Source organism: Lysobacter sp. Root690, from assembly GCF_001427785.1.
Taxonomy (GTDB): domain Bacteria; phylum Pseudomonadota; class Gammaproteobacteria; order Xanthomonadales; family Xanthomonadaceae; genus Lysobacter.
Genome location: NZ_LMHM01000015.1, coordinates 48,736 through 97,820 on the forward strand (window position 1 = coordinate 48,736; position 49,085 = coordinate 97,820).

35 protein-coding genes and 2 pseudogenes are annotated in these 49,085 nt (G+C 67.0%); 27 read left to right on the plus strand and 10 right to left on the minus strand.

What is annotated here, in order from left to right; translation table 11 throughout:
- Positions 1 to 269: 269 nt before the first annotated feature.
- The 3 genes from ASD86_RS17340 to ASD86_RS17350 form a co-directional block, all read right to left on the minus strand.
- Positions 270 to 1,520 (minus strand): heme biosynthesis HemY N-terminal domain-containing protein, encoded by a 1,251-nt coding sequence (locus ASD86_RS17340; protein ID WP_056113390.1) that lies wholly within the window; start codon positions 1,518 to 1,520, stop codon positions 270 to 272.
- Between the two features lie 94 nt (positions 1,521 to 1,614).
- Positions 1,615 to 2,613 carry a uroporphyrinogen-III C-methyltransferase gene (locus ASD86_RS17345; RefSeq protein ID WP_056113392.1) on the minus strand — a complete coding sequence of 333 codons (999 nt, stop codon included), beginning with the start codon at positions 2,611 to 2,613 and terminating at the stop codon, positions 1,615 to 1,617.
- Positions 2,614 to 2,748: 135 nt separating this feature from the next.
- Positions 2,749 to 3,612, minus strand: coding sequence for a uroporphyrinogen-III synthase (locus ASD86_RS17350; protein WP_056113395.1), 864 nt, complete (start codon positions 3,610 to 3,612; stop codon positions 2,749 to 2,751).
- A 178-nt stretch (positions 3,613 to 3,790) separates the two neighbouring features.
- Between ASD86_RS17350 and ASD86_RS17355 the strand changes: the two genes are divergently transcribed.
- The 5 genes from ASD86_RS17355 to ASD86_RS17375 all read left to right on the plus strand — a co-directional run bounded on the left by ASD86_RS17355 (position 3,791) and on the right by ASD86_RS17375 (position 7,315).
- Complete coding sequence (locus ASD86_RS17355) at positions 3,791 to 4,249, plus strand: YiiD C-terminal domain-containing protein (RefSeq protein ID WP_056113397.1); 459 nt, start codon at positions 3,791 to 3,793, stop codon at positions 4,247 to 4,249.
- A 48-nt stretch (positions 4,250 to 4,297) separates the two neighbouring features.
- Positions 4,298 to 4,720, plus strand: a complete 423-nt coding sequence (locus ASD86_RS17360) for a hypothetical protein (protein ID WP_036107603.1) — start codon at positions 4,298 to 4,300, stop codon at positions 4,718 to 4,720.
- A gap of 290 nt (positions 4,721 to 5,010) precedes the next feature.
- Positions 5,011 to 5,448 (plus strand): rhodanese-like domain-containing protein, encoded by a 438-nt coding sequence (locus tag ASD86_RS17365; RefSeq protein ID WP_036107606.1) that lies wholly within the window; start codon positions 5,011 to 5,013, stop codon positions 5,446 to 5,448.
- 276 nt (positions 5,449 to 5,724) lie between these two features.
- On the plus strand, positions 5,725 to 6,237 hold the full coding sequence (secB, locus tag ASD86_RS17370) for a protein-export chaperone SecB (RefSeq protein ID WP_056113400.1): 513 nt from the start codon (positions 5,725 to 5,727) through the stop codon (positions 6,235 to 6,237).
- A gap of 31 nt (positions 6,238 to 6,268) precedes the next feature.
- Positions 6,269 to 7,315: an NAD(P)H-dependent glycerol-3-phosphate dehydrogenase gene (locus tag ASD86_RS17375; protein ID WP_056113403.1), complete on the plus strand. Its 1,047-nt coding sequence runs from the start codon at positions 6,269 to 6,271 to the stop codon at positions 7,313 to 7,315.
- Between the two features lie 270 nt (positions 7,316 to 7,585).
- On the opposite strand, the gene ASD86_RS17380 is transcribed toward ASD86_RS17375, so the two are convergent.
- Complete coding sequence (locus tag ASD86_RS17380; protein WP_056113405.1) at positions 7,586 to 8,203, minus strand: diffusible signal factor-reguated Ax21 faimly protein; 618 nt, start codon at positions 8,201 to 8,203, stop codon at positions 7,586 to 7,588.
- A gap of 366 nt (positions 8,204 to 8,569) precedes the next feature.
- Between ASD86_RS17380 and ASD86_RS17385 the strand changes: the two genes are divergently transcribed.
- The 12 genes from ASD86_RS17385 (at position 8,570) to ASD86_RS17440 (ending at position 24,329) form a co-directional block, all read left to right on the plus strand.
- Positions 8,570 to 9,325, plus strand: a complete 756-nt coding sequence (locus ASD86_RS17385; RefSeq protein WP_056113408.1) for a 2OG-Fe(II) oxygenase — start codon at positions 8,570 to 8,572, stop codon at positions 9,323 to 9,325.
- A 243-nt stretch (positions 9,326 to 9,568) separates the two neighbouring features.
- A complete protein-coding gene (locus tag ASD86_RS17390; RefSeq protein ID WP_056113411.1) occupies positions 9,569 to 10,351 on the plus strand; it encodes a hypothetical protein in 783 nt (260 codons plus the stop codon).
- 365 nt (positions 10,352 to 10,716) lie between these two features.
- The gene (locus ASD86_RS17395; RefSeq protein WP_056113414.1) at positions 10,717 to 12,936 is read left to right on the plus strand and encodes a TonB-dependent siderophore receptor; all 2,220 of its coding nucleotides are present in this window, start codon (positions 10,717 to 10,719) and stop codon (positions 12,934 to 12,936) included.
- Positions 12,933 to 13,691 (plus strand): ABC transporter ATP-binding protein, encoded by a 759-nt coding sequence (locus ASD86_RS17400; protein WP_082578452.1) that lies wholly within the window; start codon positions 12,933 to 12,935, stop codon positions 13,689 to 13,691. Before ASD86_RS17395 ends, ASD86_RS17400 begins: the two co-directional genes overlap by 4 nt.
- The gene (locus ASD86_RS17405) at positions 13,688 to 15,091 is read left to right on the plus strand and encodes a DUF3526 domain-containing protein (RefSeq protein WP_056113417.1); all 1,404 of its coding nucleotides are present in this window, start codon (positions 13,688 to 13,690) and stop codon (positions 15,089 to 15,091) included. Before ASD86_RS17400 ends, ASD86_RS17405 begins: the two co-directional genes overlap by 4 nt.
- Positions 15,088 to 16,623, plus strand: coding sequence for a DUF3526 domain-containing protein (locus ASD86_RS17410; protein ID WP_157476785.1), 1,536 nt, complete (start codon positions 15,088 to 15,090; stop codon positions 16,621 to 16,623). Before ASD86_RS17405 ends, ASD86_RS17410 begins: the two co-directional genes overlap by 4 nt.
- A gap of 3 nt (positions 16,624 to 16,626) precedes the next feature.
- Complete coding sequence (locus tag ASD86_RS17415) at positions 16,627 to 18,564, plus strand: TonB-dependent receptor (protein WP_056113422.1); 1,938 nt, start codon at positions 16,627 to 16,629, stop codon at positions 18,562 to 18,564.
- 26 nt (positions 18,565 to 18,590) lie between these two features.
- Positions 18,591 to 19,583 carry a hypothetical protein gene (locus ASD86_RS17420; protein ID WP_056113425.1) on the plus strand — a complete coding sequence of 331 codons (993 nt, stop codon included), beginning with the start codon at positions 18,591 to 18,593 and terminating at the stop codon, positions 19,581 to 19,583.
- Positions 19,583 to 20,644 (plus strand): pyridoxal-phosphate dependent enzyme, encoded by a 1,062-nt coding sequence (locus ASD86_RS17425; RefSeq protein WP_056113428.1) that lies wholly within the window; start codon positions 19,583 to 19,585, stop codon positions 20,642 to 20,644. Before ASD86_RS17420 ends, ASD86_RS17425 begins: the two co-directional genes overlap by 1 nt.
- 22 nt (positions 20,645 to 20,666) lie before the next feature.
- Positions 20,667 to 21,935, plus strand: coding sequence for an ATP-grasp domain-containing protein (locus ASD86_RS17430; protein WP_056113432.1), 1,269 nt, complete (start codon positions 20,667 to 20,669; stop codon positions 21,933 to 21,935).
- Between the two features lie 289 nt (positions 21,936 to 22,224).
- Positions 22,225 to 23,085, plus strand: coding sequence for a DUF364 domain-containing protein (locus ASD86_RS17435; RefSeq protein WP_056113434.1), 861 nt, complete (start codon positions 22,225 to 22,227; stop codon positions 23,083 to 23,085).
- A gap of 23 nt (positions 23,086 to 23,108) precedes the next feature.
- Positions 23,109 to 24,329, plus strand: a complete 1,221-nt coding sequence (locus tag ASD86_RS17440; protein ID WP_157476787.1) for an MFS transporter — start codon at positions 23,109 to 23,111, stop codon at positions 24,327 to 24,329.
- 179 nt (positions 24,330 to 24,508) lie between these two features.
- Here ASD86_RS17440 and trmL read toward each other — a convergent pair whose 3' ends face one another.
- On the minus strand, positions 24,509 to 24,988 hold the full coding sequence (trmL, locus tag ASD86_RS17445) for a tRNA (uridine(34)/cytosine(34)/5-carboxymethylaminomethyluridine(34)-2'-O)-methyltransferase TrmL (protein WP_056113440.1): 480 nt from the start codon (positions 24,986 to 24,988) through the stop codon (positions 24,509 to 24,511).
- A gap of 168 nt (positions 24,989 to 25,156) precedes the next feature.
- On the opposite strand from trmL, the gene ASD86_RS17450 reads away from it, so the two are divergent.
- The 10 genes and pseudogenes from ASD86_RS17450 (at position 25,157) to ASD86_RS17500 (ending at position 41,924) form a co-directional block, all read left to right on the plus strand.
- The gene (locus tag ASD86_RS17450; protein WP_056113443.1) at positions 25,157 to 28,021 is read left to right on the plus strand and encodes a pitrilysin family protein; all 2,865 of its coding nucleotides are present in this window, start codon (positions 25,157 to 25,159) and stop codon (positions 28,019 to 28,021) included.
- 832 nt (positions 28,022 to 28,853) lie between these two features.
- Positions 28,854 to 29,177 (plus strand): annotated as a pseudogene (locus ASD86_RS17460) (DUF4156 domain-containing protein); the annotation flags it as partial.
- 252 nt (positions 29,178 to 29,429) lie between these two features.
- The gene (locus tag ASD86_RS17465; RefSeq protein WP_036107633.1) at positions 29,430 to 30,452 is read left to right on the plus strand and encodes a 3-oxoacyl-ACP synthase III; all 1,023 of its coding nucleotides are present in this window, start codon (positions 29,430 to 29,432) and stop codon (positions 30,450 to 30,452) included.
- Between the two features lie 461 nt (positions 30,453 to 30,913).
- On the plus strand, positions 30,914 to 31,159 hold the full coding sequence (locus ASD86_RS17470) for a hypothetical protein (protein WP_036107635.1): 246 nt from the start codon (positions 30,914 to 30,916) through the stop codon (positions 31,157 to 31,159).
- 257 nt (positions 31,160 to 31,416) lie between these two features.
- A complete protein-coding gene (locus ASD86_RS17475; protein WP_056113448.1) occupies positions 31,417 to 32,043 on the plus strand; it encodes a DUF2170 family protein in 627 nt (208 codons plus the stop codon).
- A 1-nt stretch (position 32,044) separates the two neighbouring features.
- The gene (locus tag ASD86_RS17480; protein ID WP_056113450.1) at positions 32,045 to 32,755 is read left to right on the plus strand and encodes a PspA/IM30 family protein; all 711 of its coding nucleotides are present in this window, start codon (positions 32,045 to 32,047) and stop codon (positions 32,753 to 32,755) included.
- Between the two features lie 55 nt (positions 32,756 to 32,810).
- Positions 32,811 to 33,566, plus strand: a complete 756-nt coding sequence (locus ASD86_RS17485; RefSeq protein WP_056113454.1) for a hypothetical protein — start codon at positions 32,811 to 32,813, stop codon at positions 33,564 to 33,566.
- A 76-nt stretch (positions 33,567 to 33,642) separates the two neighbouring features.
- The gene (locus ASD86_RS17490) at positions 33,643 to 35,718 is read left to right on the plus strand and encodes a flotillin family protein (protein WP_056113459.1); all 2,076 of its coding nucleotides are present in this window, start codon (positions 33,643 to 33,645) and stop codon (positions 35,716 to 35,718) included.
- A gap of 109 nt (positions 35,719 to 35,827) precedes the next feature.
- Entirely contained in the window at positions 35,828 to 41,203 is a 5,376-nt protein-coding gene (locus ASD86_RS17495; protein WP_082578455.1) for a DNA repair ATPase, read from the plus strand.
- Between the two features lie 13 nt (positions 41,204 to 41,216).
- Positions 41,217 to 41,924, plus strand: coding sequence for a phospholipase D-like domain-containing protein (locus ASD86_RS17500; RefSeq protein WP_056113463.1), 708 nt, complete (start codon positions 41,217 to 41,219; stop codon positions 41,922 to 41,924).
- Positions 41,925 to 42,218: 294 nt separating this feature from the next.
- Here ASD86_RS17500 and ASD86_RS17505 read toward each other — a convergent pair whose 3' ends face one another.
- From ASD86_RS17505 to ASD86_RS17525, 5 genes and pseudogenes are all read right to left on the minus strand, one after another.
- A complete protein-coding gene (locus ASD86_RS17505) occupies positions 42,219 to 43,430 on the minus strand; it encodes a CoA transferase (RefSeq protein WP_056113465.1) in 1,212 nt (403 codons plus the stop codon).
- Between the two features lie 133 nt (positions 43,431 to 43,563).
- A complete protein-coding gene (locus ASD86_RS17510) occupies positions 43,564 to 45,435 on the minus strand; it encodes a beta-L-arabinofuranosidase domain-containing protein (protein WP_056113467.1) in 1,872 nt (623 codons plus the stop codon).
- 29 nt (positions 45,436 to 45,464) lie between these two features.
- Complete coding sequence (locus ASD86_RS17515) at positions 45,465 to 47,657, minus strand: formylglycine-generating enzyme family protein (RefSeq protein ID WP_082578456.1); 2,193 nt, start codon at positions 47,655 to 47,657, stop codon at positions 45,465 to 45,467.
- A 44-nt stretch (positions 47,658 to 47,701) separates the two neighbouring features.
- On the minus strand, positions 47,702 to 48,604 hold the full coding sequence (locus ASD86_RS17520; protein ID WP_056113470.1) for a ribokinase: 903 nt from the start codon (positions 48,602 to 48,604) through the stop codon (positions 47,702 to 47,704).
- Positions 48,601 to 49,085 (minus strand): annotated as a pseudogene (locus ASD86_RS17525) (hypothetical protein); the annotation flags it as partial. The gene ASD86_RS17520 and the pseudogene ASD86_RS17525, both read right to left, overlap by 4 nt.

Below are 49,085 nucleotides of genomic sequence, written 5' to 3' on the forward strand. Positions count from 1 at the left end.
CCTCGCGAGCGCATGGCTTCGCAGCGCTGGATGAACTGCGCGGCTTCAAGCCCGAGCAGAAGCCGGTGCCCCCCCTGTAGGAGTGGCGCAAGCCGCGACCGCGTCACCACGACAACATCGAAAACCGCACTCGAGCCGACGACCTCAAACGCCGCGCGTGCCTCGAACCCGACGCAATAACAGCCACCTGCATTCGCGTAACGCACAGCCCCAAAAACAAAACGGCCGCCCCGAAGGCGGCCGTTCCGGCGGACGAATAACGAGGCGGCTCAACCCCGCAACCGCGGCATCCCGAATTCATCGCGTTCCTCGATCACCGCCTCATCGAACAACTTCTGCCGCAGATCGCGCCCCGGCAATTCGGTGATCGCTTCGCCGCGGCCGGCGCGCAGGGCGTTGACGTAGCTCAGGCGCGCGCGGTTTTCGTCGCCGACCTGGGCGAAGCCGTGGCCGAGTTCTTCCCAGGCTTCGCTGTTGGCGCCCTGGGCCAGGGCGCGGTGCAGATAGGCTTCGGCCTGAGGCCACTGGCCCTGCGCGCGGGCGAGGCGGGCCAGGGTCACCAGCAAGCCGGGGCTGCCGGGATGGGCCTGCAGCCAGCGTTCGGCGTTGGCGCGGCGCGCGTCGAGGCGGCCGATCGGCAGGCGGCCGTAGAGCGCGGCCAGCGATTCGTCCCAGCGCGTGTCCAAGGCCTGTTCCAGGCTCTTGGCGGCGGCTTCCTCCCAGCGCAGCGCGGCGGCGCGTTCGGCGTAGGCGGCGACCGCGGCGGGATCGGTCTTGAGCGGCTTGGGCAGGGTTTCCCAGTGATCGGCGAGCACGTTCGCGTCGGCGGCTTCGCGCAGCGCGGCTTCGGCCCAGGCGGCTTCGTACTGGCTCAGGCGTTCGGCCGGCCAGACGTTGTGCTGGCGCAGTGCGCCGAGCAAACCGTAGGCCTCGCCTGCGCGGCCGAGCGCGGCCAGCGCCTGCGCGCGCAGGGCGAGGCCACGTGGCGGCAGCGGCTGCGCGGTCGGCATGTCGAGCGCGGCGAGCGCGTCGCCGGGGCGGTCTTCGGCCAATGCCAGATCGGCGGCGGCCAGGGCGCGCGCGACCGGATGGTCGGCGGCCAGAGCATCGAGGTATTGCACCTTCGCCGCGGTATCGCCGCGCGCGGCGGCGGCGCGCGCGGCGGCGACGCCGGCGATCGCGGCCACGTCGTGGTTGCGCGCGGCCTGCGCCAACGATTTCTCGGCGCGGGTCCAATGGCCCTGATGCAGCGCATCCAGGCCATCGATCAGACGCGCGCGCGCCTGCTTCTTGCGATGCCGGCGCACCGCGGTGAATGGCAGGCTGAGCACCTTCCACACCAGCCACAGCGCCAGCAATCCGCCGATCAGCATCAGCAGTGCCTTGGGCACGTTGGTGAAATAGTTCATGCCGCCGTAGGTGACGACGACCTTGCCCGGATCCTGCACCAGCAGTTGCGCGGCCAACGCGCCGACCAGCGCGAGCACGATCCAGAACAGCAGATTGCGGAACAGATTCATTGCGGTGGCTCCTTGCTCTGACTCGCGCGCCGGGAATCGTCCAGGCGCGCGCGTTGATGCGTATGCGACGACGCGGGCGTGCGTTGCGGCCGGATCAGTGGGCCGTACGCAGCTGGCGCAATTGCTGCAGTGTGGTGCCCAGGGTAGGAACCGAGAGTGAAAGCGGCAGCGCGGCGATTTCGCGCAGCTGCGCGAGCTGCCGTTGCTGCACGGGCGAGGCGGCCGACAGGCGCTGCACCCAATACTCCGCGCGGCTCAGCGCGGTGCGCAGACCCGGCGCGTCGCGGCGTTCGGCGGCGGCGCGGGCCAGCGAGATTTCCAGTTGCAGGCCGGCCAGCGCGGCGGCGCGGTCGGTCGGGTGCGCGGCCACGGTGCGATCGACCGGCTGGCTTTCGACCAGGGTACCGAACGCGCGCTGCCACCACGGCGCCAGCACCGGCGCGGCGGAGGTCGCGGTGTCGGGCGGCAGGCTCAGGCCTTGGGCGAGCGCGTCGAGCTTGGCCATGGCCTGCACCCGCGGTTCGATTCCCAGTTCCTTGAGCGCGGCGGTTTCCTGCAGCAGGGTCTGGCGCAGGCTCAGGTAGGCCGGATCGTCGATGCCGTCGAGCACGCCACCGGCCAGGGCGTAGGCGCGGCGCGCGCCTTCCAGGTCGCCGGCGATCAGCAGCCGCTGCTGGCCCAGGCTCAGCAGCAGTTCGGTTTCGTCCAGGCGCATCGCCTGGGCGCCGTGGCGGTCCGGGTCGGCGAGCTTGGACACGCTGTCCTCAATCAGCGCGGCGCGCTGGCCGATCCCGTGCAGTTCATCGCGCAGCACGCGGTTGGTGCTGTCGGCCTGGACGATGCGGCGGTTCTGTGCGTCCTGATTGGTGCGCAAGGTGCTCAGGCGCTGGTCCAGCGCGTCCAGCCGCTGGTCGGCATCGGCTTCGGCGGCGAGTTCGCGCGCCTGCCGGTGCTGCCATTCGCGCCAGCCGTACCAACCGCCGCCGCCGAGGATCAGCAGCACGATCAGCAGCCACAGCCAGCCATTGGAGCCACGCCGCGGCGGCGCGGAAGCGGAGGGAGTCGAGGACACGGTATCGAGGGGGACGTTCATGACCCGGCCATGCTACCGGATGAGCGCATCAAGACCGCCTTGACGGCGCAAATGGCCGGCCGCTGGCGCGGCTGGCGATGGCGCGGTCGGCCGGGTCGGCGCCGATTCGCGTCGCCCATGCGCGGGCGCGCGACCTCAATCGTTCCCGGGCGACGCCCTCGGCTCCGGCTCGGTGAGCGTCACCCCGGGCAGCCGCGCCAGCACGGCGGGGTCGAGCAAATCCTCCGGCCGCGGTCCGGCCGCCAGCGTGATCTCGGCGAAGCCCAGGCTCCGCGCCAGTTCGGCGAGGCGTTCGCTGGCCGCGCTGACGTGCGCGTCGCGCAGTCGCGTCGCCGCGTCGTCGGGCAGTTGCGCGAACACGTGCCGCAATGCTTCGCCGCTGGACAAGGCGAGCACGGCCGGCGCGTCGAGTCCGATCACCTGCGCGATCGCGAAGCGCGACAGGGTCGAAGGCTCGCGTCGATAAATGTCCGCGCGCAACACGCGCGCGCCGCGTGCCTCGAACGCCGGCGCGAGCACGCCGCGTCCGCCCGGCGCGGTGATCAAGCCGACACTGCTTCCATGCAGTTGTTGCAACGACGGCAGATCGAGCAGGCCTTCGCTGGTCATGCGTTCGGGCGATGCGACTTCATCGATGCCGATCTCGCGCAATCGCGCTGCCGTGCTTGCGCCGACCGCATACCAATGCTGATCCATGCGCCGCAGTGTGGAACGCATCGACGGCGCATCGCTGCGCTGATCGGCCGCATGCAGATCGTGCAGCGCCCGCGCTGCATTCGGGCTGGTGACGACGATATGCGTCGCGTCGAGCGCATCCGCGAGCGCGCGTCGCGTCGTAGCGTTGTTATGCGTATGCACCGACCAAGGTGACAGTTCGATCAATGCGCCGCCGTATCGTTTTGCTATCGCGCGCAATGCTTCATGCTCGTCGCTCGGGCGCAACGAGATCACGTACCATCGCGTCGTTTGTTGCGGCGGTTGTCGCGGCGTGCGGCTCATGCGATCAGCTTCGCACAGTGTCCGCATCGCGTGCAGTCGCCGACGGTCGCGGGCCATCGCGATCGCGTGTGTCGACGCATCGCGCACAGCGCATGGGTCGACATGAAACCGTCACGTGTTCGCTCCAGGTCGCCGCTTTCGTTCCGCCTCATTCTTTCCCCCAACGTAGCCAGTCCCGATGCCCTTAGATGCCGCTCAGCAACGTCTGCAACAGCACTACCAGTCCATGCCGCCGGTCGCGGCCATGCAGGTTTCCGTCGCCGGCTACGACGGTACGCGCCTGCGCCTGCGCGCGCCGCTGGCGCATCACCTCAACGACAAGGGCTGCGCCTTCGGCGGCAGTCTGGCGTCGATGATGACCCTGGCCTCGTGGGGCCTGGTGTCGCTGGGGCTGGAACGCGCCGGGCTGCAGGCCGAGGTGTTCGTCGCCGACAGCCAGATCCGCTACCTGGCGCCGCTGTTCGCCGACCTGGAAGTGCATGCCGAGCTGGCGCCGGAGGCCGACTGGAACAGCTTCCTGGCCACCCTGCGCGAACGCCGCCGCGCCCGCACCTCGCTGGTCGCGCGCGCGCTGTTGCCCGAGGGCGGCATCGCGACCGAGTTCACCGCGCGCTACGTGGCCATCGCTAAGCCCTGACGCGGCAGGTAGGATGCACGCCGAACGTTCCCTCCGCCGGAGTCCGCGATGCGCCTGCTGAAATTCGTGCTGCTGTCCTGCCTGTTTGCTTTCGCGCTGACCGCCTGCCAGACCACCGGCACCCAGAACAACAAGCTCAGCGAGATGCAGTACAACTACTCGGCGGCGATCCGCTGGGGCGATTTCGAGGGCGCGGTCAATCTGATGAAGCCCGAGCTGCGCGCCAAGATGGCGCCGACGCCGTTGCAGCTGGAGCGCTACAAGCAGATCCAGGTGTCCGGTTACGCCGACGTCGGCAGCAGCGCGGACAAGGAAAAGGGCACCGCGGTGCGCCTGGTCAACATCGGCGTGATCAACCGCCACACCCTGGCCGAGCGCAACGTGCGCTACACCGAGGCCTGGGAATGGGACCCGGAAATCAAGACCTGGTGGCTGATCAGCGGCCTGCCGGATTTCTGGGAAGGGCAGTAAGCCTCAGTTCCTTTGAATCCTTCTCGCGCTCGAGTCCTTCTCCCGCTCGCGGGAGAAGGTGCCCGCCAGGGCGGATGAGGGCATGCGTGATCTGCCGGCCCCTCACCCCAACCCCTCTCCCACGCGCGGGAGAGGGGCTTGAGTAACGCTTATGTTGGGTTAGCGCACGTCGCAGACCGCCTCGACCCCACCCCGTTTTGCTTGCCAGCCCGCCCTGGGCGACAATCGCCGCCCCGCGAGGGCCGTGCCGGCCCCCGCCCCGATTCGCCCCGTGCGTGAGTCCGCCTTCCGTGAGCTTTGATGAACTGCTGGCATTCGCCGGCCGCCACATGTACCTGTCGCTGGGCTTCGTCGGTCTGACCGTCGCCATCGTCTACACCGAGATCGCGCGCCTGTTCCGCGGCTACAAGGCCCTGCGCCCGGCCGAGCTGACCGCGCTGATCAACCGCGACAACGCCCTGGTGATCGACCTGTCGGCGAGCGGCGAGTTCGAAAAAGGCCATATCGCCGGCAGCCGTTCGGTCCAGGTCAGCCAGTTCGACCCGGAAAGCAAGCTGCTGGCCAACGCCAAGGCGCTGCCGGTGGTCGCGGTGTGCCGCACCGGCCAGGCCTCGGCCGACGCCGCCAAGCGGCTCAAGAAGGCCGGGTTCGAACAGGTCTATTGGCTCGACGGCGGCGTCCAGGCCTGGCAGCAGGCCGATCTGCCGCTGATCAAGGGCCGCGGCTGAACCGGCGTGCCTTGACCGGCCCGCTGTCAGACCGAACCGCCGTCGCGAGAACCGGCCGCGTGTCGCGAATACGCCACGCGCCGCGCCCACACTGGCTCAATCCGTGAGCGATTGCCGCCCGTGCCCTTGATTGGCGCCGGCCCCGCCTCAATTCACTCGACTCGTCGTCGATGACGGGCCGCAGGGGCGAACCCGGCCGGGCGTTTGGTCCCGGTCCGCGCGAGCGGGCATAATCGACCTCTTTTCCGATTTCAATTCCGCTGGGGGAGTCACCCGATGTCCGAAGAAACCGTCAACGGCGCAGTAGCGCCGGCCGAAGCCGCAACCGGCCCCGCGTTCACCGTCGAGAAGATCTACGTCAAGGACGTGTCCTTCGAGGTGCCCAATGCCCCGGCGGTTTTCGCCGAGACCGCGCAGCCGCAGCTGCAGCTGAACCTGTCGCAGAACGTCCAGCGCGTCGGCGAGAACGCCTACGAGGTCGTGCTCGGCGTGACCCTGACCTGCACCGCCAACGAAAAGTCGATGTACTTGGCCGAAGTGAAGCAGGCCGGCGTGTTCGGCCTGGTCGGCTTCGACGCCCAGACCCTCGACGCGATGCTCGGCACCCACTGCCCGAACGTGCTGTACCCGTACGCGCGCCAGCTGGTCAGCGATCTGATCCAGGCCGGCGGCTTCCCGCCGTTCTTCCTGCAGCCGATCAACTTCGACGCGCTGTACGCAGAAGGCATGCGCCAGCGCGCCCAGGGCGGCGACAACCTCGCCGACGCGGAAACCGCCGGCAACGCCTGAGTCCGATCACTTTCAGGGCCCGCCCGCGCGCATGAATTCACCCGCCTCGGCCACCACCGCTCCGAAACCGCGCATCGCGGTGCTCGGCGCCGGTTCCTGGGGCACCGCGCTCGCGGCCCTGATCGCCCGTCACGGTCATCCGACCGTGCTGTGGGGCCGCGACGCCGACGGCGCCGCGGCCATCGACACGCAACACGAAAACCCGCGTTACCTGCCGGGCATCGCACTGCCCGAATCCTTGCGCGCGACCACCGACCTGGCCGCCGCGCTCAAGGACGCCGACCTCGTACTGGTCGTCGTGCCCTCGCACGCCTTCGCCGAAACCCTGCGCCAACTGGCGCCGCACCGGCCGCCGCACGCCGGCGTGGCCTGGGCGACCAAGGGTTTCGAACCCGGCAGCGGCCGTTTTCTGCATGAAGTCGCCGGCGAAGTGCTCGGCGCGGACGTGCCGCTGGCGGTGGTCACCGGTCCCTCGTTCGCGAAGGAAGTCGCGCAAGGCCTGCCGACCGCGCTGACCGTGCATTCCGACGACGCGGCGTTCGCCCAGTCGGTGGCCGATGCGTTGCACGGCCCAGCGTTTCGCGCCTACACCGGCGACGACATGCTCGGCGCCGAGCTCGGCGGCGCGATGAAGAACGTGCTCGCGGTCGCCACCGGCGTCGCCGACGGCATGCAGCTCGGCCTCAACGCGCGCGCCGGCCTGATCACCCGCGGCCTCAACGAAATGCTGCGCTTGAACCAGGCGATCGGCGGCCAGCCCGAGACCCTGATGGGCCTGGCCGGTCTCGGCGATCTGGTCCTGACCTGCACCGGCGATCTGTCGCGCAACCGCCGCCTGGGCCTTGCCCTCGGCCGCGGCCAGTCGATCGAAGACGCGGTGCGCGAGATCGGTCAGGTGGTCGAATCGGTGCAGACCGCCGACGAAGTCATGCGCCAGGCCGAACGTCACGGCATCGAACTGCCGATCTCCAACGCGGTGCGCGCGGTGCTGCACGGCGAAATCACTCCTACCGACGGTTTGCGCAAGCTGCTGTCGCGCGAACAGAAGCCCGAGTACCCGGCCGACCTGTTCGGTTGAGCCGTCGCTTGCGGCCGTGACGCGCTGGCGCGTCGGCCGACTCTCACTGCCTTCATCCATATCGAACGCGGCCATCGCCGCGTCGGGTTCGCGTGGGTGCGATGTGTCGATCCGTGATGCGCGCGGCGGCGACTCGATGCGATCGCCGGTCGCGATTTCGCGGCGCAAAAAAAAGAGCCCGGCTTTTCAGCCGGGCTCGATCGCGACGATTCAGGGGGAGAGAGAGAGAAGAATCGCGATTGGTGCGGAGTACTGGTCGGTAGCGCTTTCTTAGAAGCTGAAGCGCGGCCCGACGAAGAACTCTTTTTCGCCGCCGTCGAGGAACTTGGCGTCGGCGGTGATGCCCCAGCTCTGGTTGAACTTCACCAAGGTGCCGACGCGGCCGTAGAACTTGCCGTCGTAGCCCTTGTCGTAGTCCTGGTAACCGGCCAGTGCGTAGCCTTCCCAATTCGGGGTCAGGGTGCCGCGAACGCCGGCTTCGACGCTGCCGCCCTTGATCTTGTCGCTGATGCTCAGGCCGTTCACGTCGGCCTTGCTCTGCTGATAAGCGACGCGGGTCAGCAGGTCGACGCGCTTGGTCAGTTCGTGGTTGTAACCCACGCCCACGTTCCAGTTGTCGACATCGATGCTCGGGGTGCGGAACACGCCGTTGCCGAAGACGATGTTCTTCGCATCGGTCTCCTGCTTGCTGTAACCGCCGAACACATGGAAGTTCGGAGCGAACGCGTAGGAGCCGTTGACGGCCCAGCCGTCGGAGTCGGCGAAGCTCGACTTGGCGTCGGTCTTGGCGTAACCGGCTTCGACGTAGTTGTAGGAAACGCCTTCGGCTGCCGAAGCGGCGAACGGAATGGCGGCGGCGAGGGTGAGGGCAAGCAATGCGCGCTTCATAAAGGTCATAGCCTCTTTATTGGTTTTATTCCGAATCTCGCGCCTCGTGCGAGGCATCCAATGGATTCGGTGTGCGCAGTATCGTCATCGCGCTTCAATCGAAGCTGAATTTTTCGGTGTTTTTTACAGGAACTAAACGTTCTGCTTACGGTACTTGGACGTTTTCGTAGCCCATTGGTCATGGATTTTTTCGGGTTTCGAAATCGTTTTCCGGAATTTGGCGCGACATTCTTGCTCGCGGCTGAATATGCACGCGACACATTCGGCAAGGTCGGCGATGAAACCCGCGCCACAGCGCAAGCAGCGGATATACGGCGCGCGCGAATGCGCGAATCATCGATGACATTCGTCATGCATGAGAGCCGTATGAACGCCGACCAAACTGAAGCCGGCACTGTGTTGTCGCAACCACGCGAAGCACTGCTCCCTCGAATCGATCGGCGCGACTGGACTGCATTGGCCGCGTCGCTCGATGCGAGCGGACATGCGCTGTTGCCCGGCGTGTTGAGTCCGTCGCAATGCGAGGCGCTGGCGCGCGGCTACGACGAGGAGGCGTTGTATCGCAGCCGGGTGGTGATGGCGCGGCATGGGTTCGGTCGCGGCGAATACCGATACTTCCGTTATCCCCTGCCGTCGCCAGTGCACGACCTGCGCGAAGCGTTCTATCCGCACCTGGCGCGCATCGCCCAGGCCTGGAACGAAAAGCTCGGCCAGAGCCTGGAGTATCCGCCGACGCTGCAGGGCTTTCTCGATCGCTGCCACGCCGCGGGACAGACCCGGCCGACACCGTTGCTGTTGCGCTATCGCGCCGGCGATTACAACTGCCTGCATCAGGATCTGTACGGCGAGCATGTGTTCCCGCTGCAGCTTGCGATTCTTCTGTCCGAGCCCGGACGCGATTTCGACGGTGGCGAGTTCGTGTTGACCGAACAACGGCCGCGCATGCAGTCGCGGGTCGAGGTCGTGCCGCTGCGCCAGGGTGACGCGGTGGTGTTCGCGGTCAATCAGCGGCCGGTGCGCGGCGCGCGCGGCTATTACCGGGTGGCGATGCGGCATGGCGTGAGCCACTTGCGCGCGGGCGAGCGGCATACCCTCGGGGTGATCTTCCACGACGCGACCTGAGCTGCGCGGGCGCGCGCCGCGATCGATGCATTGGCCGTCGCGCGCCAAATGATGCAAATCCGAACACTTCCGCGCTGACCGTCCGCGCCGGCCCGTGGCGTTGGCTATGAGGTCGCGGCCCGCGCAAGCGCGGTGCCGCCGCGAACACCGCGACGACCGCCGATGCGCGGCGCATGCCCGTGTGGCGCGCATGCCGTCGGGCCGTCGTGTTCATGGACGTAGTAGTTTCCAGGGAGTAAGGCCATGCCTTTGCAGGATCAAACCTATGTGCGTCGCGAGCTGGAATTTCCGGGCGCATTGAGCAACGGCGCCAGCGGCGCGGGGACCCGGCGCATCCAGGAATGGCTGGGGTATCACGGCAACGGCACGCCGATCGACGGCAAGTTCGGCCCGGCCACGAACCGCGCGATCGAAGCCTTCGCCGCGGGTAAGCAACTGGCGTACGCCGGCAGCCTGAATCAGCCAGTGTGGAACGCGCTGGTCGAACCGATGGCGCGCGTGGTGGCCTTGCCGGCGAGCGCGCCGAACAAGCCGTATCCGCAATTGGTGCGCTGGTTCGCCGAGCAGCATCTGGCCGCGCATCCGGTTGAACTCGGCGGCGCCAATCGCGGCCCCTGGGTGCGCCTGTACATGAAGGGCAGCGAGGGCGACGCCATGCTGTGGTGCGCCGGCTTCGTCAGCACCGTGCTGCAGCAGGCGGCCGACAAGGCCGGGCGCAGCGCGCCGATCGCCGGCAGCTTCGGCTGCGACGAACTCGCGCGCCAAGCCAAGGACGCCGGCCGCTTCGTCGCGGGCAAGTCGGTGGTCAGCGGCAGTCCGGGCTTCGCCGCGCTCGGCGCCTGCGGCATCTTCCTGGTGCGCAAGACCGCGAGCGATTGGGTCCACACCGGCTTCGCCTTCGACGGGGACGGCGAAAGCTTCCTGAGCATCGAAGGCAACACCGACCACAAGGGTTCGGCCAACGGGTTCGAAGTGGCCAAGCGCACCCGTCGCTGCGCCTCGAACGATTTCATCCGGCTCGGCTGAGCCGCCCGACGCGGCGGTGGGCGCGTCATCGCTCGCCCTCCTGCGTTCGCCTGGCTGCGCGCGCACGCCTGCCGCTCGTTGCGCTACCGCACTCGTCCGCGCGCGACGTGGGCGTGCAGTTAGCCGCTGATCTCCCTTCCCGATTGCCTGCGCTCGCAAGAGCGCGGGCGCCTCGGCGTGCGCCGCCACCCGATTCGCCAGACGAAATCTAGGCGATGCGTATTGACGTGCCCCGCACCGCGACTTACATTGCGGTCGAATTGAAATAATATAACGTTACAATTCACACTTTCTTCGGGGCGCGGATCACAGTGAGCAAATGCAGTCAGGGCGACCGCCCAGGGGCGGTCTACATAGCGCGGGCGATGCTCGCGTGCGCGGTCGTGGCGGCCTTGCCGGCCCATGCGCGGGACGTCGCGACACCGGGCCGTCCGGCCGATGCGGCGGCCGATAGCGCGGCCAACGAATCGGCCGGAGGCGCCTCGCCCAAGCTGCTCGACCGGATCACGGTCGAAGGCGTCGCCGTCCCGGCGGCCTCGCTCGACAGCCCCAACAGCACCGGCTCACGGCTCGGCCTGAGCGCGCGCGAGACCCCGGCCATGGTCGAGGTCCTGACCCAGGACCAGATACAGGCGCGCGGCCTGCGCGGCAGCGTGGAAGCGCTCAACGCCGCGCCCGGGGTGCTGGCCGGGCAACTGCCGTCGTCGCCGGGCATGACCTCGATGCGTGGCTTCAGCGGCGGCGCGATCGCGTTGCTGATCGACGGCGTGCGCCAGACCGCGGCGCCGTTGATCACCCGCGACTTCGACAACTGGAGCTTCGAACGCATCGAAGTGCTCAAGGGCCCGGCCTCGGTGCTGTACGGCGAAGGCGCGCTGGCCGGCGCGATCAACCTGGTGCCCAAGCGGCCGAACTTCGACGGCCAGGCGTTTTCGGCCCTGGCCGGCTGGGGCAGTTTCGGCAGCCAGCGTTATGCGCTCGACGCGAACCTGCCGGTCGGCGACGACCTCGCCCTGCGCGCGATCGTCAGCCGTCGCAGCGGCGACGGCTATGTCGACGGCACCGCCAGCGATTCGACCTCGGCCACCCTGGCCGCGCGCTGGCGGCCTAGCGACACGCTCGATATCGACATCGCCCTGGATCACTTCGAGGACGACTACGACACCGCGTACTGGGGCACGCCGCTGATCCCGGCGGCGATCGCGCGCGATCCTAGCGGCCTGGTCCGCACCGGCAACGGCTTGGTGCTGGACAAGGCGATGCGCGATCGCAACTACAACGTCGGCAACGGCGTGCAGGATTCGCGCAGCGACTGGTTGCGCACGCGGATTGCCTGGCAGCTCAGCGATGGCCTGCGTTTCACTAACGAGTTCAGCTATTACGACGCGCATCGGCGCTGGTTGAATTCGGAGACGTATACCTACAACCGTCGCAGCGGCTTGCTCGATCGCGGCACCACCCGGATCGAGCACGATCATCAGTTCTGGAACGAGCGGGCGACGCTGTTTTCGGATGCAGTGATCGGCGGACGGCGCAACCGGGCTTCGGTTGGCGTCGAATTCACCGACGGTGACTTCGCGGTGATGCGCCGCTTTGGCACCACTACCGCGGTCGATCCGTTCGCGCCGGTGCGCGGCCGGGTTTCGTTCGACGACAACGCGATCAATTTCCCGGGCGCCGGCAATCGGGTCGATTTCGATTCGAACACGCGGGTGGCGTCGCTGTTTCTCGAGGACGCGCTCAACCTGACCCCGCGCTGGCTGCTGCTGGCCGGGCTGCGCTACGACCGGATCGAACTCGAACGCAGCATCCGCGATTTCAATACTGGCAGCGTCAGCCGTTTCGAACGTCGCTACGAGCCGTTGTCGTGGCGGCTGGGCACGGTGTTCGATCTGACGCCTAAGACCCAGCTGTTCGCCCAGTACAGCGAAGCGGTCGCGCCGGTCGGCAGCCTGCCGCTGCTGTCGCTGGCGAACTCGAAGTTCGAGTTGACTCACGGGCGCGCGGTCGATGTCGGGGTCAAGAGTTCGTTCTGGCAGGATCGCGTCGAGTTGAGCGCGGGCGGTTACTGGATCGAGCAGGACGATATCGTCACCCGCGATCCGGCCAACGCCAATGTGTCGATCCAGGGCGGCCGGCAATCCTCGCGCGGTATCGAGCTTTCGGCTTCGGCCGCGCTGACCCGCGCGCTGCATGTGGACGCGAGCGTGGCGGTGCTGGATGCGCGCTTCGACGAGTTGCGCGAAGCCGGCGGCGTGGATCGCGCCGGCAATGTCCCGCCGAACGTGCCCGAACGCGTCGCCAACCTGTTCGCGAGTTACCGCTTCGAGCGCGTGCCGATCACCCTCGGCGGCGGCGCGCGCCATGTCGGCGCGTTCTACACCAACAACGCCAACAGCATCCGCGTCGCCGCGCACACGGTGTGGGACGCGTCGGTCGCGTACCGCTTGCCGTTCGGCGAGATCGCATTGTTCGGACGCAATTTGACCGACGCGTTCTACGCCGATTGGTCCGGCGGCGCGGCCGACCAGATCGTGATCGGCGCGCCGCGTAGCGTCGAGCTGACTTTCAAGGTGAACCTATGAGCCTGTTGCAAGCGCCGCCCAGTCCGCGGCAAACCCCGACCTTGCAGATCCACGCGGTGCGCAAGGACTTCGGCGATCGGCATGCGCTGGACGCCTTGTCGATGACGATCGCGCCGGGCGAGGTGTATGCCTTGCTCGGTCCGAACGGCGCCGGCAAGACCACCACGCTCAATCTGATTCTCGGCTTCCTGACGCCCGAGTCGGGGCATATCGAAGTCGCCGACGTGCGCGTGGACCGCGATCCGCTGGGCGCGCGCGCGAAGATCGCGTACTTGCCGGAAACGGTGATGCTGCACCCGACCCTGAGCGCGATCGAGAACCTGAGCTACTTCGCTCTGCTCGGCGGACGCCGGCTCGACGAGGCGCAGGCGCGCGCGCTGCTCAGCGAAGCGGGCTTGCAGGACGAAGCGCATGCGCGCCGCGCCGCCGGTTTTTCTAAGGGTATGCGGCAGAAGGTCGGCTTGGCGATCGCATTGGCCAAGAACGCGCAACTGCTGTTGCTCGACGAACCGACCTCGGGCCTCGACGCGAGCGCGGCCAACGATCTGTCGCAAGGCGTGCGCGCGGCGTCGCGGCGCGGCATCGCGGTGCTGATGGCGACGCACGATCTGTATCGGGTCAAGGACGTCGCGCATCGACTCGGCATTCTGCGCGCCGGACGGTTGCTGACTGAGCGCCACACTGCCGAGTTGTCGGCCGCGCAGATCGAGGCGCTGTATCTGGAATTGCTCGCAGTGGACGGGCAGGCCGCATGAGCGCTTCGCTGACCCGCTTCGAGTGGACCTTGCTGCGTCGCGACCGGCGCGCATGGTGGGCGCTGTTGTGCCTGGGCGTGTTGGTGCTGATCGCGTTCGCGGTCGATCTGTCGGCGATCGCCGCCGCCAATACCGCCAAGGCCGAAGTCGCCCACGCCGAACGCGCGCGCTGGCTCGGCCAGGGCGAAAAAGATCCGCATTCGGCCGCGCACTACAGCATCTTCGCGTTCAAGCCCACGCCGGTGCTGGCCGCGCTCGATCTGGGCGTGGAGCCCTTCGTCGGCCAGACCGTGTGGCTGGAAGCGCATGTGCAGAACGACATGCTGTATCGGCCGCAAGGCGATGCCTCGGCCTTGCAGCGCGCCGGTCTGACCAGTCCAGCCGGATTGCTGATCGGTTTCGCGCCGCTGGTCGCGTTCCTGCTCGCGTTCACCGCGGTGGCGATGGACCGCGAACGCGGCACCTTGCGGCTGGCGCTCGGCGCGGCGTTGCGGCCGCGCGCGATCGTGGCGAGCAAGGCGCTGGCGATCTGGCTCGCATTGGTGGCGACCTTGGTCGCGCCGGTGACGCTGGCGGCGACGATCGCGTCGGCGACGCTGGATGCGTTCGACGGCGATATCGCGCTGCGGCTGTTGTTGTGGGCCGGCGCGATGTCGCTGTATCTCGCGGTGCTGACCGCGGTCGGGGTGACGGTGTCGATGCTGACCGGCAGCGTGCGCGGCGCGCTCGCGCTGCTGTTCGGGCTGTGGATCGTGTTTGGTTTGGCCTTGCCGCGCTGGGCTAACAGCGCGGTCGAACGCGCGCAGCCGTTGCCGTCGTCGCAGGCGGTCAAGCAGCAGTTGATTGATCAGGCGCCATCGTTCTGGACCGCCGAGGACGCCAAGAAGCATCAAGCCGCCTTGCTGGCCAAGTACGGCGCGCGCAGCAAGCAGGACTTGAGCGTGGACCTGCGCGGCGCCGAGCTGGACCTGAGCGAACGCCATTCGCACGAAGTCTTCGATCGCGTGCTCGGCGGCTTCTACGACCGGGTCGAAGCGCAGGACCGCGCCTACGCCGCGATGGGCTGGTTGTCGCCGATGGCGGCGATGCAGAGTCTGTCGCCGCTGCTGGCCGGCAGCGATTTTGTTCATCACCGCGGTTTCATCGACGGCGCCGAGCGCTACCGCCGCGCCCTGGTCAATCGCATGAATCAGGACGTGATGGCGCATCCGCTCAACGGCGAACAAGCGCGCCACACCGCCGGCGAATCGCTGTGGGCGCAGATTCCCGAATTCCGTCATCAACCGCCACGGCTGGGCGCGGCGTGGGGCAATGCCGCCGCGGCGCTGTTCGCATTGCTGAGTTGGAGCGCGCTCGCACTGGCCGGGCTGCTGTGGACGGCGCGGAGGATGAAGCCATGAGCGCGATCGCACACGAGGCTGGGCGCGTGCGCGCGGCCGATACCGCGCCGGTGACGGTGGGTTTCGCCACGCTGTTGGCCTGGGAGCTGCGCCATATCGGCCGCCAGCGCCTGCTGTGGATGGTGGTGACCTTGCTCGGCCTGGCGATGCTGTGGGGCGCGTACAGCGGCGCGAGCCTGCATCGCGCGCAGACCGCGGCGATCGCGCGCAGCCACGCCGCCGATGCGGCCTGGACCGCGCAGATCCGCGAACGCGCGCGTCGTTACGCCGAGCCGGCCGAGAGCCCGGTGCCGTATTGGCAGGACCCGACCGACGTGGCCGGTTTCAGCCGTTATTTCCTGCGCGCGCAGAGCGACAAGCCGCATCTGCCGCTGTCGCCGCTCGCGGTCGGGGTCAGCGATCTGATGCCCAGCCGCTTGCCGGTCAAGCTGGAAACGCCGTTCGGCGCCGAACCCGCGTACGACTTCGAAAACCCGCGTGGGCTCGGGTTGGGCCGGTTCGATCTGGGCTTCGTGCTGATTTATCTGTTGCCGGTGGCGACGATCCTGTTGATCGGTCTGTTGTCCACGTTCGAGCGCGACCACGGCATGTTGCGGCTGATCGCCGCGCAGCGGGTCGGGCCGCGGGCGTGGCTCGGCGCGCGCGTCGCCGCGATCTTCGCCTGGCTAGCGCCAGCGACGCTGCTGTTGTTGGTGGTGAGTCTGTTGTTCGCCGGGGTCGACGCGACCGCGGCGATGCCGGAACTGTTCGCGTCGGCGGCACTGGTGGTGGCCTACCTGTCGTTCTGGGCCGCGCTGGGATTCGTCGTGGTGTCGGCGTGGCCGAGCGCCGCCGGCGCGATCAGTCTGATGGGCGCGCTGTGGGCGGCGCTGGTGATCGGCCTGCCGTTGCTCGGCAGCGCCTGGGCCGATCGCCTGGGCGATGCGCCCACGCCGGTGGCCTACGTCGATGCGCAGCGCCGCGCCAACGATGCGATCGGCAGCGAGCGCGACGCGATCGTGACCGCGATGTTCCGCGCGCGCACCGATCTGGCCGGAGCGACCGATCGCGTCGCGAAGATCGATTACGCGACGCGCATGACCTTTCTCGCGCCGGAGCTGGAGCGACGCTTGGCGCCATTGCGCGAACGTCAACTGGCGGCGCGCGCGGCGCGCGAACGCGTCTCGGACTGGGCCGGCTATGTGTCGCCCTCGCTCGGCCTGGAACAGGCGCTTTCCGTGCTCGCCGGTACCGACAGCGATCGCCATCGCCGCTTCGAGGAGCAGACCCGCGCTTACCAGCTGCGCCTGCGCGATTGGTTCTATCCACGCATCCAGCGCGAGATCGCTACGCCGACGCCGCGTCCGCCCAACAGCTACGGGCGGATGAACTTCGCCGAGTTCGAGGCGATCCCGGTCTACCTCGGCGCCGAGCTGCCGGCATCGGCGCGGGTCGCCGCGACCTTGCCGTTCGCGGCCTGGCTGTTGCTGCTGGCCGCGCTGCTGACCGGCGTGGCGTTGCGGCGTTTGCGGCGTTGGCCGACGGAGCTTTAAGCGATGAAACAACGTCATGGATGGATCTGGAGTCTGAGCGGCGCGCTGGCCCTGGCCGGCAGCGCGCACGCGCAACGCGCCGGCGACAACGCGGTGACCGCGGCCGAGGACGCGTTCGGCGCGACCCTCGGCAATGAAACCATCGGCCTGTACAGCAGCAAGCAGGTGCGCGGGTTCTCGCCGGTGGACGCCGGCAACGTGCGCATGGACGGGGTCTACTTCGATCGCCAGGGCACGGTGCCGCCGGCCTTGGTCGAAGGCTCGACCATCCGGGTCGGCCTGTCGGCGCTGAATTATCCGTTCCCGGCGCCGACCGGCATCGTCGACTATCGACTGAAGAAGGCCGGCGACGAACGCGTGATCAGCGTGCTCGCCGCGCTCAACGCCTACGGCGCGCCGGCGCTGGAACTCGACGCGAAATTGCCGATCGTCGATCATCGTTTCGGCCTGGCCGGCAATATCTCGTTCGCGCGCGAGGAGTATTACGACGGCGCCGACGCGCGCTATCTGCGCGCCGGTCTGGTGCCGCGCTGGCGACCGACCGAGAACATCGAGATCCTGCCGTTCTGGAGCATCTCGCGCGGCCGCGACGAAGAAGTCGCGCCAACCATCATCACCTCGGGCAATCACCTGCCGCCGAAGATCGCGCGGCGTCGGCATTTCGGCCAGACCTGGTCGGACAACGAATACGACAGCCGCAACTACGGCGTGCTCGGCAAGGCGCGCTTCGGCAACAACTGGGCGGTGGCCGGCGGTGTGTTCCGTTCGATCAACAACCAGCCCAGCGGCTTCGCCGAGTTGTTCGTCGACACCGGCGCCGACGGCATGACCCGCGAGAAAGTCATCGCCGATCCGCGCCAGCGCTACGCCTCGACCAGCGGCGAGTTGCGCCTGAGCCGCAGCTTCAGCGAAGGCCCGCGACTGCACGTGCTGCACCTGGCGCTGCGCGGGCGCAGTCTCGACAGCGACTACGGCGGCTCGGCCGATGCGATCGATTACGGCTGGCGCCGGCTCGGCGAACCGCGGCCGATGCCTGAACCTGATGGTTTCGAATTCGGCCCGCGCACCCGCGATCACGTCGAACAATGGACCGGTGGATTGGCCTACGAAGGTCGCTGGCGCGATGTTGGCGAGTTGAGCGTGGGCGTGCAACGCACTCGCTATCGCAAGAGCGTCGATCAACCCGGTCTGCCGCGCACCTCGTCGCGCGACGATCCGTGGTTGCCGAATGCGACCGCGTCGGTCTACGTCAATAAATCGCTGGCGTTGTACGCCGGGCACACCCGTGGTCTCGAAGAAAGCGGGATCGCGCCGGACGATGCGGCCAATCGCAATCAGGCGCTGGCGGCGATCCGCACCCGCCAGACCGACGCCGGCCTGCGCTGGGCTTTCGCCGACAACATGAAACTGGTGGCCGGCGCGTTCGACGTGCGCAAGCCGTACTTCACCACCGACGAGAACAATGTCTATGGCGCGATCGGCGAAGTGCGCCATCGTGGGCTCGAGTTGAGCCTGAGTGGGCGGCCGGTCGATAGCCTGAGCCTGGTCGCCGGCGCGGTGCTGATGCGTCCGCGCGTGAGCGGCGAAGCGGTTCGACTGGGGCGCGTAGGCGATCGTCCGATCGGCCAGACCGAACGGGTGCTGCGCAGCGATCTGGAGTACCGCCCGCCGACATTGCCGGGCTGGTCGTTCGATCTGGCGATGAGCCACTACGGCGAACGCGTTGCCTCGCGCGACGGTTTCAACCGGGTGCCGGCCTACACCCTGGTCGATGTCGGCGCGCGCTATCGCTTCAAGCTCGGTTCGGCGCCGGCGACCTTGCGCCTGCTGGTCGCCAACGCGGGCGACACCTACACCTGGACCATCTACGGCAACAACAGTTTCGGCCTGACCGACGGGCGGCGCTATGTGGCGCAGCTGGCGGTGGATTTCGACGGCTGACCGATCCACAACGGGGAGACGTGGCGATGCTGCGGCAGCAATACATCGGTGGCTTTCAACGCGGCATGCCGGCGACGCCGGAGGGGACATGCGCGGGTTCGGCAAGCGGCGAGGCGGGTTACGCCGAATCGGCCGCCGCGGCGTCGCGGCATGCGTCCTCGGCGATCTGCAGCGGCGTGTGTCACGGCACCCTGGGCGAACTGCTGCAGGGGCCGTACGAACACGACGGCGAATTGCATATCGGATTGATCTCGCTGCCGGTGCGCAAATACAGCTGGGTGCATTTCACTCCGGGCGAGGCGGGCGATATCGACGTCGAACTGGCCGGCAAAGACAAGTGCCGTCGCGCGATCGATCTGTATCTGCGGCGCTACGGCAAGCGATTGCCGGCCGGACGCTGGAGTCATGATTCGGAATTGCTGCTCGGCAAGGGCATGGCCAGTTCCACCGCCGACTTGGTCGCGACGATCCGCTGCCTGGACCGCATCTTTGGCCTGCATTCGCCGGCGCCAGTGATCGCCGCATTGCTGCGCGAAATCGAGCGCTCCGACAGCGTGTTCCTCGACACCCATGCGCTGTACCTCAGCGGCCGCCAGGAAATCGTGCGCGCGTTCGATGCGCCGGTGCGGCTGCATGCCTGCTACATCGACGAAGGCGGCACGGTTGAGACCGAGAAGGTCGCCCATCCCTTGCTCGCCCATTACCAGCGCAACCTGCCGGCGTACCGACACAACCTCGATCGCGCGATCGACGCGTTCGCCCGCCACGACCTGCGCCGCATCTGCGAGTGCTCCACGCGCAGCGCGGAACTGGCGCAGGGCGTGATCGCCAAGCGCCATCTCTCGGTGTTGCTCGAACGCCAGCGCGATTTCGCCGCCGACGGCATCGTCGTCGCCCACACCGGCAGCCTGCTCGGCTATCTGTTCATCGCCCGCCCCGATCCGGCGCGCATGGGCGAGCTGTCGTCGTTCTTCCGCGGCCTGGGTCACCAGTGCCGCTTTGCCGAGACGGGGTTCTGATGAGCGTGCATGCGCATATCGCCGATGCGATCAAGGTTCCGGATCTGGTGCGGCTCGGGCCGAATCTGTACGTGGCCCGGTTCGAAACCATGAAGGTGTATTCGACCCTGGTCGCGGTCGAACGCCTGCTCACCGAAGGCCGCATCCAGCCCGGCGCGACCTTGATGGACAGTTCCAGCGGCATCTACGCCTATGCGTTGGCGCTGGCCTGTCACAAGTTCGGACTCAAGTGCCACATCGTCGGCTCCAAAACCGTTGACAAGACTTTGATGCTGCAACTGCGCATCCTCGGCGCGACCATCGAGCAGGTCGAGCCGCAGGCGACCTTGAAGATGGACCAGAGCCTGCGGGTCGCGCGTATCCGCGAGCTGCTGGATGCCGATCCGTCGGTGCACTGGATGCAGCAGTACCACGACGATATCCACTACGACGGCTACGAGCCGGTGGCGCAACTGCTGCTCGATTCGATCGGCGGCGCGGCGCTGAGCGTGATCGGCGGAGTCGGCTCGGGCTGTTCGACCGGCGGATTGGCGCGCGCGTTGCGCACGCACGATCCCGCGGTCGAACTGATCGGCGTGCAGCCGTTCGGCAGTATGACCTTCGGCTGCCAGCACATCGAAGACCCCGGCATCATCATCGCCGGTATCGGCAGTTCGATTCCATTCCGCAACGTGCGCCACGGGCTGTATGACGAGATCCACTGGGTCTCGTTCGACTACGGCCTGTCGGGCTCGATCGCGTTGCTGCGCGAGCACGCGGTGTTCGCCGGCCTGTCGACCGGTTGCTGCTATCTGGTCGCGCAACGCGAGGCTGCGCTGCGGCCCGAACGCAACATCGTGTTCCTCGCCGCCGATACCGGTCATCGCTATGTCGACGGGGTATTCGCTCAGCACCAGCAGGCGCTGGCCCTGGCCGATCTGCAACCCACGCGCATCGATTCGCTTGATCGGCTGGTGCTGCCGTGGTCGGCGATGGCCTGGCGGCGCGCGGACTTCGACGATCAGGCGCCCGCGCCGCGGGTCCTTCCCCTTACGGCGCCGGCGTTTGCCGCCGCTACCTGATTCTTCCTGGAGCATTCTCGCCATGGCGCATTTGTTGATGATCGAAAGCTGGGTCGGCGGCACCGGCCGGATCTTTCCGCCCGCGATCGGCCGACTCGGCCATCGTTACACCTTCGTGACCCGCAACCGTGGTCACTACCTGGATGCGCGTTCGCGCGAAATCCATCCGGTGATCGAACACGCCGATCACGTGCTGACCACCGAAACCAACGACGTGCCGGCGCTGATCGAATTCCTGCGCGCGCAGCACGCGATCCTGAAGTTCGACGGCGTGGTGACGATCTGCGATTACTACATCGACACCGTGGCCCAGGTCGCGCAGGCGCTCGGCTTGCCGCAGGCGTTCTCGGCCAATGTGGTGATGGAGCGGCGCAAGGACCGGGTACGCGAGGCGATCGAACGCGCGGGTCTGCCGAATCCGAAGTTCGCGGTGACCGCGTCGTGGGACGACACCCGCCGCGAAGCGCAGCGGATCGGCTACCCCTTGATCGTCAAACCGACCGATCTGGCCTCGAGCGCGTTCGTGCGCCTGATCCACGACGAAGGCGAGTTGCGTCAATCCTTCGATGCGCTGGAACAGTTCCCGCGCAATTTCCGCGATCAGGCGCGGGTGCCGCTGCTGTTGCTGGAGGAGTACATGCTCGGCGAAGAGGTCAGCGTGGAAGCCTGCACCTATCGCGGCCGCACCACGGTCATCGGCATTACCGACAAGAGCGTGACCGGGTTTCCGTACTTCATCGAGGACGGGCATATGTTCCCGGCCAAGCTCGATCCGGCCCAGGCGGCGGCGATCGAAGCGCTGGTGTGCGGCGCGCTGGAGGCGGTCGGGCACGACCACGGCATCAGCCATACTGAGGTGAAACTCACCGCGGGCGGGCCACGCATCGTCGAGATCAATCCGCGTCCGGGTGGTAATTACATCGCCGAATTGATCCAGCGGGTGACCGGCATCGACCTGCTCGATGCGCAGATCGAACTGGCGCTGGGGCGCGAACCGGATCTGACGCGCAAGCCGACCGGCGTGGCGAGCGCGGCGATCAAGTTCCTGGTGCCGCCGCGTGGTGGGCATGTCGCGACGGTCGACGGCGTGGCGTCGCTGGACGCCGATCCGGCGGTGCAGCGATGGAGCCTGTCGCCGATCGCGGGCAGCGAGGTCGCCGCGCCGATCGATAACGCTTGCTATCTGGGGCATGTGGTCGCGGTCGACGGCGAGGGCCTGGAGGCGCGCGCGTATGCCGAGCGTGCGTTGGGGCGGGTGGTGTTGGGTTACGCCGAGGCTGTTGCGGCGTGATGCGTCTCCCCTGATTTCCAAACCGCCGCATACCGCTTTTCCCCCCTTTGTAAAAGGGGGGTAGGGGGGATTCGCTTTTGCTCCTGCTCTAAAAGCAACAGCAACGGCAACAGAAACAGAAACAGAAACAGCGAATCCCCCCTGCCCCCCTTTTACAAAGGGGGGGGGAAAGCAACGGCAACTGCAATAGCAACAGCAAAGCGAAAGACGCCGTGGCCGCGGCAGTGGCTCTCCAGCCCACCAATTCGCTCCGTCTACACCGCCCCGACCTCCAACTCCGAGACTCACCATGCCCACCGCCACCAAGCCCCTCTCCCACACCTCTGTCGCCGACCTCACCGCCGCCGTCCTGCGCGGCGATTACGGCAACGACCCGGCGCAGCTGCATGCGGTGGGCGCGTTCTGGGTCCGCCAGAGCACCCAGTTCCCCGGCACCGACACCAAGTACCGCAACTACTATCTGGTGCTGCGGGTGGAATCGGGCTTCGGCGGTTGTTGCGTCGAACGCGATCAGCTCGATTCGGTGATCGCCGAGGAACTGTCCGGCCGCAGCGTCGCCGAGTTGCTGCGAGATGAGCGCACGCCGGTGCGCATCGCCGCGCTCGATGCCTATCTGTCGCTGGTGCGGCCGCACCGCGAGGCCGCGCAGGCGCAGGTGTTCATGCTGCCGCACGGCACGCCGCTGCAGCGCGCGAAGGCGCGCGATCAGGCGATCGCCAGCCTGTTGCGGATCGAGCCGGGCATGCGGGTGGGTTTGATCGGCGTGGTCAATCCACTGGTGGATGCGATTCGCGCGCATGGCGGGATTTGTTTGCCTTGCGACTTCAATATGGAGCGGACGGCCGACGGGACTGAAGTAGTTAAAGACATGGCGCTTGTTTTGGCGCAGGCCGACCTAGTCATAGCCACCGGCATGACCCTGAGCAACGGTTCATTCGACGAGATCCTTGCGGCCACGCGTTCGCGCAATATTCCGCTGATCGTCTACGCCCAGACCGGCAGCGCGATCGTGCCGCGGTTCCTCGGCGACGGCGTGGCGGCGGTGTCGGCCGAACCGTTCCCATTCTCGCAGTTCAGCGCCGATCCGACCCCGATCCATCTGTACCGCGCCGAAGGTTTCGCCGCGGGCGACGCGCGCGTGGCGGCCTGAGGCGCGAGGTGGAGGCGACTTCGGTGGCGATCGATGAGGGCGCGACGCTGAGCGAAACCGCGCGTCGTCGCGGGCTGCATGGCTTGTTGGTTTACACCTTTCTCATGGTGACCGGCTTCGCCATGCTGATGCCGTTGGTCGCGGTGCACTTCGTCAACGACCTGGGCATGGCGGCCGCGGCGGTGGGGCTGGCGTTGGCGGTGCGGCAACTGACCCAGCAAGGGCTGGCCCTGGTCGGCGGCGTGTTGTCGGATCGCTACGGCGCGCGGCGGATGATCTGCCTGGGCGTGCTGCTGCGCGCCGCGGGTTTCGCCAGCCTCGCCTTCGCCGACGCGCTGCCGATGCTGCTGTGCGCGATGGTGTTGTCGGCCCTGGGCGGGGCCATGTTCGAAGCGCCGTACCAGGCCTCGATCGCCGCGCTGACCGACGAAAACTCGCGGCCGCGCTATTACGCGATCAGCAACTGGATCAGCGGGGTGGCCACCACGTTGGGACCGCTGCTGGGCGTGGCCCTGTTGCATTACGACTTTCGCGTGGTGTGCCTGGCGGCGGCGGCCTGCTTCGCGCTGAACTTCCTGGTCGCGTTGCGCTTGCCGCAGGTGCGCATGCCCGAGCGGCCGCCGCCGTTGCGGCACGGTTTGGATCTGGTGCGCGGCAACCGCGCCTTCATCGTGCTGGTCGGCTTGATGATGCTGTACTGGTTCGTCGCGGTGCAGATCAACATCAGCTTCCCGTTGCTGGCGCAGCGCCTGACCGGCACGGTCGACAGCGTCGGGGTGATGTTCGCGCTCAGCGCCGGACTGACCGTGGCCTTGCAATACGGCCTGGTGCGCTGGCTGGAGCGGCGCTGGAGCAGCGCGCAGGTGCTGGTGGCCGGGGTGGTGGTGATGTCGCTGGCGGCCGGCGCGATCGGCCTGGTGCGCGACTTCGCCGGGCTGCTGGTGTGCGTCGGCGCGTTCTCGATCGGCGCGCTGATGACCCGGCCGACCCAGCAGACCTTGATCGCCGGCCTCGCCGATCCGCGCGCGCTGGGCACCTTCCTCGGCGTGAGTTCGCTCAGCCTCGCGGTCGGCGGCGGCATCGGCAATGTCGCCGGAGGCTGGATGGTTGATCTGGCGGCGACGAAGCAATGGCCGTGGCTGCCGTGGATGGTGTTCTGCGCGGTCGGTCTGCTCAGCGCCGCCGGCCTGCATCGGGCGACGGGTGTGCGTCGCGAGCGCGCGTCGGTCGTCGCCGAATCCTGATTTCCCCTCGTGCTGCAATTGCCCTCTCCGCAATCCGGGCGGAGAGGGCTTTTTTTTCGTGCTTGTGCGCGCTTGCCGTCGGTTCAATCCGGCATCGTCGGCAATTGCGCGCGGCGCCGTTGCCATCGGCGTATGCAGCCGCCGGACACTTCGAACTTCGCACTACCGATGTGGATCGTTCACTCCCCGCCAACGAACCCCAACTGCCGCCACGCCTCGAACACCACCACCGCGACCGAATTCGACAGGTTCAAGCTGCGATTCTCCGGCCGCATCGGCAAACGCAGGCGTTGCGATTCCGGCACCGCCTCGAGCACATCCTGCGGCAGGCCGCGGGTCTCCGGGCCGAACAGGAAGGCGTCGCCGGCGCGGTATTGCGGGCTGTCGTGACGGGTGCGGCCGCGGGTGCTCAGGGCGAACAATCGCGGCGCGGTGGCCTGCGCTTCGGCGATCGCCGCCAGCGCGGCGTCGAGGCTGTCGTGGACACGCAGGCTGGCGTACTCGTGGTAGTCCAGGCCAGCCCGGCGCAGTTGCTTGTCTTCCAGGGTGAAGCCCAGCGGCGCGATCAGGTGCAGGCGCGCGCCGGTGTTCGCGCACAGGCGGATCACGTTGCCGGTGTTGGGCGGGATTTCGGGCTGGTACAGGATGACGTCGAACATGCGCGCATTATGCCGCCCGGCCGCGGCCGAACGCAGCGCGCATGCGCCTTCGAACGCAAAAGCGCGGCTCTACCCCCTGTGACCGGCGACCTATGCCGGCGGCACCCCGCCCGCCTAGGATGGGGGCCTTGGTCCGCCCGCGGACGTTTGCTTTTCCAAGGAGTTTCCATGCCCTCGTCCCGCCCGCTGTCCCTTCGTCCGCGCACCGGCGCGCTCGCCCTGGCGCTGGGCCTCGCCCTGGCCGGCGGCGTCGCCGCGCCCGCGCTGGCCGCGTCCAAGGCCGAGGTCTCGATCCCGTACCAGGAGTTCACCCTGCCCAACGGCCTGCGCGTGATCGTGCACACCGACCGCAAGGCGCCGATCGTCGCGGTCAATGTCTGGTATCACGTCGGCAGCAAGAACGAGCAGCCCGGGCGCACCGGCTTTGCGCATCTGTTCGAACACCTGATGTTCCAGGGTTCGGAAAACTACAAGGGCGAGTTCTTCACCCCGTTCGAACTGGTCGGCGTGACCGACCAGAACGGCACGACCAACGTCGACCGCACCAATTATTTCCAGAACGTGCCGACCACCGCGCTCGACATGGCGCTGTGGATGGAATCCGACCGCATGGGCCACCTGCTCGGCGCGATCGACCAGAAGACCCTCGACGAACAGCGCGGCGTGGTCCAGAACGAAAAGCGCCAGGGCGAAAACCAGCCCTACGGCCGCCGCATCAGCGCCAAACTCTACGAAGCGTTGTACCCGGCCGATCATCCCTACAGCTGGCAGACCATCGGCTCGATGGCCGACCTCGACGCGGCCTCGCTCGACGACGTGAAGACCTGGTTCCGCAGCTGGTACGGCCCGAACAACGCGGTGCTGGTGCTGGCCGGCGACATCGATCTCGCTACCGCCAAGCAAAAGGCGCTGCGCTACTTCGGCGACATCCCGGCCAGCGCGACCCTGGCCGACATGGCCACGCGCATTCCCAAGCGCGAGCGCGACACCGAGGAAGTCATTCCCGACCGCGTGCCGCAGGCGCGCATCTACCGCGCCTGGCCGGTCGCCCAGTTCGGCGCCGCCGACGGCATCGACCTGCAATTGTTCGCGCAGGTGCTCGGCGGCAGCGCGGCCTCGCGCCTGGACGCGCGGCTGGTGCACAAGGACCGCCTCGCCGACGGCGCGAGCGTGTCGATCAACGACGCCGAGATCAGCGGCACCCTGGTGATCATGGCCACGGTCAAGCAGGGCGTGGACCCGGCCAAGGTGCGCGCGGCGATCGACGAGGAGGTCAAGCGATTGATCGCGGACGGTCCGACTGCCGCAGAACTCGAACAGGCCAAGACCTCGACCCGCGCCGAATTCGTCCGCGGCATCGAACGCATCGGCGGCTTCGGCGGCAAGTCCGACGTGCTCGCGCGCTGCGCGGTGCTGCTCGGCAAGCCCGATTGCTATCGCGACGAGCTCAAGGAACTGGATAAGGCCAGCATCGCCAGCGTGCAGGCGGCCGGGCGCACGTGGCTCGGCGTGGGTTCGCACACCCTGCTGGTGCAGCCCGGCGACAAGCCGGCCTCGTCGATCCCGGAAACCGTGCGCGCCGCGCCGGCGACCAAACCGGCGGCGATCCCGGCCGCCGATCCGCGCTTCAAGACGGTCGCTTCCGATCTCGATCGCAGCACCGGCGTGCCGACCACCGCAAGCTTCCCCGAACTGCATTTCCCCACGCCGCAGACCGCGCGCCTGAGCAACGGCATGCAGGTGGTGCTGGTCGAACGCCACGAAACCCCGGTGGTGCAGTTGTCGATGGAATTCCCCGGCGGTTTCAGCGCCGACCAGGGCCGCAAGCTCGGCACCGCCAACTTCGCCATGGCCATGCTCGACGAAGGCGCGGGCGAGTACGGCGCGCTGCAATTGTCCGGACGCAAGGAGGCGCTGGGCGCCGAGCTGGGCAGCAATGCCAGCCTCGACACCGCCAGCGTGTCGCTGTCGGCGTTGACCGACAAGCTCGATCCTTCGCTCGACCTGCTCGCCGACGTGGTCCTGCGTCCGCGTTTCGACGCCGCCGAGATCGAGCGCGTGCGCGCGCAGTGGCTGGCCGGGATCAAGCAGGAAAAGGCGCGTCCGCAGACCGCTGCATTACGCGTGTTGCCGCCGCTGCTGTACGGCGCCGATCACCCGTACGCGATTCCGTTTACCGGCACCGGCACCGAGGCCTCGATCGCCTCGCTCACGCGCGAGGATCTGGTCGCGTTCCACAGCGACTGGCTGCAACCCGACCGGGTGCGGGTGATCGTGGCCGGCGACACCACGCTCAAGCAGATCGTGCCGCTGCTCGAACGCCGCTTCGGCGACTGGAAGGCCAAGGCCGGCGCGCCGGCCTTGCCAGACCTCGCCCAGGTCGCGCGGCCGAAGGCGCCGCGGGTGTTCCTGGTCGACCAGCCCGGCGCGATCCAGTCCAACATCTATGTCGGCGAACTGATCGCGCCGACCGGCGACGCGGGCACGATCGATTTCGACTTCGCCAACGGCGTGCTGGGCGGCGAATTCAGCTCGCGCCTCAACATGAACCTGCGCGAGGACAAGCACTGGGCCTACGGTTCCTACAGCGGCGCCGGCAACGCCAAGGGCCAGCGCCCGTGGATCGCCCAGGCCGCGGTGCAGTCGGACAAGACGGTCGAATCGCTCGGCGAACTCAAGCGCGAGATCGGCGCCTTCGCCAGCGGCGCCACGCCGGTGACCGCGGCCGAAGTCGCCAAGGTCCGCGCCGCCAACACCTTGAGCCTGCCCGGCGCTTACGAAACCAACAGCGCGGTGATGCTGCAGGTCAGTTCCGACCAGCGTTACGGCCGCCCGGCCGACTACATCCTGCAGTACAAGGCGCGCAACGACGCCATGACCCCGGCGCTGACCCAGGCCGCGGCCAAGGCGCTGGATCCGGATGCGTTGACCTGGGTGGTGGTCGGCGACCTGTCCAAGATCGAGCAGCCGATCCGCGACTTGAAGATCGGCCAGGTGCAGGTGATCGACAACGACGGCAAGCCGGTGCGGTGAGGGTGGCTGTGCGATCGCGGGGTGGATTGGTCGCGGTCGTTGTGTCGCGGTGGCTATGAAGTGAAGTGAGTGAGTTGCATGCAGCGGGCCGCATCGTCGATGCGGCCCGTTGTGTTTTGTGGCGTTGTCGCGCACGCATCGACAATTCTCCGGGCCGTCATTCCCCCGAAGGCGGGCTCTGCTGTACTGCGGCGATGCCGAACATCCAGAGACTTCAGCGTAATTTCTCCAGGCCGTGATTCCCGCGAAGGCGGGCTCCGCTTTATTTCGGCGGAGCCGAACATTCAGAGCCTTCAGTGCCATCTCGCCAGAACGTCATTCCCGCGAAGGCGGGAATCCAGAGACTTCAGCGCCATCTCGCCAGAACGTCATTCCCGCGAAGGCGGGAATCCAGAGCCTTCAGCGTCATCTCTCCAGGTCGTCATTCCCGCGAACGCGGGAATCCAGTGACTTCAGGCGTTCTCGCACGAAAGGCACTGGATTCCCGCCTTCGCGGGAATGACGGTAGGGAAGTACGTTAGACGTGGAAGTACGTTGCTTCGGATGGCTTGCGTAACTGGCAGCGATAGAACGCTACGCTCTTCCCGAATCCCGAATCCCGAATCCCGAATCCCGAATCCCGAATCCCGAATCCCGAATCCCAATTCCCAATTCCCAATTCCCAATTCCCAATTCCCAATTCCCAACGCCAACGCCAACGCCAACGCCAACGCCAACGCCAACGCCAACGCCAACTCCAACTCCAACTCCAACTCCAACTCCCAAACATTCCTACCCCACTCAGCCGATTCCAGCGACAATGCGCCCGGTCCAATCCCTACCCGAGGTCCTCATGCGCACACCGGCACTGCTGTCCCTGTCAGCCATCGTTCTGGCGTTGAGCGCGTCGGCCTGCACCTGGGTCAACATGGCGCCGGGCGCGCAGGCGGTGCGGGTGTTGTCCGCGGGCGCGGCGCCGGGCTGTGAGAAGCGCGGCGAAGTCGTGGTGTCGGTCAAGCACAACGTCGCCTTCTACGAGCGCAACGCGCTGCGCGTGCGCGAGGAATTGGAAACCCTGGCCCGCAACGAGGCCCCCGGCCTGCAGGCCGATACCATCCAGCCGCTGGCCGATCCGTCGCAGGGTTCGCAGCGTTTCGCCGCCTACCGTTGTGGCCCCGGCGCGGCCCCGGCTGCGCAAAAACCGGCTTCCGGCGCCGCCCAGACCTACCCGGTGGGTGGCTGAGCGGGTTTCCAAACGGCCGCGTACGGGTTTTTTGAGTGCCGGTAACGCCTGTAATCGATTGTTTGGCAAGGATTTTAGGCCGCCAATGGCGGCCGGCACCCCGGTCGCGGTGTGACCGGAGCTAATGCGCGGGGGGCGGGAAGACGCTACGCTGTCGCACTTTTCTGCCCCAAGGGTTTAACGCCCATGCTGTTCCAACATGTCGCCATCGCCGGCCTCGCTCATGTCGATGCGCCGCGAAAGCTGACGTCCGATGAGATCAACGCCCGGCTCAAGCCGACGCTCGATCGCCTCGGCATCAAAGTGGATGTACTGCAGGACGTCGCCGGTGTGCGCGAACGCCGTCTTTGGGATGGCGATATGAAGCCTTCCGACGCCGCCACCCTGGCCGGCGTCAAGGCGCTGGCCGACGCCGGTATCGACGCCGACCGCATCGGTCTGCTGGTCAACACCTCGGTCAGCCGCGACTACCTGGAACCGTCCACGGCCAGCATCGTCTCGGGCAATCTGCGCCTGGGCGAGAACTGCCAGAACTTCGACGTCGCCAATGCCTGCCTGGCCTTCATCAATGGCATGGACATCGCCGGCCGCATGATCGAGCGCGGCGAGATCGACTACGCCCTGATCGTCGACGGCGAAACCGCCAACCTCGCCTACGAGAAGACCCTCGAACGCCTGAGCCACGCCGAAGTCACCGAAGCGCAGCTGCGCGACGAGATGGCGACCCTGACCCTGGGTTGCGGCGCGGCGGCGATGGTGCTGGCGCGTTCGGAGCTGGTGCCCGGCGCGCCGAAGTACCGCGGCGGCGTGACCCGTTCGGCGACCGAGTGGAACCATCTGTGCGTGGGCGATCTGCACCACGACCGCATGGTGGCCGACGGCCGCATGCTGATGATCGAAGGCCTCAAGCTCGGCCACAAGACCTTTGCCGCGGCCAAGGCCGCGCTGGGCTGGGCGGTCGAGGAACTCGACGAGTTCGTGATCCATCAGGTCAGCCGCGCCCACACCCAGGCCTTCCTCAAGGCCTTCGGCATCGACCCGAAGAAGGTCATGACCATCTTCGGCGAGCACGGCAACATCGGTCCGGCCTCGGTGCCGATCGTGCTGAGCAAGCTGCGCGAAATGGGCCGCCTGAAGAAGGGCAGCCGCGTCGCCCTGCTGGGCATCGGCTCGGGCCTGAACTGCTCGATGGCGGAAGTGGTCTGGTAACAAGGTCCGCGCGATCCGCGCGGCGTTGATGCCGCCGCGGCGAACGGCGATCGAAACAACGACGGGCCCGGTGCGAAAGCATCGGGCCTGTTTGTTTTTGCGGATCTAAGTGTTCGGACGCAGGCGCATGCGCGCGCTGATCGAACGGGTTCGTTCGTCTGCACAGCTGCGCTGTTTCGGTGCGGCGGTTTCAGCCAGCGACGCCTTTCGATAAGCGCCGTTGGCACTTATGCCGTGGAGGATCGCGACGATCGCAGCGCAAAGCGTCAGGGCGCAAGCCGCATCCACGGCTGACCGCGGTGCTCAGGCGTCGCGCGGCAAGCGCGGCGGCCGGAAACCATGGGCGCATCGTCGCGATACGTGCACGCGCTCACGCTTGCTATAGTCGAGGTCTACCGCGCGCGCGTCGCCATCGCCGCCGCGCCAAGGACCGATTCCTCACCCGCAACGGAGTTGCCGACATGGCCCAGCCCAAGAGCCACCTCGAGATCGCCCTGGCCTCGATCCCGGTGTTCACCAACGACGGCACGCTCGACGTCGCCGAACTGCAGAAACTGCTCGACCTCGCCCTGCGCGACAAACTGGTCGACGAAGACGAAAAGCGCGTGCTCGGCAACATCTTCAAGCAGGCCGAACTCGGCGAGCTCGATGCCGAAGTGAAGCGGCGCATCGACGAAGCGCGCAAGCTGCACGACATCCCGGCCTGATGCGTGGCCGGCGGCCTTCGCGGTCGCCGGTCGGGTTCGTCGTGGTCGAAGTGGCGCGGTCGCGGCTTGCGCAGCTCCTGCAGGTAGCCCATGTAGGAGCGGCGCAAGNGACACCGACGCCAGCCTCGTCCCCTCGTCTCCCCAAGCCCTTGAATTCATTGACCCACCCACTGCATTCCGTGGCCGGCATCACCGTTCGTCGGCTCTTACATGTCATGTATTGCCAATGTCACATGTGATGAACTAACGTGACCGCCATGGAACGCCGATCCTCCGCCTATTACCAGCGCCGCCATCGCGAACGTCTTCGCGACAAGGGCCTGGTCAAGAAAGAGCTGTGGGTGCTGCCCGAGTTCGCGGACGAACTGCTGGTGGTGGAGAAGCGGATGCGGCAGCCGCGCGGTGCGGCGCCGGGGCGTGGACGCGTGGAGAGGGCGATGAGCGACGGAAAGGTATGGACGGCCGAAGGGCTGTTCGACGCATTGGCGCAGGCCGACGAATTCGTCTACGGCGAATCGCATATCGAGCTGATCGACGGCGCGCAGGCCAGCCTGCATCTGGTGATGGGCGACTACGGCGACCTGCCGCTGTTCCTGGCCGTGGTCGGCGACCAGATCGTGGTCGAGGCGCTGCTGTGGCCGGTCTCGCATGTGCGCGACCCGGCCGCGTTCAACGAAGAAGTGCTGCGCACCCACAAGGTGATCTTCCCGTTGTCGACCATCGGTATCGAGACCCTGGCCGACGGCGAGTCGGTGTACATGATGTTCGGATCGCTCAGCGCCGCGTCCTCGCTGTCGAACGTGCTGTACGAGATCGAGACCCTGGCCGACAACGTGATCAAGGCCACCGAAGCCTACGAGCAGCAGCTGCTGGAGGCGGCCTGACATGCCCAAGTCCGATGGCGGCAATATCTGGAGCAAGTTACTCGGCTCGTTGCGCGAGGGCGCGCACGAGCTCGGCGAAGACTGGGTCGACAGCCGCGCGCTGCGCATCCTCGATCAGGAAATCCGCGACTGCGACGTAGAACTGCGTCAGTCGCGCGAATCGCTCGCGCACCTGCTCGCCCGCCACACCCTGGCCGAGCGCGCGCTGAGCGAATCGGGCGAGAAGATCGCCGAATACGAAACCTACGCGATCAAGGCGCTGGCCTCGGGCGAGGAAGCGCTGGCGCGCGAAGTCGCCGACAAGATCGTGCAGCTCGAATCGGGGCGCGGCGACGACGAACGCCACCTGCAGCAGCTCGCCGCCAGCGTGGCCGAACTGCGCAAGACCGTGGCGATGGCCGAAGGCAACATCCGTCGGTTGAAACAACAGCTCGACACGGTCAAGGCGACCGAGAGCGTGCAGCGCGCGCAGGCCGCGGTCGCTCAGCGCTATGTCGGGCCGCACAACAAGATGCCGACCGCGATCGACTCGCTGGCGCGGATCAAGCAAAAACAAGCCGAGCGCGGCGCGCGGGTGGAAGCGGCCGAGCAACTGGCGCGCAGCGATCGCGGCGATGCGCTGGAACGCAAACTGCGCGACGCCGGGATCATGGCCGACGTCGCCGGCAGCGATGCGGTACTGACGCGATTGCGACAAAAATTGCCGGATTGACCGGCGCGATGGCGGTGCCGCCCGGACGGCGGCGAGCGGGGAAGGGAGGGGTGCGATGATCGAATTTCTGCAGATCGTGTTTGCGTTTCCGACGGCGTTCTACACCGTGCTGCTGGGCGTGGTGATCGGTTACTGGCTGTTGTCGGCGCTGGGACTGGTCGGCATGGACGCGGCCGACGGTTTGTTCGGCGGCGGTCATGGCCACGGCCATTTCGGCGGCGACGGCCACGGGCTCGGACATGGCCACGGGCACGGTGGTCTGGGGCATGGCCACGGCCATGCGCTCGGCGATGTCGCCCACGGCCAGGGCCACGGCGACGCCGCGCATCATCATCAAAGCGTGTTCGATCCGCTGATGCGGCTGGGCTTGGGCGGCATCCCGGTGACGGTGGTGCTCAGCACCCTGATCGCCAGCGGCTGGGCGCTGAGCTTCTTCGCCGACCTGCTGCTGTTGCGCCTGCTGCCCGAAGGGCCGCTGCGCACCGTCGCCAGCGTCGGCGTGATCATCGTCGCCTTCATCGTTTCCATTCCGGTCGCCGCGCTCGCCTTGCGTCCGGTGCGCAAGCTGCTGCGCAAGATGCAGCCCGAGCCGCCGCGCCCGTTGCTGGGCCAGACCGCGACCGTGCGCAGCCCGGTCAACCGGGTCACCGGCACCGCCGCGCTCGAAGACGGCGGCGCCGGCCTGATCCTGCAGATCCGCGACGACAAGGGGCCGGGTTATCAACGCGGCGACCGGGTCGTGCTGATCGAATACATCGCCGAACAAAACGCTTACCGGGTGGTGAGCGAAGACGAATTTCGCGGCGCCTGAGCCGTATCCGCAACCGTAGTTCCGACGCCGCTCAGGTCGACGCGTCCGCAACGTTGAGTCATAGGGAGATGCAACAATGAGCTTGCCTTCGAGTGCTTTTACGATCCTCACCCTGGTCGGGTTGGGCGTCCTGATCGTGTTCGTCCTGCTGATGATGTTCAAGGCGTTCTACATCAAGGTCCCGCAGGGCACCGCGCTCATCGTCAACGACATGTCGTCCACGCCCAAGGTGCATTTCACCGGCGCGCTGGTGTACCCGGTGATCTACAAGAAGGAGTTCATGAAGATCTCCTTGATCACCCTGGAAGTCGACCGGCGGGCCAAGGACGGATTGATCTGCAAGGACAACATGCGCGCCGACATCACCGTCGCGTTCTACCTGCGGGTCAACGAAACCCAGCAGGACGTGCTCAAGGTCGCCAAGGCGATCGGCGTGGACCGCGCCTCCGACCGCACCGCGGTCAATGAATTGTTCAACGCCAAGTTCTCCGAGGCGCTCAAGACCGTCGGCAAGCAGATCGACTTCGTCAAGCTGTTCGAGAACCGCCAGGAATTCCGCGACCGTATCATCGAAGTGATCGGCAACGACCTCAACGGCTACATCCTCGAGGACGTCGCGATCGATTACCTCGAGCAGACGCCCAAGTCCTCGCTGGATCCGACCAACATCCTCGACGCCGAAGGCATCCGCAAGATCACCGAGCTGACCGCGGCGCAGAACGTGATCACCAACGAGCTGGAGCGCAACGAGCAGCTGGCGATCACCAAGAAGAACGTCGAGACCCGCGAAGCCATGCTCGCGCTCGAACGCCAGCAGGCCGACGCCGAGGCGCGGCAGAAGCGCGAGATCCAGACCATCCAGGCGCGCGAACAGGCCGAGACCGCCAAGGTCCAGGAAGAAGAGCGGCTCAAGTCGGAGAACGCGCGCATCTCGGTGCAGGAGCAGCTCGATATCCGCGAGGAGAACCGTCAGCGCGAAGTCGAAGTGGCGCAGCAGAACCGCCAGCGCGCGGTGGTGATCGAAGTCGAGAAGGTCACCCGCGCCAAGGATCTGGAAATCGTCGCGCGCGAACGCGAGGTCGAGCTCAACCGGATCGAGAAGGAAAAGGCGCTGGAGGAACAGCGCAAGGAAATCGCCAACGTGATCCGCGACCGGATCGCGGTCGAGAAGACCGTGGCCCAGGAAGAAGAGCGGATCAAGGAAGTGCGTCAGGTCTCCGAGGCCGATCGCGCCAAGCAGGTCCTGGTGCTGCACGCGCAGGCCAAGGCCGAGGAAGAGATGGTGCGCCAGGTCAAGCAGGCCGAGGCCGACGAGACCTCGTCCAAGCACAAGGCGGTGGAGATCACCACCTTGGCGCAGGCCGAGCTGGAATCGGCCGGCAAGCAGTCCGAAGCCAAGAAGAAGATGGCCGAAGGCATCGAGGCCGAGCGCGCGGCGCCGGGCCTGGCCGATGCGCGGGTGCGCGAGATCACCGCCGCGGCGATCGAGAAGGAAGGCATGGCCAAGGCCCGCGTGGTCGCCGAGACCATGGGCGCGGAAGCCAAGGGCGAGCAGGAAAAGGGCATGGCCCAGGCGCGGGTGATGGAAGCGCAGGCCGACGCCAAGCAAAAGCTCGGCTTGTCCGACGCCAAGGTGCTGGAAGAAAACCTGTTCGCGCAGGCGCGCGGCGAAGAGCAGCTGGGTTCGGCCAAGGCCAAGGCCAATCGCGACCTGGGCATGTCGGAAGCCGACGTGCTGCTGCAGAAGCTCAAGTCCGAAGCCGAGGGTCTGTCGCAGAAGTTCGGCGCGCTCGATTCGCTCAGCGACCAGTCGCGCGCGCATGAAGAATTCCGCATGCAGCTGGAGAAGAACTTCGAGCAGGCCATCGCCGGCATCGACGCCAACAAGGAAGTGGCGAAGGAGCAGGCCGACGTGCTGGCCGCCGCGCTCAGCAAGGCCAACATCGACATCGTCGGCGGCGAAGGCGCGTTCTTCGATTCCTTCGCCAAGGCGCTGTCGGTCGGCAAGGCGATCGAAGGCGTGGCCGGCAAGAGCCCGATCGTGCAGGACGTGCTGCAGCGTCTGCTCAACAAGGGCGACGACAAGAGCGTCGCCAAGATCGAAGGCAAGGTCGACGGCAAGCCCGCCGGCGAGACCGCGCTGGATTCCTGAGCGCGCGCCTGACCCAGGGAATGCGCCGCCGCTCGCGGCGGCGCATCGGATTGACGTCCGCGACGCAAGCGTTTCGCGCCGCGGGCAGGACCGGTAGGACGAACCACTGATGGCCGATACCAAGCCGACCGCTTCCGCGAGCAACACCGCCGCGGGCGACATTTCCAACGACAGCGCGAAGGCGGCCGCCCATGCGGCGGTCGATCAGGCGGTCGCCCAGGGCGGCGCGTACGAGGTGCTGAGCAAGCGACTGAGCGAACAGGGTCTGCGCTTGCGCGGCATCGCCCAGGGCTTGAACCAGCAGCGCCTGAGCGAGTTCGGCAGCAGCCAGATGGAAGTGGTCGGGCGGTTTCGCATCCGCACCGAGAACAACTGCGTCGCGCGCGACATCGTCCAGGTCGGCGATCTGTTGCTGTTCGGCTACAACGTGTTCATGGGGCTCAAGAAAGAGACCGTCGTCGCCGACGTGTTCTCGCTGTACAAACTGGTGCAGGGGCCGGAAGGCTACGACGTCACCCCGGTCGAGCTCAAGGGCAGCTTCCTCGGCATCGACAGTTTCGCTCAGGATTTCCGCGAGCTGTACGCGTACTACAAGCACACCCGCCTGATCCAGCTGATCGTGCGCGACGGCAAGCTGCTGGCCGCGTTCCAGATCGGCGAGCGAATCACCGACCTGCGCGTGTTCCGCTGGTCGGTCTCGCCCAACGGCGAAGTGCGCTACATCGACAACCGCGGCGAGCGCGACATCGCGCTGCCGGCGCCGTTCGATTTCGAATGGACCCGCGCGACCCGCGAGATGGTGGTCAACGGCCGCCATCCGCATCTGAACATTCTCGACAGCGTGTTCGTCGAGACCGTCAACGGCGATCTCACCATCAAGGTCGAGAACAACACCGAGGACGGCAAGGGCATCTACCGCGAACCGGTCGACGACAAGACCCAGTCGCTGGACGACGCCCAGGTCGATTTCGCCAAGGTCGGCAGCCTGATCCTGCTCAAGATCCTGCCCTACCGCGAGGAGCAGTGGCGCTACCTCGTGTTCAACACCCTGACCCGTAAGGTGCTGCGCCAGGACGCGATCGGCCTGGCCTGCATCCAGTTGCCCGAAGACCACGGCATCATCTTCCCGGGCGGCTATTACCTGCAGAACGGCGAGCACAAGAGCTTCGACCAGTCGATGGACGGCATGCGCTACAAGCGCAGCATCCGCTCCCCGAACGGCGAGGACGTGCTGTACCTGTTCTACGAGCCCGAACAGGGCCGCACCGCGATGTTCACCTACAACATGATCGAACGACGGCTGCAGACGCCGATCTTCGGTCACGGCTATGCGCGCCTGGAAGACGGGCGCATGGTGATCTTCGCCACCGAAAGCGACGAGCCGACCCGCGTGCATCCGATGCAGGTCTGGCAGACGCCGTACTACAGCGACGAATACGCGGCCAAGCAGCCGGCCGGCAACAGCTTCATGGGCAAGATCGGCAACGCCGAGCTGGTCCGCGGCGTGTCCGAACTGATGAGCCTGTCGCGCGAGATCGAGGCCACCGAGGTTTCGGCCAAGCGTTACGGCCTGCTTGCGCAGAACACCCGGCGTCTGTTCGACGCGCACCACTGGCTGTCGGATCCGAACTGCGGCGAGACCGCGCCGTTGTTGCGCGAGATCGCCGCGACCGCCGAGTCGGTGCTGGACGAATACGAAAAAGTCGAAGGCATCCGCAATCAGTCCGACCGGGCGATGCGCGAGGCGCAGAGCAAGCAGAAAGCCCTGCTCGACAGCCTGCAGCCGGAGAACTGGGAGAAGGTCCAGGAGTTCGTCGACGCGCTCAACGGTCTGACCGCGCAGCGCGGGCATCTGCTGACGATCCGCGAATACCGCTACATCGATGTAGCCGCGATCGATGCGATGGAGCAGGCGCTGGTCGCCGAGCACGAACGCATCGGTGCCGCGACCGGCGAGTTCCTGGCCGGCGACAAGGCGCTCGCGCCGCTGGCCGAACGTCTGGCCGCGCTCGATGCGCAGGCGCAGCAGGCGACCACGGTCGCGCAGCTGGTCGAGCCGCTGGAGCAGATGCGCGCGATGTCCGGCGACCTGGACATGCTGTCGGCGCTGATGGCCACGCTCAAGGTCGACGATGCGACCCAGCGCACCCGCATCGTCGAGGCGATCTCGGAAATCTATTCCAAGCTCAATCAGGCCAAGGCGCGCGCCGATCAGCGCCGTAAGGGTTTGGGTTCGGCCGAATCGGTGGCGCAGTTCGGCGCGCAGTTCAGCCTGTTCGGGCAGAGTATCGCCAGCGCGTTGTCGTTGGCCCAGGACCCGGAAAAAGCCGACGAGCAATTGTCGCGGCTGATGGTGCAACTGGAGGAACTGGAAAGCCAGTTCGGCGAACACGAGGCGTTTCTCGGCGACATCCTGACCAAGCGCGAGGAGTTGCTGGAAACCTTCGAGGCGCACAAGCAGACCTTGATGGACGACCGCCAGCGCAAGGCGCAGGCGGTGATGGACGCGGCCACGCGCATTCTCGATGGCCTGGGCCGGCGCACCGCGCGCTTCGCCAGCGCCGACGAACTCAACGCTTTCTTCGCCGGCGATGCGCTGATCCTCAAGCTGCGCGAACTGGCCGAGCGCCTGCGCGCGCTCAAGGACAGCGTCAAGGCCGACGACGTCGAAGCGCGCATGAAAGGCGCGCGCGATCAGGCCGTGCGCGCGCTGCGTGACCGCAGCGAGCTGTTCGAGGAAGGCGGCAACGTCATCAAGCTCGGCCCGCGTCACCGTTTCAGCGTCAACACCCAGGAGCTCGACCTGACCCTGCTGCCGCGCGGCGACGTGTTGAATCTGCATCTGACCGGCACCGATTTCTTCGAGCCCTTGAACAACCCCGATCTGGACGCCGCGCGCGCCTACTGGGGCGTGTCGATGGATTCCGAATCGCCGCAGCTGTATCGCGGCGAGTACCTGGCCGGGCTGGTGATCGAAGCCGCGGCCGGCAATAGTGAAGGCCTGAGCCTGGACCTGTTGCATCAGCAGCTCGCGCAACCCGAGGTGCTGGGCCGCACGGTCCGCGACTTCGCCGCGCCGCGTTATCGCGAAGGCTATGAGAAGGGCATCCACGATCACGACGCGACCTTGATCCTGCAGGCGCTGCTGCCGCTGCGCGCGAGCGCGGGCCGGCTGGCGTTCGAACCGGCAGCTCGTGCGTGGGCCGCGTTGTACTGGTCGCAGGTTGCCCAGCACGACCCGCAGAAGCAGTGGCCGGAACGCGCGCGCACCTCGGCCGATATCCAGCGCCTGTTCGGCAGCGCCTCGGGCCTGGATGCGCTGCGCGGCGAAATCGCCGAGGCGATGAGCGCCTACGCGCAGCAGCAGACGCTGGCGATCGATCCGGCCTTGACCCCGCGCGCCGCCGAGTACCTGGTGCAGGAGTTGTCCGACGAGCGCCCGCAATTCGTGTTCAGCAAATACGCGCAGCAACTGCTGCAGGCGCTGCGCGAGAAATTGAGCGCGGCGCGGATGTGGGACGGTTTCGCCGCGGCGCTGGACGGCCTCGGCGATCGCATCGCGGCGCGCTGGGCGCTGGCGATGAACTGGATCGAAGCGTTGGCGCGCGCGCCGGAACTGGCGCCGCTGGCCGGTTACGCCGCCGAAGCGGCGACCTTGTTGCTGCTCGATCAGCGTTTCCCGAAGAAGATCACCGAGACCGATCTGAGCGCATCGGTGCAGGGTTTGCTGGGCGAGCATCCGCGGGTGAAGGACGGCCGCATGACCCTGGCGATCGACGACTGGTCGGCGCGCCTGCGTCATCACCGCGAAAGCTTCGTGCCCGGCTTCCAGCGCTATCAGGCGCTACGCCAGGAGATCGTCGGGCGCGAACGCCATGCGCTGCGGCTGGACGAATTCAAGCCGCGCCCGCTGAGCTCGTTCGTGCGCAACAAGCTGATCAACGACGTGTACCTGTCGGTGATCGGCGACAACCTCGCCAAGCAGATGGGCACGGTCGGCGAGAGCAAGCGCAGCGACTTGATGGGCCTGCTGATGATGATCTCGCCGCCGGGTTACGGCAAAACCACGCTGATGGAGTACGTGGCGCACCGGCTCGGTCTGATCTTCATGAAGATCAACGGCCCCGCGCTGGGCCACGAAGTGCGTTCGCTCGATCCGGAGCAGGCGCCGGACGCGACCTCGCGCCAGGAACTGGAAAAGCTCAATCTCGCGTTGGAGATGGGCAACAACGTGATGCTATACGTCGACGACATCCAGCACACCCATCCCGAGTTCCTGCAGAAATTCATTTCGCTGTGTGACGGCACCCGCCGCATCGAAGGCGTGTGGAAGGGGCGCACCCGCACCTACGACATGCGTGGCAAGAAGTTCTGCGTGGTGATGGCCGGCAACCCGTACACCGAGTCCGGCGAGGTGTTCAAGATTCCGGACATGCTCGCCAACCGCGCCGACATCTACAACCTCGGCGACGTGCTCGGCGGCATGGAAGCCTCGTTCGTGCTGAGCTACATCGAAAACAGCCTGACCTCGAACCCGGTGCTGGCGCCGCTGGCCACCCGCGAAATGGCCGACCTGTACCGCTTCGTCGCCAAGGCCGAGGGCAAGCCGTTCTCCGCGAACGAACTCAGCCATGCCTACAGCGGTGCAGAGATCAACGAGATCGTCGCCACCCTGGAGCGCCTGATCCAGGTGCGCGAGGTGGTCTACAAGGTCAACCAGCAATACATCGCCAGCGCCGCGCAGGCCGAGACCTATCGCACCGAGCCGCCGTTCAAGCTGCAAGGCAGCTATCGCAACATGAACAAGCTGGCCGAAAAGATTTCGCCGGTGATGAACCAGGCCGAGCTGCAGCAGTTGATCGGCGATCACTATCAGGGCGAAGCGCAGTTGCTGACCTCGGGTGCCGAAGAGAACCTGCTCAAGCTCGCCGAACTGCGCGGCGTGCTGACGCCGGAACAGGCCGCGCGCTGGGCCCAGATCAAGCGCGATTTCCAACGCAACAAGGCCATGGGCGCGGGCGAAGCCGATGTCGGCGGGCGGGTGGTGGCGCAGCTCAACGATCTGGTCGAAAGCGTGCGCTCGCTGGATTCGTCCGCGAGCAAGGCGGCCGCGGCGCCCGTGCCCGTGGCGCCGGAGAATCCCGCGCCGTGGGTCGAAATCCTCGGCCTGCTCGAACGCGTCGCCGCGGCGCAGTCCGCGCCGCCGCCGCTCGCACCGGCCGCGCCCGCGCCCGATTACGACGCGTTGCTGGAGCAATTGGGTCCGTCCTTGCAGCACGCGCTCGACCCGCTGGTCGGTCGTCTGCACGACAGCGGCGAGCGCCAGACCCGGATCAACGAAGCGCTGGTGGAGATCTTCAGGCAACTGGGCGAACGCGACGTGCAGGACGCGCCGACCCGGGCGGAGATGACCGAACAACAGCGCGAGCTGCAGCGCGCGCTCAACGACTTCGCCGACCGGCTCAACGGCCGCGTGCAACGCTAAGGAAGGCAACGCCATGGATTTCGCACGACTCGACCAGACCCTGCGCGAGAGCATCGCCGACTACACGCTCGACAACGAGGAAAAGTTCGAACTGCGCGAGCTCGGCGGCAGCGTCGGCGCCGACCGGGTGCGCTACCTGCGCAATCGCGCCTTCGACATGACTCGCGAATTGATGCTGGCCGAGCCGCCGCGCACGCTGGATGCCTTGCGCTGGCTGGAGCAGGTGGTCAAGACCCTGGACATCGTCGCCGCCGCGCCGGCGGTGGTGTCGAGCGCCTATTTCGCCCCGGGCGACGCCTGCCTGCGCAAGTTGCGCGAGCTGTGCCGCGGCGCCAAGCGCAGCGTCGATATCTGCGTGTATACGATTTCCGACGATCGCCTGACCGAGGAGATCCTGGCCTGCCACAAGCGTGGCATCACGGTGCGGCTGATCAGCGACAACGACAAGAAATTCGACGAGGGCAGCGACGTGCTACGGCTGCGCGAACTCGGCGTGCCGGTGCGGATCGACGACAGCCCCTTCCACATGCACCACAAGTTTTCGTTGTTCGACGGTCGGGTATTGGCCAACGGCAGCTTCAACTGGACCCGCAGCGCGACCACCAGCAACGAGGAGAACCTGGTGGTGACCGACGATGCGAATCTGGTGCGGTGCTTCGTGGGGCAGTTCGAGGAGTTGTGGGAGAAATTTTCGCCGGGGATGGGCGCGGCGCGGTATTGAGCGCGCGACTCTCGTCGCCCTAGTCCCCGCCTTCGCGGAGATGACGTTTTTGGGGATTCCATTCGCTAGGCTGTCGGTAGCTACGGAAGTGCGCCATTACATGCACAGTCCGCGTAACTTTCATAACCGTCATTCCCGCGAACACGGGAATCCAGCGACTTTCGTGCAGGTCCCGTCAAAGGCACTGGATTCCCGCGTTCGCGGGAATGACGGTTGTGAGGGCGCTAAGACCGTTAGCGAAGTGAGTCGAACGTACCCCAGTTCAATGCGGCGGCGCAGCGAAACTAAAAAAACTCACCCCCGCCGCTTACGCCCCACCGCCCCCGTCTCCCCCAACTCCGCCTTCACCGCCTGCGTATCCTGCCCCAGCATCGGCGCCGCGAACGCGGCCGGGCCGGGGGTGCGGCCGAACTTGATCGACTGGGCGACGCCGCGGTAGCGACCGACCTGCGGGTGGTCGATCGCATCGACGATGCCTTCGGCCAACACCTGCGGGTGATCGAACATGTCCTCGATCCGGCGCGCGGCCGCGCACGGCACCTCGTCGCCGAAGATCGCCTCCCACTCCATCGCGCTGCGCGCGGCGAGCGCCTGCTGCAGGCGCGGCACGATCTCGGCTACCGCCTGCGCGCGCTTGCGCACGCTGTCGTAGCGCGGGTCGTCGGCCAGTTCCTGCAGGCCGGTCTTCTCGCACAGCGCTTTCCAGAAACGCGCGGTGTTGGCCGAGATGTAGATATAGCCGTCGCGGGTCGGATGAATGCCGGTGACGCCGCCCGAGCGCATGTCGCGGCCGATGTCCAAGCCTTCGCCGTCGGCCCAGATCATCCGCGCCGATTGCATGGTCAGTGCGCTGCGCAGCAGCGACACGCCGACGAACTGACCCAATCCGCTGCGTTCGCGTTCGAACAGCGCCGAGGACACGCCGGCGGCGAGCAGCGCGGCCGCGTAGTAGTCGACCACCGAGCCGTAGATGATTTCCGGCGGCCCGCCGCGGCGGCCCTGCAGATTGCACATGCCGGTCATGGTCTGCAGCACCTGGTCGTAACCGGCCTTGTCCTTCATCGGCCCGGTTTCGCCGTAGCCGGTGACCGCGCAATAGATCAGCCGCGGATTGATCAACTGCAGTTGTTCGAAATCGATGCCCAGGCGCTTGGGCACGCTCGGGCGGAAGTTATGCACCAGCACGTCGGCCTCGCGCACCAGCCGCAGCAGCACCGCGTGATCGTCGGCGCGCTTGAGGTCGAGCACGATGCCGCGTTTGCTGCGATTGACCCCGAGAAACGCACGGCTTTCGCTGGCGAGGGTCGAGGGATACTGACGCAGATTGTCGCCGTCGGGCGGCTCGATCTTGATCACGTCCGCGCCCTGGTCGGCAAGCAGGCTGCAACCGTAGGGCCCGGCGATGTAAGCGCTCAGATCGAGGACCCGCACGCCGGCCAGAGGGCCGGACGCCGCGACGGGCGCAGCGGTGCGATCTGCGATCGGATCGATGGAAGTGGGGGTCATGCCGTGCTGTCCGGACGATGCGTGAGGCTCGACCCACTCTGCGCCGGGGCCGGGCCGATAAAAAGGCGAGTTAGGTATGTTCTGCGAGCACAAATTATTACTTGGGCGTTCCCGCACCCTGTGCACGCACCGTTCACCGCGGCGCTACCGGCGGCAACGACAGCCAGGTCAGCCGCCACGCGCCGTCGACGCGGCCGCCGGCGCAGTAATACGGCTGAAACACCAGCGGCTCGCGATAGCCCGGGTCCAGTTCGATCCGCGGGGTCGGGTGCTGCGCGTCGGCGGCGTGCCAGTGCAGCCACTGCGACGTCGGCGCGGCCGGTGGCTTGAGCGTTTCCTCGATCTTGAAACCGTCGATCAGGCCGGTCGCATACACCAGCGGGCCGCAGGTCACGGCCAAGTATTCGTTGTGCAGCACTTCCTGCGCGACCGGGCTGCCGTCGGGCGCGCGCGATTCCTGCACGTTGCGATTGACCGCGGTGTGCAGGCGCGGGCTCATCGGGAAGTCGATGGCGATGCGGTCGCCATCGTTCCACTCGCGATCGAGCACGAGGTAATCGCCAAGTGCGATCGCGGCCGATACCGGTTCGCCGTTGATCGATACCGACGCGTCGTTCGCCCACGAAGGAACTCGAAGTTTCAGCGTGAATCGCGCCGCGCGCTGGGGACTCACATGCAAACCGATGTGGCCATCGAACGGATAAGCCGTGTCCTGCTCGATCCGCACCGTGCCCGCACGCGCCAGTTCGACCCGCGCCGTGCCCGGTCCGTAGAGATTGACCGCCAGCGCATCGTCGTCGCCGCGGGTGTAAGCGATGGCCGGCAACTCCTCGATCGCCATCGAGCCGCTGGATTTGCAGCAGCGCCAATAGGTCGTATGCACGCGCCGCCCGTTGGGAAACACGTAGTAGCACCAGTCCTCGCCGTTGGGCGCCTGCGCGCCGAGCAGATCGTTGTAGGCCGAGCGTTCGACCTCCTCGGCGTAACACGCCTGGCCGGTGATGCTCAGCAGTTCGCGATTGAGCTGGATCCAGGCGAGGGTCGAACAGGTTTCGACATAGCCCTGCGGACTGAACACGCCGGCCGGATTGAACACTTCGCGCGAACGATGGGCGACGCCGCCCCACGGGCCGCCGCCTAAGCTCAGGTGATGATCGCGGATGCTGCGCCATAGCGACTCGACCGCGCGCAGATACTCGGCGCGACCGGTGGCGCGATGCAGTTTGGCCAAGCCAACGAGGTTCCATGCGAGTTGATAGGCCTTGCCGGTGGCGATCTGCGCCGCGTCCACGCCGGCCAGTGCGCGCGTGAGCAGGGCGAGGTCGGGATTGGCGTCGGCCTGGCCGAGCACGGTCAACGCCAGATCGAGAAACGCAGGCTCGCCAGTGGCGAAGTACAACTCGACCGCCGGGTCCAGCAGCACCGTGGCCGACATGCCGTGGTGATTGCCTAGTTCGGTGATGTCGATACCGCCGCGTGTCAGCGTGTCGAGGCATAGCGCACCGATCTTGCGCGCCGCGTCGAGGTAGCGCGGTTCGGGAAAGTGCTTGTGGATTTCCAGCAAGCCCAGGATCAGATAAGCGTGGGTCCAGATGTCCCAGGTGCGCACGCTCGGCGCGCCGTCCCAGGTGCCGGGCTTGGGCGCCTGCTTGCGCATGAAGCGGTGCTCGGGCGCGTAGGTGCCCATGTAACCGTCGGCTTCCTGATGCGCGACCAGGAAATTGGCGACCCGGCGCACGCGCGCCAGCAAGTCTTCGTCGCCGCTGGTCGCGGCGGCCTTGGCCGCCGCGACCAGCCACTTGCCGGCATGTTCGCCGTACCAGTCGCCTTCGACATTCTGCTGGCGATGGGCCGGTGCGAAGATCGCGATCGCCGGGCTGGTTTCGTCGACGATGAAATGCGACAGGCGGCCGCGGCGATTAGCCTCGAGTGCGTCGCCGAGCAGGCCGTCGAGACGGACCTCGACGCGCGCGGCTTTGGCGGTGTAGTCGCTTGTTGGATTCATGGCGTCGATTGAAGGCTCAGGTTCGCGGCTCATGCGCTCGCATCTACCACGCAGCGGAAACCGATGCAGCCCGAGCGGTCCTTGCTCGGCGCCATCAACAGATACTTGCCGTGCTGATCGAGCCGGTAGGCCTGCGGAAAATACCAGTGCGAGGTCTGCGGCTGGTACGAACTGCCGCCGCGCAGCACCGCGCCGCGGGTATGTTCGTCGTGGTATTCGTCGGTCCATTGCCAGACGTTGCCGACCAGATCGAGCACGCCGAACACGCTGGCGCCGGCCGGATGCGCGTCGACTTCGTCGGGGGCGCGCAGGCGACGGCCGCGATTCGGCGCGGGCACGGCGTCATCGCGCCAGTCGTTGCCCCACGGATAACGACGGCCGTCGCCGCCTTGCGCGGCGTACTGCCACTCCCATTCGCGCGGCAGGCGCTTGCCGGCCCAGTGCGCGTAGGCGCGGGCGTCTTCGATCGCAATCCAGGTCACCGGGCGATTCTCCCAACCCGGGCGCGGCGCGCCATCGACCCAATCGCGCAGATAATTGTGCGCATCGCGCGGCGCGTAACCGCTGGCCTGAACGAAGCGTTGGTACTGCGCGTTGGTGACCGGGGTGCGATCGATGAAGAAGCGCTGCATCGCCATGCGCTTGCGGTGATTGCGCCGCGCGCTGTCTTCCCACGGGTACTGCACGTCGACGCCTTCCCAGGTCTGGCCTTCGATTTCGATCCCGCCGACGACGAAGTCGAACTCGCCGGCCGGAATCTCGACCATGCCGTCGGGCGCGGTCGCGACCGGGGCCGTCGGCGCGATCGGGAGCAGGCGTTGCTGCAAGGATCGCCATTGCTTGGAATAGCGGTGCAACGGGATATCCGACAACTGCCGCATGCCATCGAGGAAGGTGCCCAGGCCGGCATGTTCGACACCCGGCGCCAACGCCAACAGTGCGCCGAAGCCGCGGCCTTCCATGGCGAATTCGAACACCGCCTGCTCGCCATCGATGCGCGGTTCCAGCGCGACGCCGTTCCAGGCATCGAAATAACGGGTGCCGGCTTCATGCGCGACCGCGATCTGTTCGCCGTCGATCTCGTACTCGTTGCGATTGACCAGATGCCACACGGTGGTGCCGGCGTGCGGGAAGCGGCTGGCGAACACGCCGGCCTGGCGGGTATGCACGTACGGCCGCCAGTCGGCGCTGGTCATGCACGCGGCGAACTCGCGTTCGATCGTGGCGATGCGGCGCAGGGTTTCGGCGTCGCGGTCGGTCAGCTGGTTCCACAGGCCCCAGATGTTTTCCCAGGCGTTGTAGCCCACGCCGTTGAAGAAGATGTATTGCAGGTCGTGGTTGCGGTCGCGGCCCCAGCGGTTTTCGTAGTTGATCATGTGGCGCGGTTCCAGCCACTTGAACTTGGCCACCGGCGGAATCAACTCGTTCGGCGCTTTCTTGCCCCAGCTCTGCACGTTCCAGATCAGCGCCTCCTCGGCGCTGATGGTGGATTCGGGTTGCAGCACCACCGGATGACCGAGCGCGTCGCAGGCATCGAAGAACGCGCGCGGCACGCCGTTGTAGGTGTCGCCGTTGACGCCGTCGGCGCCGACCGCCTTGACCAGTGTGGCTACTGCCTCCCAGTCCTTGCCCCCGCTGTCGCGGGTGCCGTGGTCCCAGGGCATGGTCGGCAGGAACACACGCACGCCGCGGCGATGGAAGTCCTCGATCGCGCCACGCAGGCCGTCGAGCCCGCCGGGCAGGTCGCCGGCCAGATCGAACTGATTGCGGTCGTCGACGCCGATGTTCGGGTACACATGCCAGATCAGCACGCTGTCGATGCCGCCGTAACGGCGTTCGAGATCGTCGAGATAACGGTCGACGGTGTAGCGCCCGGCAACCGGATCGTAGAAGTAGCGGTCCTCGGCCATCATCTGCGCGTGGACGAAATTGCGCTGCGCCCATTGCAGTTCGGGGCGGCGGTAATGCGCGTCGTCGTAGCCGATGCGGATCAGGTGTTCGCGGCGCCAGTCGATCAGCTCGGCGATCCAGTCGTCGAGGGTCGCGTCGACATCGACCTTCCAGTGCCCGATCTCGGCGAACGGCCAGCCCGGCGCCTTGCCCGGCAGCGGCAGATAGCGCTGGGTGGTGACATGCGAGAACTTGTATTCGGTGCGCACGGCGCGACGTTCGTCTTCGTTGGAAGCGTCATCGTCGGCGGCGGGTCGGTAGGGCTGGGTCATGGGGGCTTCGGTGGGGAGCGAGGCGGAGAATGGAGGGCCGGCGATCAGGGCGTTGCGGCGAGCAGTCGTTCGACTTCTTCGCGCGTCGGCACGCTGGTCTGCGCGCCCGCGCGCGTGCAGGCCAGGGCCGAAGCGGCGCTGGCGCGGCGCAGGGCCGCGGCGAAGTCGTCGCCCTGGGCGAGCGCCGCGACCAGTGTGCCGCAGAACGTGTCGCCGGCGGCGGTGGTGTCGAGCGGTTGAATCGGGAACGCGGCCTGGGTCAGAAAACGGCCGTCGACGCGCGCGCGGCAGCCGCGCGCGCCGAGCGTGACCACGACCTGGGCGGTGGGAATGCGCGCCAGCGCGGCGTCGATGTCGTCGGCGATGCCGCTGAGCGCGGCGAGTTCGCCTTCGTTGACGATCAACAGATCGACGCAGTCCAGCAGCGAGGCCGGCAGCGCGCGCGCGGGCGCGGCGTTGAGCACGACCGCGACCCCGGCCGCGCGTGCGCGGCGTGCCCAGGCTTCGATCGCGGGCAGCGGCGTTTCGAGTTGCAGCAACAGATGGCCGACGCCGTCGAGCGCGGGTAGATCGTCGTCGCGCAAGGCGGCGTTGGCACCGGGCGCGACGGTGATCGCGTTCTCGCCGTCGTCGGACACGCAGATGAAGGCGGTGCCGGTGGCGCGATCGGGGCAGCGGATCAGGTGCAGTTCGACCCCGGCCTCGCGCAGCGAAGCTTCGATCGGCGCGGCATGGGCGTCGTCGCCGAGCGCGAGCAGCATGCGCGTGGCCGCGCCGCCGGCGCGCGCGCAGGCAATCGCCTGGTTGGCGCCCTTGCCGCCGGGAAACGTCGCCAGTTCGCGGCCGAGCACGGTTTCGCCGGGCGCGGGCACGTGGCTGGCGCGGACGACGAAGTCGAGGTTGGCCGAGCCGGCGATCAAGACGGACAGGTTGTTCGATCCGCTCATTTCGTCGTGTCCGGGGTCGTGGTGTTGCGAGTGTCGTCTTTGCTTGTGTCTTCCATGGCTGCATCGACCAAGCGATAGAAGTCCTTGCTGATCCGCGGCAGATCCCGTGGCACGTCGCTGCGTGGCAGATGCTGCAGCAGGGCGATTGCGATCCATTGCTTCGCCGGATCGATCGCATAGGTGGTCGAGGCCGCGCCGGGCCAACCGAAGCGGCCGATCGAACCGGGCTGGCCGCGCTTGACCGGATCGATGACGACCGAGCCGCCGAAGCCGAAGCCTTCGCCAGGATTGAATTGATGCACGGGGGGATCGAGCATCGTGAGTTGGTTGTGCAGCATCAGGGCGACTGTTTCGGCTCGTAGGAGGCGCCGAGTGGGTTCGACGGTCGTCTCGGGTTCGCCGCGCTCTTTCCTACCGTCATTCCCGCGAAGGCGGGAATCCAGAGACTTTCGTGCAGCCACGCTAAAGTCTCTGGATTCCC

Bases quoted from the DNA above. Each gene is read 5' to 3' on its own strand.
- ASD86_RS17340 (WP_056113390.1), bottom strand. From the start codon at position 1,520: ATGAATCTGTTCCGCAATCTGCTGTTCTGGATCGTGCTCGCGCTGGTC.
- ASD86_RS17345 (WP_056113392.1), bottom strand. From the start codon at position 2,613: ATGAACGTCCCCCTCGATACCGTGTCCTCGACTCCCTCCGCTTCCGCG.
- ASD86_RS17350 (WP_056113395.1), bottom strand. From the start codon at position 3,612: ATGAGCCGCACGCCGCGACAACCGCCGCAACAAACGACGCGATGGTAC.
- ASD86_RS17355 (WP_056113397.1), top strand. From the start codon at position 3,791: ATGCCCTTAGATGCCGCTCAGCAACGTCTGCAACAGCACTACCAGTCC.
- ASD86_RS17360 (WP_036107603.1), top strand. From the start codon at position 4,298: ATGCGCCTGCTGAAATTCGTGCTGCTGTCCTGCCTGTTTGCTTTCGCG.
- secB (WP_056113400.1), top strand. From the start codon at position 5,725: ATGTCCGAAGAAACCGTCAACGGCGCAGTAGCGCCGGCCGAAGCCGCA.
- ASD86_RS17375 (WP_056113403.1), top strand. From the start codon at position 6,269: ATGAATTCACCCGCCTCGGCCACCACCGCTCCGAAACCGCGCATCGCG.
- ASD86_RS17380 (WP_056113405.1), bottom strand. From the start codon at position 8,203: ATGAAGCGCGCATTGCTTGCCCTCACCCTCGCCGCCGCCATTCCGTTC.
- ASD86_RS17385 (WP_056113408.1), top strand. From the start codon at position 8,570: ATGAACGCCGACCAAACTGAAGCCGGCACTGTGTTGTCGCAACCACGC.
- ASD86_RS17390 (WP_056113411.1), top strand. From the start codon at position 9,569: ATGCCTTTGCAGGATCAAACCTATGTGCGTCGCGAGCTGGAATTTCCG.
- ASD86_RS17395 (WP_056113414.1), top strand. From the start codon at position 10,717: ATGCTCGCGTGCGCGGTCGTGGCGGCCTTGCCGGCCCATGCGCGGGAC.
- ASD86_RS17400 (WP_082578452.1), top strand. From the start codon at position 12,933: ATGAGCCTGTTGCAAGCGCCGCCCAGTCCGCGGCAAACCCCGACCTTG.
- ASD86_RS17405 (WP_056113417.1), top strand. From the start codon at position 13,688: ATGAGCGCTTCGCTGACCCGCTTCGAGTGGACCTTGCTGCGTCGCGAC.
- ASD86_RS17410 (WP_157476785.1), top strand. From the start codon at position 15,088: ATGAGCGCGATCGCACACGAGGCTGGGCGCGTGCGCGCGGCCGATACC.
- ASD86_RS17415 (WP_056113422.1), top strand. From the start codon at position 16,627: ATGAAACAACGTCATGGATGGATCTGGAGTCTGAGCGGCGCGCTGGCC.
- ASD86_RS17420 (WP_056113425.1), top strand. From the start codon at position 18,591: ATGCTGCGGCAGCAATACATCGGTGGCTTTCAACGCGGCATGCCGGCG.
- ASD86_RS17425 (WP_056113428.1), top strand. From the start codon at position 19,583: ATGAGCGTGCATGCGCATATCGCCGATGCGATCAAGGTTCCGGATCTG.
- ASD86_RS17430 (WP_056113432.1), top strand. From the start codon at position 20,667: ATGGCGCATTTGTTGATGATCGAAAGCTGGGTCGGCGGCACCGGCCGG.
- ASD86_RS17435 (WP_056113434.1), top strand. From the start codon at position 22,225: ATGCCCACCGCCACCAAGCCCCTCTCCCACACCTCTGTCGCCGACCTC.
- trmL (WP_056113440.1), bottom strand. From the start codon at position 24,988: ATGTTCGACGTCATCCTGTACCAGCCCGAAATCCCGCCCAACACCGGC.
- ASD86_RS17450 (WP_056113443.1), top strand. From the start codon at position 25,157: ATGCCCTCGTCCCGCCCGCTGTCCCTTCGTCCGCGCACCGGCGCGCTC.
- ASD86_RS17465 (WP_036107633.1), top strand. From the start codon at position 29,430: ATGCTGTTCCAACATGTCGCCATCGCCGGCCTCGCTCATGTCGATGCG.
- ASD86_RS17470 (WP_036107635.1), top strand. From the start codon at position 30,914: ATGGCCCAGCCCAAGAGCCACCTCGAGATCGCCCTGGCCTCGATCCCG.
- ASD86_RS17475 (WP_056113448.1), top strand. From the start codon at position 31,417: ATGGAACGCCGATCCTCCGCCTATTACCAGCGCCGCCATCGCGAACGT.
- ASD86_RS17480 (WP_056113450.1), top strand. From the start codon at position 32,045: ATGCCCAAGTCCGATGGCGGCAATATCTGGAGCAAGTTACTCGGCTCG.
- ASD86_RS17485 (WP_056113454.1), top strand. From the start codon at position 32,811: ATGATCGAATTTCTGCAGATCGTGTTTGCGTTTCCGACGGCGTTCTAC.
- ASD86_RS17490 (WP_056113459.1), top strand. From the start codon at position 33,643: ATGAGCTTGCCTTCGAGTGCTTTTACGATCCTCACCCTGGTCGGGTTG.
- ASD86_RS17495 (WP_082578455.1), top strand. From the start codon at position 35,828: ATGGCCGATACCAAGCCGACCGCTTCCGCGAGCAACACCGCCGCGGGC.
- ASD86_RS17500 (WP_056113463.1), top strand. From the start codon at position 41,217: ATGGATTTCGCACGACTCGACCAGACCCTGCGCGAGAGCATCGCCGAC.
- ASD86_RS17505 (WP_056113465.1), bottom strand. From the start codon at position 43,430: ATGACCCCCACTTCCATCGATCCGATCGCAGATCGCACCGCTGCGCCC.
- ASD86_RS17510 (WP_056113467.1), bottom strand. From the start codon at position 45,435: ATGAATCCAACAAGCGACTACACCGCCAAAGCCGCGCGCGTCGAGGTC.
- ASD86_RS17515 (WP_082578456.1), bottom strand. From the start codon at position 47,657: ATGACCCAGCCCTACCGACCCGCCGCCGACGATGACGCTTCCAACGAA.
- ASD86_RS17520 (WP_056113470.1), bottom strand. From the start codon at position 48,604: ATGAGCGGATCGAACAACCTGTCCGTCTTGATCGCCGGCTCGGCCAAC.